Source organism: Nitrospirillum viridazoti CBAmc (genome assembly GCF_000730165.1).
In the GTDB taxonomy this organism is placed as follows: Bacteria; Pseudomonadota; Alphaproteobacteria; order Azospirillales; family Azospirillaceae; genus Nitrospirillum; species Nitrospirillum viridazoti.
Map to the genome: position 1 here is coordinate 456,916 of NZ_CP022112.1, position 57,671 is coordinate 514,586.

The 57,671-nt window shown below is 65.7% G+C and carries 35 protein-coding genes and 5 pseudogenes (2 of these 40 only partly in view); 25 read left to right on the plus strand and 15 right to left on the minus strand.

What is annotated here, in order from left to right:
* On the plus strand, positions 1 to 783 hold the 3' end of the coding sequence (locus tag Y958_RS23945; RefSeq protein ID WP_088874459.1) for a hydantoinase B/oxoprolinase family protein. It extends 876 nt beyond the left edge of the window; the window shows 783 of its 1,659 coding nt (coding positions 877–1,659); its start codon lies off the left edge, out of view; the stop codon is at positions 781 to 783.
* On the opposite strand, the gene Y958_RS23950 is transcribed toward Y958_RS23945, so the two are convergent.
* Complete coding sequence (locus tag Y958_RS23950; RefSeq protein WP_088874460.1) at positions 762 to 1,742, minus strand: LysR family transcriptional regulator; 981 nt, start codon at positions 1,740 to 1,742, stop codon at positions 762 to 764. The two genes, Y958_RS23945 and Y958_RS23950, sit on opposite strands and share 22 nt — an antisense overlap.
* A gap of 228 nt (positions 1,743 to 1,970) precedes the next feature.
* Between Y958_RS23950 and Y958_RS23955 the strand changes: the two genes are divergently transcribed.
* Both Y958_RS23955 and allB read left to right on the plus strand, forming a co-directional pair.
* The gene (locus Y958_RS23955) at positions 1,971 to 2,708 is read left to right on the plus strand and encodes an SDR family NAD(P)-dependent oxidoreductase (protein WP_244909697.1); all 738 of its coding nucleotides are present in this window, start codon (positions 1,971 to 1,973) and stop codon (positions 2,706 to 2,708) included.
* A gap of 52 nt (positions 2,709 to 2,760) precedes the next feature.
* Positions 2,761 to 4,179, plus strand: a complete 1,419-nt coding sequence (gene allB, locus Y958_RS23960; protein WP_088874461.1) for an allantoinase AllB — start codon at positions 2,761 to 2,763, stop codon at positions 4,177 to 4,179.
* Positions 4,180 to 4,240: 61 nt separating this feature from the next.
* On the opposite strand, the gene Y958_RS23965 is transcribed toward allB, so the two are convergent.
* Positions 4,241 to 5,236, minus strand: a complete 996-nt coding sequence (locus tag Y958_RS23965; RefSeq protein ID WP_244909675.1) for an alpha/beta hydrolase — start codon at positions 5,234 to 5,236, stop codon at positions 4,241 to 4,243.
* A 317-nt stretch (positions 5,237 to 5,553) separates the two neighbouring features.
* On the opposite strand from Y958_RS23965, the gene Y958_RS23970 reads away from it, so the two are divergent.
* The 8 genes and pseudogenes from Y958_RS23970 to Y958_RS24005 all read left to right on the plus strand — a co-directional run bounded on the left by Y958_RS23970 (position 5,554) and on the right by Y958_RS24005 (position 35,767).
* On the plus strand, positions 5,554 to 6,645 hold the full coding sequence (locus Y958_RS23970) for an AraC family transcriptional regulator (protein WP_244909676.1): 1,092 nt from the start codon (positions 5,554 to 5,556) through the stop codon (positions 6,643 to 6,645).
* 157 nt (positions 6,646 to 6,802) lie between these two features.
* Complete coding sequence (locus Y958_RS23975; RefSeq protein WP_088874463.1) at positions 6,803 to 9,103, plus strand: TonB-dependent receptor; 2,301 nt, start codon at positions 6,803 to 6,805, stop codon at positions 9,101 to 9,103.
* Between the two features lie 153 nt (positions 9,104 to 9,256).
* Positions 9,257 to 11,299, plus strand: a complete 2,043-nt coding sequence (locus tag Y958_RS23980) for an acetoacetate--CoA ligase (RefSeq protein ID WP_088874464.1) — start codon at positions 9,257 to 9,259, stop codon at positions 11,297 to 11,299.
* Entirely contained in the window at positions 11,296 to 12,723 is a 1,428-nt protein-coding gene (locus Y958_RS23985) for an MFS transporter (protein WP_244909677.1), read from the plus strand. The genes Y958_RS23980 and Y958_RS23985 overlap by 4 nt, the downstream gene beginning before the upstream one ends.
* Complete coding sequence (locus Y958_RS23990) at positions 12,720 to 14,402, plus strand: tannase/feruloyl esterase family alpha/beta hydrolase (protein WP_088874465.1); 1,683 nt, start codon at positions 12,720 to 12,722, stop codon at positions 14,400 to 14,402. Before Y958_RS23985 ends, Y958_RS23990 begins: the two co-directional genes overlap by 4 nt.
* Positions 14,403 to 14,585: 183 nt before the next feature.
* Positions 14,586 to 14,708, plus strand: a pseudogene (locus Y958_RS23995) (IS3 family transposase); the annotation flags it as partial.
* 429 nt (positions 14,709 to 15,137) lie between these two features.
* Positions 15,138 to 15,407: an NHLP leader peptide family RiPP precursor gene (locus tag Y958_RS24000; protein ID WP_088874467.1), complete on the plus strand. Its 270-nt coding sequence runs from the start codon at positions 15,138 to 15,140 to the stop codon at positions 15,405 to 15,407.
* A 554-nt stretch (positions 15,408 to 15,961) separates the two neighbouring features.
* A complete protein-coding gene (locus tag Y958_RS24005; protein WP_145727525.1) occupies positions 15,962 to 35,767 on the plus strand; it encodes a hypothetical protein in 19,806 nt (6,601 codons plus the stop codon).
* Between the two features lie 159 nt (positions 35,768 to 35,926).
* On the opposite strand, the gene Y958_RS24010 is transcribed toward Y958_RS24005, so the two are convergent.
* The 4 genes and pseudogenes from Y958_RS24010 to tnpA (Y958_RS24025) form a co-directional block, all read right to left on the minus strand.
* Positions 35,927 to 36,343 carry an IS630 family transposase gene (locus Y958_RS24010; RefSeq protein WP_425600697.1) on the minus strand — a complete coding sequence of 139 codons (417 nt, stop codon included), beginning with the start codon at positions 36,341 to 36,343 and terminating at the stop codon, positions 35,927 to 35,929.
* A 62-nt stretch (positions 36,344 to 36,405) separates the two neighbouring features.
* A pseudogene (gene tnpC / locus Y958_RS24015) lies at positions 36,406 to 37,430 on the minus strand (IS66 family transposase).
* Positions 37,431 to 37,537: 107 nt separating this feature from the next.
* Positions 37,538 to 37,885 (minus strand): IS66 family insertion sequence element accessory protein TnpB, encoded by a 348-nt coding sequence (gene tnpB, locus Y958_RS24020; RefSeq protein WP_088871131.1) that lies wholly within the window; start codon positions 37,883 to 37,885, stop codon positions 37,538 to 37,540.
* Positions 37,882 to 38,295, minus strand: coding sequence for an IS66-like element accessory protein TnpA (gene tnpA / locus Y958_RS24025; RefSeq protein ID WP_186291586.1), 414 nt, complete (start codon positions 38,293 to 38,295; stop codon positions 37,882 to 37,884). The genes tnpB (Y958_RS24020) and tnpA (Y958_RS24025) overlap by 4 nt, the downstream gene beginning before the upstream one ends.
* An 848-nt stretch (positions 38,296 to 39,143) precedes the next feature.
* Between tnpA (Y958_RS24025) and Y958_RS24030 the strand changes: the two genes are divergently transcribed.
* The 11 genes and pseudogenes from Y958_RS24030 to Y958_RS24080 all read left to right on the plus strand — a co-directional run.
* Complete coding sequence (locus Y958_RS24030; RefSeq protein ID WP_186291587.1) at positions 39,144 to 39,323, plus strand: IS66 family transposase; 180 nt, start codon at positions 39,144 to 39,146, stop codon at positions 39,321 to 39,323.
* 78 nt (positions 39,324 to 39,401) lie between these two features.
* Positions 39,402 to 39,797: a hypothetical protein gene (locus Y958_RS31555; RefSeq protein WP_145727523.1), complete on the plus strand. Its 396-nt coding sequence runs from the start codon at positions 39,402 to 39,404 to the stop codon at positions 39,795 to 39,797.
* A gap of 110 nt (positions 39,798 to 39,907) precedes the next feature.
* On the plus strand, positions 39,908 to 40,204 hold the full coding sequence (locus Y958_RS24040; RefSeq protein WP_088874472.1) for a hypothetical protein: 297 nt from the start codon (positions 39,908 to 39,910) through the stop codon (positions 40,202 to 40,204).
* 12 nt (positions 40,205 to 40,216) lie between these two features.
* Positions 40,217 to 41,626 carry a phenylacetate--CoA ligase family protein gene (locus Y958_RS24045; protein ID WP_088874473.1) on the plus strand — a complete coding sequence of 470 codons (1,410 nt, stop codon included), beginning with the start codon at positions 40,217 to 40,219 and terminating at the stop codon, positions 41,624 to 41,626.
* Positions 41,623 to 42,633, plus strand: a complete 1,011-nt coding sequence (locus tag Y958_RS24050; RefSeq protein ID WP_088874474.1) for an amino acid--tRNA ligase-related protein — start codon at positions 41,623 to 41,625, stop codon at positions 42,631 to 42,633. The genes Y958_RS24045 and Y958_RS24050 overlap by 4 nt, the downstream gene beginning before the upstream one ends.
* Entirely contained in the window at positions 42,621 to 43,628 is a 1,008-nt protein-coding gene (locus Y958_RS24055; RefSeq protein WP_211098770.1) for a S66 family peptidase, read from the plus strand. The genes Y958_RS24050 and Y958_RS24055 overlap by 13 nt, the downstream gene beginning before the upstream one ends.
* Positions 43,629 to 43,642: 14 nt before the next feature.
* Positions 43,643 to 44,554, plus strand: a complete 912-nt coding sequence (locus Y958_RS24060; RefSeq protein WP_186291588.1) for a TauD/TfdA family dioxygenase — start codon at positions 43,643 to 43,645, stop codon at positions 44,552 to 44,554.
* Between the two features lie 2 nt (positions 44,555 to 44,556).
* Complete coding sequence (locus tag Y958_RS24065) at positions 44,557 to 46,092, plus strand: class I adenylate-forming enzyme family protein (RefSeq protein WP_088874476.1); 1,536 nt, start codon at positions 44,557 to 44,559, stop codon at positions 46,090 to 46,092.
* Positions 46,089 to 46,682: an AAA family ATPase gene (locus Y958_RS24070; protein WP_088874477.1), complete on the plus strand. Its 594-nt coding sequence runs from the start codon at positions 46,089 to 46,091 to the stop codon at positions 46,680 to 46,682. The genes Y958_RS24065 and Y958_RS24070 overlap by 4 nt, the downstream gene beginning before the upstream one ends.
* 104 nt (positions 46,683 to 46,786) lie before the next feature.
* Complete coding sequence (locus Y958_RS31560; protein WP_145727522.1) at positions 46,787 to 46,966, plus strand: hypothetical protein; 180 nt, start codon at positions 46,787 to 46,789, stop codon at positions 46,964 to 46,966.
* Between the two features lie 206 nt (positions 46,967 to 47,172).
* Positions 47,173 to 47,496 (plus strand): annotated as a pseudogene (locus Y958_RS24080) (transposase family protein); the annotation flags it as partial.
* Between the two features lie 35 nt (positions 47,497 to 47,531).
* Here Y958_RS24080 and tnpC (Y958_RS24085) read toward each other — a convergent pair.
* The 3 genes from tnpC (Y958_RS24085) to tnpA (Y958_RS24095) form a co-directional block, all read right to left on the minus strand.
* Entirely contained in the window at positions 47,532 to 49,148 is a 1,617-nt protein-coding gene (gene tnpC / locus Y958_RS24085) for an IS66 family transposase (protein ID WP_411861225.1), read from the minus strand.
* Between the two features lie 86 nt (positions 49,149 to 49,234).
* Positions 49,235 to 49,582 (minus strand): IS66 family insertion sequence element accessory protein TnpB, encoded by a 348-nt coding sequence (gene tnpB, locus Y958_RS24090; RefSeq protein WP_088871131.1) that lies wholly within the window; start codon positions 49,580 to 49,582, stop codon positions 49,235 to 49,237.
* On the minus strand, positions 49,579 to 49,992 hold the full coding sequence (tnpA, locus tag Y958_RS24095; RefSeq protein ID WP_186291266.1) for an IS66-like element accessory protein TnpA: 414 nt from the start codon (positions 49,990 to 49,992) through the stop codon (positions 49,579 to 49,581). Before tnpA (Y958_RS24095) ends, tnpB (Y958_RS24090) begins: the two co-directional genes overlap by 4 nt.
* Positions 49,993 to 50,107: 115 nt before the next feature.
* On the opposite strand from tnpA (Y958_RS24095), the pseudogene Y958_RS24100 reads away from it, so the two are divergent.
* Positions 50,108 to 51,232: pseudogene (locus Y958_RS24100) on the plus strand (ISL3 family transposase); the annotation flags it as partial.
* Here the strand turns inward: Y958_RS24100 and tnpC (Y958_RS24105) are convergent.
* From tnpC (Y958_RS24105) to tnpA (Y958_RS24115), 3 genes are read right to left on the minus strand one after another with little or no spacing between them, the layout of a single operon-like run.
* Positions 51,216 to 52,811: an IS66 family transposase gene (gene tnpC / locus Y958_RS24105; RefSeq protein WP_088874479.1), complete on the minus strand. Its 1,596-nt coding sequence runs from the start codon at positions 52,809 to 52,811 to the stop codon at positions 51,216 to 51,218. The pseudogene Y958_RS24100 and the gene tnpC (Y958_RS24105) overlap by 17 nt on opposite strands.
* A gap of 56 nt (positions 52,812 to 52,867) precedes the next feature.
* Complete coding sequence (gene tnpB, locus Y958_RS24110) at positions 52,868 to 53,212, minus strand: IS66 family insertion sequence element accessory protein TnpB (RefSeq protein WP_425600698.1); 345 nt, start codon at positions 53,210 to 53,212, stop codon at positions 52,868 to 52,870.
* A gap of 5 nt (positions 53,213 to 53,217) precedes the next feature.
* A complete protein-coding gene (gene tnpA, locus Y958_RS24115; RefSeq protein WP_088874481.1) occupies positions 53,218 to 53,607 on the minus strand; it encodes an IS66-like element accessory protein TnpA in 390 nt (129 codons plus the stop codon).
* 201 nt (positions 53,608 to 53,808) lie between these two features.
* Between tnpA (Y958_RS24115) and Y958_RS24120 the strand changes: the two are divergent.
* Together Y958_RS24120 and Y958_RS24125 are read left to right on the plus strand one after the other, a co-directional pair.
* Positions 53,809 to 53,991, plus strand: a pseudogene (locus Y958_RS24120) (transposase); the annotation flags it as partial.
* Between the two features lie 226 nt (positions 53,992 to 54,217).
* Complete coding sequence (locus tag Y958_RS24125; protein ID WP_244909698.1) at positions 54,218 to 54,667, plus strand: very short patch repair endonuclease; 450 nt, start codon at positions 54,218 to 54,220, stop codon at positions 54,665 to 54,667.
* 77 nt (positions 54,668 to 54,744) lie between these two features.
* Here the strand turns inward: Y958_RS24125 and Y958_RS32565 are convergent, their stop codons facing one another.
* The 3 genes in view from Y958_RS32565 to Y958_RS24150 are tightly spaced (at most 48 nt apart) and all read right to left on the minus strand, a layout consistent with a single transcriptional unit that may run on beyond the window.
* Entirely contained in the window at positions 54,745 to 55,737 is a 993-nt protein-coding gene (locus tag Y958_RS32565) for an HNH endonuclease (RefSeq protein WP_088874483.1), read from the minus strand.
* 48 nt (positions 55,738 to 55,785) lie between these two features.
* Positions 55,786 to 57,603, minus strand: a complete 1,818-nt coding sequence (locus Y958_RS31565; RefSeq protein ID WP_145728007.1) for a response regulator receiver domain — start codon at positions 57,601 to 57,603, stop codon at positions 55,786 to 55,788.
* A protein-coding gene (locus Y958_RS24150) for an ATP-binding protein (RefSeq protein ID WP_088874487.1) crosses the window boundary here: on the minus strand, positions 57,590 to 57,671 show its final stretch. It continues 2,831 nt past the right edge of the window; 82 of the gene's 2,913 nt are visible here — the last part of the coding sequence; its start codon lies beyond the right edge, outside the window; it ends in the stop codon at positions 57,590 to 57,592. Before Y958_RS24150 ends, Y958_RS31565 begins: the two co-directional genes overlap by 14 nt.

Here is a 57,671-nt window from a genome sequence, read left to right on the forward strand (position 1 = left end):
CGCTGCGTCATCTCGCCGGAGGTGCCGAACAACTACGGCGCCCTGCTGCCGTTCGAGGTGGTGGCGCCGGAGGGCAGCATCGTCAATGTCCAGCGGCCCTGGCCGGTGGCCGCCCGCCACGTCATCGGCCAGATGTTGCCCGACCTGGTGTTCGGCTGCCTGTCTCAGGCCATCCCGGATCGGGTGCCGGCGGAGGGCAGTTCCTGCCTGTGGAGCGTGCAGTTGCGCGGGCGCCAGCCGGCGGGCGAGCCCCAGGCCGGTGAGAGCTTCGACGCCATCTTCTTCAATAGCGGCGGTTCGGGCGCGCGTCCCAGCCAGGACGGCCTGTCCGGCACCGCCTTCCCCAGCGGTGTGCGCGCCATGCCGGTGGAGATCACCGAGAACAGCGCCCCCATCGTCATCTGGCGCAAGGAGCTGCTGACGGACAGCGGCGGCATCGGCGAACGGCGCGGCGGCCTGGGCCAGCGGGTGGAGGTGGCCATGCGCGATGGCAGCGCCTTTGAGGTGCTGGCTATGTTCGAGCGTGTGGACCATCCCGCCCAGGGCCGGGATGGCGGCGGAGACGGTTCGCAGGGGTCGGTACGCCTGGCGTCGGGCAAGGCGATGCAGGCCAAGGGCCTTCAGCAAATCCCGGCCGGCGACCGGCTGGTGCTGGACATTCCCGGCGGCGCCGGCCTGGGGGCGGCCACATCGCGCGCCGCGGACCTGGTGGCGCGCGATGTGGAGGAGGGCTTCGTCTCCGCCGAAGCGGCCGCCCGCCTTTACGGAAGCGGCGTCGGCTGACCCTCGAAGGGCACCTGCTCCTCCTCCGGATAATAGTCGCCCAGCGTGGGCAGCGACCGGCAGTCGTTGAGTTCGCGGGCCATCTGCTCGGCGAACTTGGCGGCGGCCAGGGGCAGGGGGCGCCCCTTCAGCTGGCCCAGGACCAGCGGCCCATAGGTGCGGTCCAGGTCACTGATGCGGCGCACGGCGTAGCGCGGGTCGTTGCGCCACAGGTCGGCGCCGATGTCGATCTGGAAGGCGATCAGGTTGGACACCGCCACCAGGTCGCCCAGCAGGTCGAAGCTGTTGGACTCCACGCCGATGGACAGCTTGGCCGAGCTGGCCGCCAGGCGGTTCTCAATGATCTCACGCCCGCCGAACGATGATTCCGGCATGGCGGTTTCATACTCCGCGCACTCGCGCAGGCGCAGGATATCCTTGGCCGCCAGCGGATGGTCGGCGCTCATGATGGCGACCAGGCCCTGGCCGATCGACATGATCGGGTGCAGTTCCGGGTGACGTAGCGGGCGGAAGATCAGCACCAGGTCGATGTCGAACGCGGTCAGCTGCCGCATGGCCGTGGAATGGTCGGTGACCGTGATCTTGAAGCGCACGTTGGGGTGCTTCTTGCGGAAGGCGGCGACCTGCCGCAGCACGAAGCCGCGCGCCACCGCCTGGCTGCAGGCCAGCCGCACCTCCCCCCGCTGCAGGCCGGACAGTTCCTCGATCTCCGAATAGACCCGGCGCAGGTCCGCCGATTGCGAGCGGATCCAGCGGATCAGCACCTCACCGGCCGCGGTCAGGCGGACGCCGGAGGAATGGCGTTCGAAGATGGGGGCGCCCAGGTCGTGTTCGACATCCTGGATACGCCGCAGCAAGGCCGAGGGGGTGACGTTCAGGCGTTCCGCTGCCTGGCGTACCGATCCGATGCGGGCGACCTCGTTTATGTAGATCCAAATTCGCTGATTACGCAGAGCCATGACGGGTCCCTGTTCGTTTTTGGCTACGCCCCACCCCAGCTTTAGCACAACTGTGGCAACGGCATATCTTTAATGTCAACGGGGTGGGGCGCTAACCATCCGACCTTGCATTCCAGATTGATCTAAATCTGTCCAAATATCCATAGTTGCCTGACGCAATATAGAGGAAAAGAAATGGATCTGTTCCTTGCAGGAAAGAAGATTCTTGTCACCGGTGCTGGCAAGGGAATGGGCCCGGAGATTTGCCTTTGTTTTGCGGAAGAGGGTGCGGATATTGCAATTTTAGGGAGAGATATGGCGCCGCTGAACGAACTGGCGGCAAAAATAGAAGGGTTGGGCGTGCGCGCGCTGGTGCTGTCGTGCGATGTGCTGGACGCCGCGCAGTGTGAGGCCGCCGTTTCGGCAACGGTCGAAGCATTCGGCCAGGTAGACGTGCTGGTCAACGTGGCGGGCGGCACCGGCCCGGTGGGAACCACGGCGTGGGACACCACGTCGGAGGCCTTTGACGAGATCGTGCGTCTGAACATGACCGGCTGTTTCAACACCATGCGCGCCGTGCTGCCGGGCATGATCGCGCGCCGCTATGGCAAGATCGTCAATGTCGGCGGCACCTTCGGCTTGCGCGGCCGCGCCGGCCGCATGGCTTATTCGGCTTCCAAGTGGGGCCTGCGCGGCATCACCAAATCCACCGCCATCGAGGCGGGGCCGCATAACATCAACGTCAACATCGTCGCCCCCGGCATGGTGGACGGTCCGCGCTTCCGCACCAAGGTGATGCCCGCCGTGGCCAAGGCCCGCGGTCTGACGGAGGAGGAGGTGATCGCCGAGCACGCGGCCGAGTACGCGCTGCGCCGCATCAGCACCGCCCGGGACGTGGCCGCCGCCTGCCTGTTCCTGGCGTCCGACGTTTCCAAGCAGATCACCGGTGTCGACCTGCCGGTCGACGGCGGCTGGGCCGCCCTCTGACCCCTCGATCCAATTTGGCATCCGATTTAGGCATCCTTGCGGGAAAAGCATCATGAAGGCAGACATCGTCATCAACGGCGCCACCCTGGTCACCGACAGCGCTCAGTTCCAGGCCTCCGTCGCCATCAAGGACGGCGCCATCCTGTCCATCGGCGCCGCTGAGTCCATGCCTGAGGCGGCGGAGGTGGTGGACGCCCGGGGCAAGTACATCCTGCCCGGCGCCATCGACGCCCATGTGCATTTCCGCGACCCCGGCTATACCCACAAGGAAACGTGGGAGACGGGGACGGCCAGCGCCGCCATGGGCGGCGTCACCACCGTGTTCGAGATGCCCAACACCAATCCGCCCACCGGCACGGTGGAGGCGTTGAACCTGAAATTGAAGTCTGCCGAGCAAGCCTATGTTGACTTTGGCATTTATGGCCTGCTGGGGGAAGACAACCTTACGGAGCTGGAGGCCTTGATCGAGGGCGGTGTCGCCGGGTTCAAGTGCTTCATGGGCAACACCTTCGGCAACCTGCCGTCGCCGCCCACCGGCGCCATCCTGGAGGGCTTCGAGATCGTGGCCAAGCACGGCTACCGCATCGCCCTGCATGCCGAAAACGCTTCCATCATGGCGCGCCGGTCCAAGAAGCTGCGGGAGGCCGGCCGCTGTGACCCGCTGGCCCACCTGGACGCCCGGCCGCCGGTGGTGGCGACGGAGGCCGTGTCCCGCGCCGCCATCCTGGCGGAATGGACCGGCGCCCGCATCCACATCCTGCACGTCTCCTCAGGTGACGAGTTGCGCCCCCTGCGGGAGGCCAAGGCGCGCGGCGTGGACATCACGGCGGAAACCTGCCCGCATTACCTGCTGCTGGATGAGCGCGCCTACACCGAGAAGAAGTCGCTGATCCGCGTGAACCCGCCGGTGCGTGAGAAGACGCATCAGGACCAGCTGTGGCGCGCGGTGCAGGACGGCACCATCGACATGATCGCCACCGACCACGCCCCCCATTCACATGAGGAAAAGCATCGCGACGACATCTGGACGACGGATTGTGGTTTCACCGGCGTGCAGACGCAGATGCCGCTGATGCTGACGCAAGTGGGCGCGGGCCGCCTGTCGCTGACCGACTATGTGCGCATGACCTCGCTCGCCCCGGCCAAGGCCTTTGGCCTCTACCCGCGCAAGGGCGCCCTGTTGCCAGGTTCGGACGCCGACTTGGTGATCATCGACATGGAGCGGGAAACCCAGGTGGATTCGAGCAAGCTGAAGTCCAAGGGCTCTAGCACACCCTTCCACGGCCACGCGGCCAAAGGGGCGCCGGTGCACACTCTGGTTCGCGGCCGCTTCGTCATGCGGGATGGCGCCTTGGTGACGGAGGCCAAGGGCCACGGCTGCAACGTCCGCCGCATCCAGCAGATGCCGACGCCCAAGCCCCGCAATGTCGAGACGACCACGGCGGCCATCGTCAGAAAGAACCGTAAATAGAGGATTTGCCGCAGCGCGAACCGTATGGGGCATCCCCTGGGCCTTGCCGATATTTCCCGTTTCACAATCCTCTGATCCGCCTGGGGTCCACCGGTTCAACCGGCACCCCGGCGGCCCGCTTCTTGTCATCATAAACCGCGCGTGTTTTCAGCACGGTTTCATCTATCCACCCCGGGGGGCGTATCTGGCGGCCGATGAATTCCATCGCGTCGAGAAGCCGTGGCACCAGCGATGGGCCCACATGGTCTGCGCCGTGCACCAACCGATATTCGTGGCCGACCCCGGCGTCAAAAAGGATGCGATGCAGAAATTCCGCCCCTTGATTCAGGTACAGCATGTCCTGATCGCCGACATCGATGTAAATGGGCAGGTCGGTGAGCCGCCCGGGATCGCGCTTGGCGATTGTTGGGGGATGGTTCGCCGCCCAGTATTCGAGATCGATGGGCGAACCGAACATTGGCTCGATCACCTTTTCCGGCCGCCAGAATTTGACGCGTGGGCCCGCGTCGCTCCAGGACAGGACGGGCTCGACAGCGGGTTCCAGGCCTGCCACGGCGCCGAAGACTTCCGGGTGTTTGAACGCGAGCCGCAGGCTTCCCAGTCCGCCCATGGAATATCCGCCGACGAAGCTGTCTCGCCGCTCCGCCGACACGGCCAGGGTGTCGCGCAGGTGGGGGAGCAGGTCGGAAATGATGAACGTTTCCCACCGCTGCGACCCGTCCTTGAAATCCATGTACAGGGATCGGCGTGCGCCGGGCGTGGCGATGACCACGGGCGGGATTCGGCCGTCGGCTATGGCGGCGTCGATCGCCGGAACGAAACGCAGCAAATCCTGATCGCTTCCGTTGCCGCCATGCAGAAGAAGCATGAGGGGAAGGGGACGCCCCTGACCGTAGGCCGGTGGCGTGTAGATGCTGACAGGGACGTCCCCCGGGACGTTGGCTGATCGTAGCGTGACGCTACGCACCTTCCCCGCAACCTTGCCTTCGGCATGGACGCTGGCCGGCATGCTTGCCATCGCGGCCATCGCGACCGCCAAATCACGTCGGTTGATCACCGGAAGTTTCCCCATCGCGGCGACCTTCGGGCACGGCCCCGGCGCATTCCGGTCAAGGATGCGAGAGGGCGTGTGGGCGAGGAGGTCAAGCGCTTGGTATTAATTTTATTAGACTGTGAATAAATGATTTGGCGTGTCAAGGTTCCTTGCACGGCGCAGGCGGGGCCGCGGCGGTGCGTGTGTGTCATGGAAAGAAGCTATCGTGCGGCGCGCCACCGTCACCCGGCTCTTGCGGCGCGGATGGGGCACTGCAAATAATGGACGCCTTGCGGTACGCGACATCGGCCCGGCCATGTCGCCATAAGAACGAATACGGGATGGAAGAAGAACCCACGGGAAAAATGGGGTTGGATGGCGAGGCGGTCCGGCAACTGCTGCAAGGCGCCGTGCTCAAAGGGTTAGACCCCCACGCGCTTTTACGGGACGCGGCGATCGATCCGGCGGTATACGGAAACGCGCGCGCCGCGATCGATGGCCAAGCCCTGGTCCGACTGATCCGTCGGATTCAGTTCGCGCTTGATGACGTCTATCTCGGCTTCTTCGCCCAAGGCTGCCGCCTCGCGCTTGAGGCCGAGCGGCTCCTGTCCTTCCTGCATTGCGCCACCCTGGGCGAGGCGCTGCGGGTCAGCATCCGCTTCACCGACGCGATGTCCGCCGATGTGGGGCCGGGCATCACCGAAGAGCACGGCTCCGGCCTTCAGCACATCTGCAAGTACCAGACCATCCCAGGTGTAAACCGGGACATCCTGGTCTGGATCAGGTTCGTCTGGATATATCAGTTCTTCAGTTGGCTGATCGGCCGGCCGCTGGTGCTTCGCGGCCTTTCCATCCGGGGGCCGCGCCCCATCCAGGAAAACGGTTTCGATCGGTTCGCGCTATTCCGCTGTCCCGTGCAGTTTGACGCGCCGGTGGATGCCTTGTCTTACGACTGGGACGACCTGGCGGTGCGCCTGGTGCACAGTTCCATCAAGGAATATGACGATTACTACGCGAGCGAGCCCGACTGGTTCGACATTCCCGACCGTGGCCCGACCTGGCGGGAGCGGACGCAGCAGGTGCTGATCGATTTCCAGCGCGCCGGCCTCTGGTCGGCGCCGGTCGAGGTCGTCGCCGCGCGCCTGCGGACGCGTCCCCGGCGGCTTCGCCAGGATCTGTCGCTGGAAGGGGAGTGCTTCCAGGACATGAGGACGCGCCTGCGCGGGGAATTGGCCGCGGCCTACCTGCTTGCGAGCGATCTGCCGATCACGGAGATCGGCCTTACCGTGGGGTTCAGCGAACCCGGAAGCTTTTCGCGCCATTTCTACGCCTGGGCCGGAATGACGCCATCGGCATACCGCACCGAATATATGGCCGACGCGGCAAAGGTCGGCGCCGCGACCGTCCTTCTCAAGGATCGGCGTATCGCATAGGCGGGATGGGGCCGCGCGGCCCCCCCCCCATGTCACTTCCGCCAAATCATGGCGTCACCCGTGTCATTGCCTCTCGTCCGGCAAATGCGAAGATCCGCCTCGACCGGGGGCGTGAGATCCCCGGCGTCAATCGCATCAAAAAAAGGGAGGGGAGGACATGAGCAGCTTGAGGCTGATCCGTCGTGGGCGCGCGCTGGCTTTGGGGGCGACGGCGCTGGTCGGTGGATGCCTGGCCACGGGCCAGGTGTGGGCGCAAGCCCAGACCCAGGGGGCCGCCGTTCAGTCGCAGAATGGCGCTCAGGCCGACGCCTCGCGCGACCTCGGACTGGAGGAAATTCTCGTGACGGCCGAAAAGCGCGCCGAGGGGCTGCAGAACATCCCGATAGCGATCACTGCCGTCTCGGGGGAAACGCTGGAGAAGGCCGGCGTGAAGGAGGTGGGCGACCTCGTCCAACTCGCGCCCAGCCTCCAGTTCGGCACGCGGTCCACCAATGTGTTCATCGCCATGCGCGGCATCGGCCAGGCCGGGCAGGACATCGGCAGCCAGTCGGGTGTGACCGTCTCGCTCGACGGTGTTCCGTTGCTCAACCATTTCATGATGAACCCGTCCTTCCTCGACGTCGAACGGGTGGAGGTTCTCCGCGGACCGCAAGGCACCATCCAGGGCCGCAATGCGACGGGTGGCGCCATCAATGTCAACAGCAAGGCCCCGACCGATCAGACCGATGCCGAACTGGCGCTTACCGGTGGCAACTATTCGCGTTTCGGGGCCAAGGGCTTCGTGAACGTGCCGCTGTCCGACAAGGTTCTGACCCGCGTCTCCTTCCAGCGGGACCGTGCGGATGGCTGGACGGACAACGCGTATCTCGGCCGCCACAACGACAATGCCGACCTGACGGAGGTGCGCGGCCAGGTGTTGGTGAAGCCGTCCGAAATCTTCAGCATCAGTGCGCTGGTCGATTACACGCGTGACCGCAGCGACCCATCGTTCAATCTTCTGCTGGGCCGTGCCGATCCGGCCAGGCCCACGCCGGCCGAAGTGCCGGGGTATGCGTATCCCCGCAACAACATTGACGACCTGACCTTCTATTTCAACGAACCCAATCAACGGGACGTGGAGGACATCAGGGCCACCCTGACCGCGCACCTGGACCTGGGGCCGGACACGTCGATTACCTCGACCACGGGCTTCATCAAGCACGATATCGACCTGACCAACCTCGATGTCGACCTGACGCCGGTCGCCAGCGCGCGGTTCGATCTCATCGGCCTGTACGCGAAGCAGGTGACGCAGGAACTCACCGCGACCACGGACGTGGGCAGCCGGGCGGATCTGGTCGCCGGCCTGTTCTACATGCACGGGGATTCGAGTGAACCGCTGTACCTCAGCACGGCGGCGGTCAAGAACCTGCTGGTCTATCTTCCCGCCGAGACGCTGGACTCGTATGCGGCCTACGCGCAGTTCCGCTACAACCTGACCGACAATCTTCGTGCGACGGCCGGTGGACGCTATACCCTCGACTCCAAGTCTTACGCGATGGATGCCACATCGGGCGGGCGTCACTATCTTCTCGGCGACAACGATATCTGGAAGGCTTTCACGCCCCGCTTCGTGCTTGACTACGCGCCCCAGGACAACACGCTGGTTTATGCAAGCGTGTCCCGTGGCTTCAAGTCGGGTGGCTTCAACACCCTGGGCGACATCACGCAGCCGGTTAATTTCTTCAATCCGGAATATGTCTGGAACTACGAAATCGGCACCAAGGCCAAGTTGTTCGACAACAAATTGCGCATGGGCCTTACCGCGTTCTATGCCGACTACACCAACCTGCAACAGACCGTCTTCCGCACGAACGTGCAGACGGGGGTGCAGTTCCCGAAGGTCGAGAACTCGTCCGCCGCCACGATCAAGGGCGTCGAATTCGAAGTCGAGGCCATTCTGGCTGAAGGGTTGAAGGTGGCCGGGGCGGCCACGCGCCTCGATACGGCATTTGGGAAGTTCTGCAACAACGATCCGCTGTATCCGACCCTGCCGACCGCCGCCGCATGCGTGGGTGTGACCAGCGATGGCCAGGCTTTGCCGCCCGGTGCCAAGAACTTGGAAGGCAATACGCTGACCCAGGCGCCGAAATGGCAGTTCAACGTATCCGGCGAGTACGTCTTCCCGGTTTCCGGCGCCCTGGAGGTCACCGCGCGCGCCGATTACAAATGGCAAAGCAGGGTCTATTTCGACATCTACAACAATCCGCTCGTCTCCCAGGACGGGTACGGGCTGTTCAACGCGTCGGTCGGCCTGGGCACCTTCGACAAGGCCTGGTCGCTGACCGGCTGGGTCCGCAACGCCTTCGACGTCCGCTATATCAGCCAGGCGAACACCAGCCCCGGTGCGACGGCGTACACCGCCGGGTCCATCGGCATGCCGCGCATGTACGGGGCGACGCTCTATCACAGGTTCTAAGCGGTACCAGTTCTGAGCGGGCCTCGAGGCCCGGGTTCCGCGCGGTCCGGATGGGCCGGCGCTCGGCATCCGGGTCTCGATCGCGGCCCTACGCAAGGCCTGGCGCTGCGATCCGGAGCGGCGCTGGCCATCGATTCACGAGGAAAGTCCGACATGACAAATCGCGGGGCGGGCGACAGCGTCCCCCAGATAAGACTGTATCGGGAATGGCTGCATCGGGAACGCGGCCTGACGTTTCCCGACTACGCGGCGATGTGGGAATGGTCGCGCTCCGATCTTGCCGCGTTCTGGCTGAGCATCTGGGACTATCACGCGCTGGAATCCCCGACGCCGCCGACCGTCATCGTGGATGGGGCGATGCCGGGCGCACGCTGGTTCGCGGGCGCGCAGGTGAATTATGCGCGCCAGGTGTTTCGCCACGCCGACTTGGCCGATGCCGCCGGGCAGCCGGCGATCATCGCAGAAGGGGAAAGCGGGCAGGCCGTCGAATGGACCTGGGGCCAGTTGCGTCGGCGCACGGCGTCGCTGGCCCTTGCCTTGCGCCGCGCGGGCATAGGGCGCGGCGACGTGGTCGCGGCCTACCTGCCCAATATCCCTGAGGCGGTCGTTTCCATGCTCGCCTGTGCCAGCCTGGGCGCGGTGTGGACGATGTGCTCGCCCGATATGGGCACGCCAGCGGTGCTGGATCGATTGCGGCAGGCGGCACCCAAGGCGCTCATCGCCGTCGACGGGGTCTTTTATGGCGGCCGGCGCATGGATCGCTCCGCCACCGTCGAGGCGATCCGGCGCGGGCTGCCCACCGTGGCGGCCCTGTTCGCGATCCGGACGGGACATGGCGCGGCGCACATACGGGACTCTATCGACTTCAACGGTGCCCAGTCTGCGGATGACGCAGAGGTCGCGGCGTTCGAACCCGAATGGCTGCCTTTCGATCATCCGCTGTGGATCCTCTATTCCAGCGGAACGACAGGCCTGCCCAAGGCGATCGTGCACGGGCATGGCGGCATCGTCATCTCGGCCTGCGTCGGCAACATGCATTTGGACCTGGGGTCCAGCTATTCGCTCAACACGGTCGGTGAAAGGTTCCACTGGTACAGTGCCACGGGCTGGGTGATGTGGAACATCCAGGTCGGCGGACTTCTCACCGGAACGACGATCTGCCTCTATGACGGTTCGCCGAAAGGTGCCGCGGGGCAATCGGAATGGCAGCCTTTATGGGCGTTCGCCGCGCGGCACGGCGTGACCTGGTTCGGTGCCGGGGCGGCGTTTTTCGCCAGTTGCCGCAAGGCGGGCCTGGCCTTGAACGGGATCGGTGACCTGAGGGCCATCCGCGCGCTGGGCAGCACCGGCTCCCCATTGACGGCCGATGTCCAGGACTGGGGCACGGCGCAGTTTGACGCCGTGGGCACCCCCGACATCTGGTGGTGCAACATCTCCGGCGGGACCGACATCGCCGCCGCGTTCCTGTCGGGGAACCGGGAATCGCCTCCGACGCCTGGCCGCCTTCAATGCCGCCACCTGGGCGCCTCGGTCGAGGCATGGGATGAGGATGGACGCGCGCTGCGCGGCCGGGTCGGCGAGCTTGTCTGCACGCGGCCCTTCCCCAGCATGCCGCTGTTCTTCTGGGGTGACGAGGACGGCAGCCGCTATCGCTCGACCTACTTCGACGCGTGGGACGGCATCTGGCGGCATGGTGATTGGCTGGCGGTGGAGGCTGACGGAAGCTGCGTCATCGCCGGACGGAGCGACGCCACCATCAACCGGCACGGCTTGCGGATGGGCACCGCCGATATCTATGCCGCCGTGGAGCGCCTGGGGTCCATTGCGGACAGCCTGGTGATCGACCTTGAGGACGGCGCCGGCGACAGCAAGCTGCTCATGTTTGTCGTCCCTGGCGACGGGCGCGTCTGGGGTCCGGAACTGGAGGCGGCCGTGGTCGCAACCATCCGGGACACGCTCTCGCCCCGGTTCATCCCCGACGCGTTCATTCCGGCACCGGCAATTCCGCGTACCCTGTCCGGCAAGAAGCAGGAACTGCCGATCAAGCGCCTGTTCCAGGGTTGGCCCGTGGCGAAGGTCATCGATCCCAATGTGACCGAGAATCCCGGCGTCATCCCCTGGTACATCACGCAGGCCGAGGCCTGGCGGGAACGATCGGGCGCTGCGGAAACGAAAGCCAGGGGTGACATTGGATGAACGCGCGGCAAGTGGATAAAGCGTTGCGTCAACCGTCTGCCGCGCAGCCCCTGGCTGACGGGCGGGCGCCGGCCCGGGAAGAACAAATGACGGATTCATCAGCGGCGAACAAAGGGGCGGCGACCAAAGGGTCCTCGCTCTTCAAGGTCGCGTTGACGGCCGGTGCCGGCGCCACCATCGAATGGTACGATTTCTTCGTCTACGGAACGGCCGCTGCCCTGGTCTTTCCGAAGATCTTCTTCGCGGCGGACTTGCCTCCGCTGGTGGCCCAGCTCGCGGCGTTCAGCACCTTTGCCGTGGGCTTCATCGCCCGGCCGTTCGGCGGCATCGTATTCGGCCATTTCGGGGACCTGTTCGGCCGCAAGAAGGCCTTGCTGGTCGCGTTGCTGACGATGGGCCTCGCCACCACCGCGATCGGCTTCCTGCCCACATATGCGAGTGTCGGCGTCTTCAGCCCGCTGCTGCTCCTGGCCCTGCGCTTCGTCCAAGGCATCGCCGTCGGCGGGCAATGGGGCGGGGCCGCGCTCATGGCGATCGAAAGCGCACCCCCAGGCAGGGGTGGCTTTTACGGCAGCTTCGTCCAGATGGGCGTCCCGTTGGGCGTGGTCCTGTCCAACATCGTCTTCTTCTTCGTGGTGGCGGCCTTCCCGCAAAACGCGTTCGAAACCTGGGCTTGGCGCGTACCCTTCATCCTGAGCATCGCGCTGGTTTTCGTCGGCCTCTATATCCAGACGAGGCTGGAGGAGTCGGTGGCATTCGAACAGGCCGCTCGGACGCAGGATTTCACCCGGAAGGAAAAGCGCAAGTCTCCGGTCCTTCAGGTTCTGACGCGCCACCCCAGGAAGATCGTGCTGGCGGGTGGGGCCTTCATCGCCTCGAACACATGCTTCTACGCCGCGATCACCTATGCCGTGTCTTACGGTGACTCGGTCCTGCACCTGTCGCGAAGCGCAATGCTCGCGTCCGTGGTGGCGGCGAGCGTTGTCATGGTGCCCGGCCTGCTGTTCTTCGGGGCGCTGTCGGACCGGTGGGGGCGATCAACCCTTTTCATGGCTGGGGCGGCACTGACCGGGCTGTGGTCCTTCGCCTTCTTCCCGCTGCTGGAGACGCTGTCCTATCTGGCCGTCCTGGTGGCGCTCATCGTCGAACTGCTGTGCCTGAGCGTGATGTACGGCCCGCAGGCGGCGCTTTTCGCCGAATTGTTCCCGGTGGAAGTGCGCTATTCCGGCGCCTCGCTCGGCTACCAATTGGGCGCCGTCATCGGCGGTGGCTTCGCCCCGATCATCGCGACCGCCCTGTTCGCGAAGTACGCGTCGACCCTGCCGATCTCCATCTTCCTGTTCGGCGTGTGCTTCATATCGCTGACATGCACCTATTTCTTGACCCGGGACGCCAAATCATCTTCCGCCAGGCGAGGTTCATGACCATGAAGGTTTCGGCCCTTAACATTTCAAGATTCTTCGCCCCGCTCGCCATGGCCATGGCGGCTTTCGCGCTCGCCACGCCGTCACCGGCGGCCGAGACGGCGCCAGCGGCCGATGCCGCCCGCTGTGAGGCGCTTACCCAACTGCACCTCAAGGACACCACCGTCGACAGCGCGGCGATGGTCGAAAAGGGTGCGGGGGCCACTCCGGGTCTCCGCGACGCATCGACCCTGCCGGCCTTCTGCCGAGTTGTCGCCCATGTACGATCGGCCCCCGACTCCGATATCGGGGTCGAGGCCTGGCTGCCGGTCGGCACCTGGGGCGGCGTCTTTCACGGCAACGGCAACGGGGGGTTCGCCGGCGTGCTTCAGGGCGGGTACGGCAGCATGGTCGCCGGGTTGCGGCGCGGGTACGCCGTGGCGACGACCGATACGGGAACGGCACCCGCGACGCCGTTGGACGGCGATGCGCTTATCGGTCATCCCCGCAAGTGGAAGGACTGGGGGCGTCTGTCAACCCACGTCATGACGGTGACCGGCAAGGCCGTCGCCCAGGCCTATTACGGCCGGGGTGCCACGCGCTCCTACTACACCGGCTGTTCGACCGGGGGGCAGCAGGGGCTGATCGAGGCGCTCTATTATCCGGCGGATTATGACGGCATTCTGGTCGGCGCGCCCGTCATCAATCGGACCTGGGGCCACGCCGCCGTCCTGTGGGACTTCATCGCCGCCAATCGCACACCCGGCAGCCACCTGTCGGATGCCAAGCTTCGATTGCTGAACGACGCCGCGGTCGCAAGCTGCAACCGTCGCGGCTACGGCCTGCAGGGGGACGCCTTCATCACCGATCCCCTCAGCTGTCCCTTCGATCCTGCGGAACTGGGCTGCCAGGGGGCGGAGTCCGACCAATGCCTGACGCCGGCTGAGGTCGCGACCGCCCGCGCGTTCTACGATGGCCCGACCACCGCGGACGGGCGGGCGGTCTTTTTCGGCTGGCCGCCGGGCAGCGAGGTTCAGGGCCGGTTCGGCTGGGCGTTCCTGCAGAGCGCCGCCAACGGCCAGCCGCAATTCGGCAGCTTGTTCAAATGGGTGTTCGGTGCCGACTGGGATTGGCGGGGCTTCGACCTTGATCGCGACATGCCCACGGTCGACCGCGCCCTGGGCGGCGACGTCAACGACGCCACCCAGGGAAGTCTGCGTGCATTCAAGGCGCGCGGCGGCAAGCTGATCATCTATCATGGCCTGGCTGACACGCTGGTGCCGCCGGGCCAATCGGTCGCGTTCTACGACCGCCAGGTGCGGGAACTGGGGGGCATGGACCAAGCCCGGGATGTTGCCAGACTCTTTCTGGCGCCCGGGCTGATGCACTGCGGTGGCGGCCCCGGCCCCGACGCGTTCAACTCGGCGCTTGGCGGCACGCCGCAACCGCCCGTCGGTGGTCCGGGGGATGACCTCTTCGCCTCATTGGTCGACTGGGCCAACGGCGGGCGCGCGCCCGACCGCGTGATCGCCACGAAGTTCGCGATGGGGGACCCGAAGACGATCCAGCTTCAACGGCCGCTGTGCGCGTATCCGCAAAAGGCGTCATATGATGGTCGCGGTTCGACCAATGCCGCGGAAAGTTTCGTTTGCTCATCCACGCCGAACCGCACGGAAGGTGACAAGGGCACCCAACGTTGACGCAACGGCATCTTATATTCAGGGCTTGCGCTTCAGCCATGGCCCGCGTGTTCCTCCCGTATTCGTTCATTCTGAACGGCCGGGCCCAATGCCGGCCCGGTCAGCACCCAAACTATCAATAAGTCGTTCTGCCCCCGGAGGTGTCGAACGTCGATGCGTGTGGCCAAGGCCGTCCGTCAATCAAGGAACCAGGCCAGGGCTGATGTCTTCGACTACATCGAATGCTTCTTCAACCCAACACGCTGCCATTCGATGCTGGGGTGTCTCAGCCCCGTCTACTTCGAACGAAACAGCGAGGTGGCTTGATCGACCTTATCCCGGTGTCATCCAATCCGGCAGCAGACCAGTATTCGGATTGATGGTTATGGGAGAGGGGCATGGGAAAGGGCGGTTACCGCTGTGGCGCGTTTGTTCTACAGACAGGTTCTCGACCCGTAATTACTCTCACACGAGATCGGCAAACAGCACACGCGATAAGCCGACCATCAACCACCGTATGCCTGACAGCAGGTTCCAGATTTCTTTCGGCATGTTTGCAATCACTTTGACCAATCTCATGTGAGCTGGACGTGACGAACGAAAGGAAGGTGAAGGCTCGGCCGTCAGGACGGCGGCGGGATCAGCCAGCAACCGCGCCCTGAACCCTTCATGCCCAATGAAACCTGGATTATCCCGGGGGTGCGGAACGGGGGGGTATTGCTGTTCGAGTGTTTGAACCAAAAGGGGAATGCGCAAATGCTGAATGAAGAAAATGCCAAGGTCGCCGGCCGGATCATTGCCAAGGCCTGGGCGGATGAGGGTTTCAAGGCGCGGCTGCTGGCCGATCCGTCGGCCGTGCTGGCGGCGGAAGGGGTCGACGTACCGGCGGGGATCCGCCTGTCGGTCGTGGAGAACACCGAGGCGAGCTACACCCTGGTGCTTCCCGCCCGTCCGACCGATTTGTCGGACGAGGAGTTGGATGGCGCTTCCGGCGGCTGGTGCTGGTACTGCGAACTCAGTCTCTGACGCGGCATCCGCCGTCACCTGCCCCTTGCGCCCTGTGTCAAGGAAAGTGGACACGATTAAGTGAGGGGACCGGGCCGTCATCGCCCGGAGGGCCTTCAACACAGCTCGCATCCTGGCCTGGGGCGCGTTCGGCACGCTGCCGTCCCGCACGACGGGCTGTGATGTGCTGATCCATAAGGGCTGCATTTTCAATGCAGCCCTTACGATGCCTGGTCTGAATGTGTATGCGGAAGGTGTTATTGGTTAAAGTCAAGATCCCGTCTATAGTACTAACCTGTATTACATAAGAATAATGCGTCGTGTGTGCGGGGGCTCAAGAAGAGCCTATCGGAATGTTTGAGTTTAACCAGCCTATTAGCGGATCTGGACCGGCAGTGTAAGGCGGCGATTTTCTGTGGGGCGATCAAAAAAGTATGGGGGCAGGGATGGGGCTGCGAGGAGCTGGCGGGACTGACACCTGTCCGCAAGAGATACGACATGACCACCGGCTGCGGCTCGCTCGTGCCCGAAGGGTTTTTCTGGCTGGTTCCTCGCTGGCGGTGGTGGCCGTCGGCATGGCGGCGCCCCGGCCCGTCCACGCCCAGAGCGCCTACACCACCTACAGCGGCAATTTTTTATCCAGCGGCGTGACCTTGACCGGCAATACGGTGATCGGCGCTGGCACCATCGGCGCCCTGTTCAAAAACGCCCGGGTCAATCCGCTGCTGATCACCGCCGGCGGCACCATCAAAACCGGCCTGGGCGGCATCGCGCTGATCAGCGGATCGTCGATCACCAGCATCGTCAACAGTGGCGTGATCGGCGGCACCAACTTCGCCGTGTCCATTTCCAGCGACAGCACCCTGGGCGCGTTGCGCAACAGCGGCACCATCCTGGGCGACGTCATCAACAACGGCAGCACGGATCTGACCCTGGGTGGCGGCACCGCCGCGGGCACCTATACCGGCATGAGCGGCCAGGGCACCATCACCAACACGCTCAGCAACCTGATCTTCACTGGCGGTTTCCTGCTGAACGACGCCGTCAACATCAGCGGCCATACGCTGATCAACAGCGGCGCTGCCGTCACCCTGACCAGCATCGTCACCGTCACCGGCGACTACACCCAGGCGTCCGGCACCCTGGCACTGGGCCCCTCGGGCGAACTGGTGATCACCGGCAATGCCAGCCTGGCCGGTGGCCAGGTGACCGCCACCCTGTCCACCCTGTCGGCCGGCGCCACATACCTGGTGGGGGATGCCCTGGCCACCCTGGTGGCCGCCGGCAGCGGTACCTATACCGGCCTGACCGGCAGCATCACCAGCAGTTTGGCTCGCCTGGCCGCCACCCTCGGCACGGCCGGCGGCAACTTGGTGGCGCAGGCTCTGAACGACTACATCGGCGCCGGCACGCCCAGCCTGACGCTGACCGGTACGGTGGATACCAACGGCACCACGCCCGTCGCCGCCTATGTGGCGCCCGGCGTCAGCATCGGTACCCTGGTCAATACCGGGCACCTGACCGGCGACACCATCGGGTTGAGCATCGGCACCGGCGCCACCATCGGCACCCTGATCAACGCCGGTCTGATCGACCTGCATGTGTCCCTCAACGGTATGCCGCAGACCGGCATTGCCGTCGCGCGGAACGCCGTCGTGGGCACCCTGTCGAACAGCGGCACGATCCAGCAGATCCGCTACGGCATCACGGCCTTCAACGCCACCGTCGGGCTGCTGTCGAACAGCGGCACGATCACGGGCACGACCAACGGCATCGGCATCTACACCACGGTCAGCACCATCCAGACGCTGGTCAACAGCGGCACCATCGACATGCGCGCCGGATCCGCCGGTGTCCTGAGCAGCGCGACCCTCGGCACGCTGGTCAACAGCGGCGCCATTCTTCTTGGCGCCAACAGCACCTACAACTACGGCATCATTCAACGAACGGCGACGCTCGGGACGCTGGTCAACAGCGGCCTGATTTCGGCGCCCGATGCCCTGATGGTGCAAACCATTGGCTCCGGCAGCAGCGGCGCGTTCCTGACCATCGTGAATTCCGGCACCATCGCCGGCAACATCAGTACCAGCACCCTGGCCGCCAGTGTGCCCAACGTGACCGTCCTGGGCGGCAGCGCCGGCACGGTCGGCACCCTGACCGGCTTCTCCGGCACGCTCAATCCCGGCGGCACCGGTGTCGTGGGTGTGTTCACCAACGCCAACAGTGATTTGTATTTCGCCGGCGGCAACCTGTTGCTGAACGACCGCATCAACGCCACAGGGCATACGGTGCTGAACACCGGCGCCGCCCTCACGCTGGTCAACCCCATCAACGTCACCGGCGCCTACGCCCAGACGGGCGGCAGCCTGGTCCTGACCAACAGCGGCGCGCTGACAGTCAGCGGCAGCGCCAGCCTGACCAACGCGACCGTCAGCATCGCCCCCAACGCCGCCGGCAACTACGTCGTCGGCAGCCCCGTCACCGTGGTGGTCGGCGGCGGCGGATCCGATTTCACCGGCGTGTCCGTTTCCCTGGGTGCGCTGACCGGTGCCAGCCTGACCGGCAGCGTGGCCGGCAACGGCCTGCTGGTGGTGGCCAGTAATGATTATATCGGCAGCACGCTGGCAACGCTGACCAACAGCGGCAGCCTGTCGGGTGCCACCGTGGTCTACATCGCCGCCACCGGCAGCCTGGGCCAACTGGTCAACACCGGCACGCTGACCGGGGACATCCGGAACCTGTCGGCCAATACCCTGTCCATCAGTGGCGGCACGGGCGGCGTGGTGGGCACGCTGACGGGCGGCACCCTCAGCAACAGCTTCAGCGACCTGGTGCTCAGCGGCGGCAGCCTTCTGCTGGACGATGCGGTCAACGTCAGCGGCCACACCCTGGCCAACAGCGGCGCATCCGTGACCCTGGCCAGCGTGGTCGGGGTCACCGGCAACTACGCGCAGACGGCCGGCACCCTGGTCCTGCAGCCGGGCGCCGGGCTGGCGGTCAGCGGCGGCGCCACCATGACGGGTGGCAGCGTCATCGCCACGCTGTCCACCCCATCGGCGGGCGCGACATACCTGGTGGGTGACGCACTGTCGACCCTGGTGTCCGCGGCCAGCGGCGCCTATACGGGGCTAAGCGGCACGGTGGCCAGCGGCCTCAGTCCGCTGACGGCCGCCCTGGGTACCGACAGCGCCAACCTGCTGGCGGTGGCCACCAGCGACTACGTCGGCGCCAACGCCGCCAGCCTGACGCTGACCGGCACCGTGGATACCGGCAGCATTGCCGCCTATGTCGCCAGCGGCGTGTCCCTTGGCACGCTGGTCAACGCCGGCCACCTCACCGCCGGCACGGTGGGGGTGGGGATTGACGTGGCGTCGGCCACTATCGGCACCCTGATTAACAACGGGCTGATCGACGGGCGCGTGAGCGCCAGCACCACCCAGTTCGGCATCCGCGTCGGCACCGGCGCCACTGTTGGCACCGTGTCCAACACCGGCACCATCCAGGCCCATGTCGGCATCCTCAGCCAGACCAGATTCGGCAGCGTCTTGTCCAACAGCGGCCGGATCGCCGTAGGTGCCAGTGGCTTCGGCATCGTCAACAACGCCACCGTGGCCACGGTCAGCAACAGCGGCACCATCGCGGCCACCGCCGGCGGCGTCGGCATCTACAATGTCGGGACCATTGGCGCGGTGCTGAACAGCGGGCTGATCACCGTCAGCGGCGGTACCGGCAACCAATACGGCATCCTGCAATCGCAGTTCTCCATGGGCACGGTGATCAACAGCGGCACCATCCTGGCGCCCGAGGCCGTGGCGCTGGTCTTCGGCGGCAGCATCGGCACCCTGGTGAACGCGGGCTTGATTGCCGGCAACATCGTCAACGGCACCCTGAACGACAGCTATTCCTATGGCGGCCTGACCATCGCGGGCGGCAGCGGCGGCAGCATCGGCACCTTCACCGGCTATGTCGCTAACAGCCAGGGCACCATCAGCAACACCTTCAGCAATGTGGTCTTCACCAGCGGCGCCCTGCTGCTGAACGATGCCATCGATGCCGCCGGCCACACGGTCATCAACACCGGCGCCGGCATCACGCTGGCCAATACCGTCCGCATCACCGGCGACTATGCCCAGACGGGCGGCAGCCTGAGCCTGTCCAACGGCGCCCAACTGCTCGTCAGCGGGGCCGCCAGCCTGACCGGCGCCCAGGTCAGCGTGAGCAGTCTGCCCACCCAGGCCAACTACGTGGTGGGTGCCCCCACCACGGTGGTGGTGGGCGGTGCCGGTTCCGACTACACCGGCGCGTCCGTGACGGTGGCGCCTCAGACGGGCATCACCCTCACCGGTGGGAATGACGGCACCAATCTGCTGCTGATGGCGCAGAGCGATTATGTTGGTGACACCCTGGCCACCCTGACCAACAGCGGGGCCGTGTCGGCCCCCACGGCCCTTTACATCGCCGCCACCGGCAGCCTGGGCCAGTTGGTCAATACCGGCACCCTGTCCGGCACCATCCTGAACCTGTCGGCGCACGACCTGTCCATCATCGGCGGGACGGCCGGCACGGTGGGCGTGCTGACCGGCGGCGCCATCATCAACACCCTCGGCAACGTGATGCTGAGCGGCGGCCTGCGCCTGGCCGAGAATGTGAACGTCAGCGGCCACACCCTGGTCAACACCGGCGGCATCGTCGACGCGACCGGCAACCTTGCCATCACCGGCGACTATACCCAGGTGGGTGGCGCCCTGATCGTCGCCAACAACACCGCCCTGGCCGTCAGCGGTAGCGCCAGCATCACCGGCGCCACGGTCAGCGGCACCGTGGCGGTCAACAATGGCGCCACCTATCTGCTGGGCGACACCCTGGGCACCCTGGTGAGCGCGGCCAGCGGCAGCTACACCAGCCTGACCGGCTCCCTTGCCGCCTCGACCGATCGTGTGACGGCCAGCCTGGGATCGGACGGCGCCAACCTGCTGGCCGTGGCCGGCAACTATTACATCCGCAGCAATCTTGCCAGTATCGGCAACACCGGCGTCGCCAGTGGCGTCACCGCCCTGTATCTCACCAACACACTTGGCACCTTCACCAACAGCGGCACGCTGGCCGGCAGCAGCTACGGCATCATCGGTCAGGCCAGCGGCAGCATCGGCCTGCTGGACAACAGCGGCCTGATCCAGGGCGGGGCGTTTGCCGTGGCGATGGGCAGCATCGGCACGCTGGTCAATGGCGGCACCATTGCCGCCGGCACGGTCGCCATCCTGGGCAGCAACCAGTACACCCTCGCCACCATCGACAACCAGACCCTGGGCCTCATCAGCGGCCAGACCGCCCTGTCCCTGGCCGGCACCGTCGTGGCCATCGGCTCGATCAACAACAGCGGCACGATCCTGGGGCAGTCCTACGGGATCTGGAACAGCGGCACCATCAACCGGCTGTCGAACAGCGGCACCATCGCGGCGACCGTGACCAACGGGCTGGCCATGATGAACTTCGGCAGCATCGGGACCTTCGATAACAGCGGCAGGGTCACCGCCGTCCGGTCGGACATGGTGAACAACGGCACCATCGACACGCTGACCAACAGCGGGCTGATCGGTGGCGGGACCAACGTCGCCCTGCGCAACTACTCCATCATCAGCACCCTGTCCAACAGTGGCACCCTGACGTCCACCAACGGGGTGGGCTTCTACAACAATGGCACCGTCGGCCTGCTGGACAACAACGGCGGCACCATCAGCAGCGGCGGGTCCTTCGCCCTGGTCAGCCCCGGCACCATCGTCCGCCTGGCCAACAGCGGCACCATCACCGCCCCTGGTTTCGGCATCGGCCTCTTCAACGGCGGCAAGATCGGCACCCTCGCCAACGCCGGACTGATCACGGGCGGCACGGCCCTGGAGATCTTCGTGGGCAGCCAGGTGGACCTGCTGGTCAACAGCGGCACCATCGCCGGCAATATCGACAACAACTTCGACCCGAACAACGCCGGACCGGGCACGCTGGCGGCCGCCCTCACCATCGCCGGCGGCACCGGCGGCACCATTGGTACCCTGACTGGCGCCAACCTGACCAATCAAGGCCACATCACCACCCGGTATGCCGACGTGGTCTTCTCTGGCGGCGATCTGCTGCTGAACGATAACATCACCACCAACGGCTTTACCGTGCGGAACACCGGTGCCGGCATCACCGTCGCCAACACCGTCAACATCACCGGCGGCTATATCCAGACAGGGGGCAGCCTGGGCGTGGCGGTGGGGGCCGGCCTGCTGGCCGTCAGCGGCAGCGCCAGCCTGACCAACGGACAGGTGCAGCTGGTTGGCGCCGCCACCAACAACTATTTCCAAGCCGACACCCTGGGCACCCTGGTGACCGGTGGCGCCGGTTCCGACTATGCCGGCGTGACGCTCAGCGGCGATGGCGCCGGCCTCAGCCTGGCCGGGGTCACCATTGGTACCGACCTCATCGCCGTCGTGCGGAACGACTACATCGGCGGCACCTACGCCAGTCTGGGCAACACCGGGACGCTCAGCGTCCAGAACGGCGCCGCGGTTTACGTGGCCCAGACCGGCACACTGGGCACCCTGGCCAACACCGGCGGCGTGATCAGCAGCGTCGGCAGCACCGCCATCGCCAACAGGGGCACCATCGGCACGCTGTCAAACAGCGGCACGATCACCGGCGCCGGGGTCGGCCTCCATAACACCGGCCTCATCCATACGCTGACCAATGACGGCACCCTGGGCGGCCTGTTCGCGGACGGCGTCATCGACACGGTTGTCAACAGCGGCACCATCGGCGGCGCGTTCGATGTCAAGGGCACGCTGGGCCTGCTGTCCAACAGCGGCAGCATCGGCACCCGGATTTATGTGGAGCAGACGGGCGGTGTCGGCACCCTCATCAACAGCATCGGCGGCGCGATCAGCGGTGCCGCCAGCGGTATCGGGAATGCCGGTTCCCTAGGCACTTTGGTCAACCGAGGCCTGATCAGCGGCGCCCAGTACGGCGTCTTTTCCTCCAACGCCACGGGCACGGTGGTCAACAGCGGCACCATCCAGGCCACCGGTGCCAGCGGTACCGCCCTATATGGTTCCTTCGGCACCATCCTGAACAGCGGCCTGATCAGTGGCGCCAACGCCCTGTCCCTCACCAGCCAGCCGGACCTGCTGAACAACAGCGGCACCATCCTGGGCGATATCCAGGCCACGTCCGGTACCCTGACCCTCACCGGCGGCACCGGCACGGTGGCGGGCACCTTCAGCGGCGCCACGGTGACCAACCGGGGCACCATCACCGTCACCAGCGGCAATGTGGTGCTGGCGGGTGGCAACGTCCTGCTGAACGACAACGTCGTCGTCAGCGGGCACACCCTGATCAACAACGGCGCCAACCTTCAACTGGCCGGCGCCGTCAGCGTCACCGGCGGCTACAGCCAAACGGTCGGCACCCTGGGCGTCACGGTAAACAACGGCCTGACGGCCAGCGGCGTCGCCAACATCACCGGCGGCACGGTCCTGGCCTCCCTGGCCGCCACCGGCAACTATCTGGCGGGCACGCTGGGCACCCTGGTGGCCGGCGCCAACGGGTCCAGCTACGGCGCCACCGTGGTCTCCGCCCTCACGGGCCTGGCGGGCAGCGGCGCCCTCAGCGGCGGCACCCTGCTGTTCGTGGGCGGCAACGACTACATCGGCGGTGCCTACGCCACGCTGAGCAACAGCGGCAGCCTGTCGGCCGCGACGGCGGTCTACATCGCGGCCACCGGCAGCCTGGGCAATCTTTCCAACACCGGCACGCTGGTGGGCAACGTCCGCAACCTGTCGGCCGTCGACCTTTCCATCGTTGGCGGGACCACGGGCACGGTTGGCACCTTTACCGGCGGCACCCTCATCAACACCCTGTCCAACGTGGTGCTCGCATCCGGCAATGTGCGCCTGGCCGATGCCGTCGACGTGACCGGCCACACCCTGGTGAACAGCGCCGCCGCCGTGACCCTGGGCGGCACCGTGGCCGTCACCGGCGATTACAGCCAGACGGGAGGTGGCCTGCGGTTGGGTATCGGCAGCGACCTGCTGTCCGTTACCGGGGCGGCCCGGTTCGCGGGCGGCGTGGCCACCGTCACCGGTTTCTCAAGCACCGCCAACTATATGGCTGGCAGCATCTTCGGTACCCTGGTGCAGGGTGGGGCGGGGTCCGACTACACCGGTATCAGCATCACCAACACGGTGGCCGGCTTCGGGCTGGGCGGCACGGTGGCGAACAACGCCCTGCAGGCCGTGGCGCTGAACGACTATGTCGGCGGCACGCTGTCCGCCCTGACCGTCACCAATGCCGTCAGCACCGCCAGCACGGCGTTGTACGTGGCGGCCACGGGGTCGGTATCGGGCACGCTGACCAACAGCACCTCGCTGGTGGGTCAGAACGCCGGCGTGCGCAATTTCGGCACCATCGGCGCGCTGCTGAACGACGGGACGATCGCCGGCGGTGCCTATGGCCTGCGCAACAGCGGGGGCGCCATCACCTTCCTCGGCAACCACGGCACCCTGGCGGGCCAGACGGCCGGCCTGGCGGTGGACGGCGGTAGCGTCATGTTCGCCCTGAACGACGGCAGCATCGCCACCGTCGCCGTCAGCGGCGGCGGTTCGATGTTCGCGCTGGGCAATATCGGGCGGATCAGCGGCGGTGTTCAGGTGCAGGACGGCGGCACGCTGGGCTCCATCCTCAACTTCAACGGCGGCCTGATCAGCGGCGCCACCGCCCTCAGCATCGGCGCCCAAGGCCAGTTCTTCGCGCTGGCCAACGGCGGCACCATCGCCGGCAACATCATCAATAACGCCACGGCCACGCCCAACCTGACCATCATGGGCGGCACGCTGGGCAATACCACCATCGGGACCGGCACCTTTACCGGCGCCGCCCTGACCAACCAGGGCATCATCACCAACACGCTGGGCGACGTGCTCTTCGCATCCGGCGACGTGCTGCTGAACGACAGCGTCAATGTTGGCGGCAACACGGTACGGAACATCGGCGCGGACCTGACCCTGACCGGCACCGTCAGCGTCACCGGCAATTATGCCCAGACGGGCGGCACCCTGGTCCTGGTGACAGGCGCCGGCCAGCTGGCAGCCAGCGGCAGCGCCAGCCTGACCAACGGGCAGGTGCAGCTGATCGGTGCCGCCGCCGGCAATTACCTGCAGGGCGGCACGGTGGGGACCCTTGTGGCCGGCGGTGCCGGCTCCGACTACGCCGGCGTGGTGGTGACTGATGACGCCACCGGCCTGACCCTCAGCGGCGCCATCGCCGGCACCGCCCTGGTGGGCGTGGCGCGGAACGACTATATCGGCAGCACCTATACCAGCCTGGGAAATACCGGGACGCTCAGCGTCCAGAACGGCGCCGCCGTTTACGTGGCCCAGACCGGCACCCTGGGCACCCTGGCCAACACCGGCGGCGTGATCAGCAGTGTCGGCAGCACCGCCGTCGCCAACCTGGGCACCATCGGCACGCTGTCGAACAGCGGCACCATCACCGGCGGCGGGGTCGGCCTCCATAACACCGGCCTCATCGATACGCTGACCAACGCCGGCACCCTGGGCGGCCTGTTCGCGGATGGCGTCATCGACACGGCCGTCAACAGCGGCACCATCGGCGGCACGTTCGATGTCAGGGGCACGCTGGGCCTGCTGGCTAACAGCGGCAGCATCGCCACCCAGATTCATATCGAACAGACGGGCGGTGTCGCCACCGTCATCAACACCACCGGCGGCGTGATCAGCGGTGCCGCCAGCGGCATCGAGAATGCCGGTTCCCTCGGCACTCTGGTCAACAGTGGCACCATCCTCGGCACCACCAATGCCGGCATCGGCGGCGCCGGCGCCATCGGCCTGCTGTCCATCACCAGTCTGGGCCTGATCGGTGGCGGCGTGGTGGGTGTGGAGGCCGGCGCCTTGGGAACCCTCATCAACCAGGGCACCATCGCCGGCGGCAGCATCGGCATTTCCGCGGGCACCATCGGCCTGCTGGCCAATGCCGGCACCATCGCCGGCGACGTGGCCACCTCGGGCGACCTGACCGTCACCGGCGGCAGCGGCACGGTGATGGGCATCTTCACCGGCGCCACCCTGGGCAGCCAGGGTGCCCTCAGCATTGCCGGCGGCAACCTGGTGCTGGCCGGTGGCAATGTCCTGCTGAACGACAGCGTGCGGGCGGCGACCGTGGCCAATACCGGCGCCTATCTGGCGTTGGCTGCCGGCATCAGCGTCACAGGCGCCTACGGCCAGACGGCCGGCACCCTCGGTGTCACCGTGGACCACGGCCTGACGGTCAGCGGCGTCGCCGGCATCACTGGCGGCACCGTCCTGGCCACCCTGGATGCCGGCGGCAACTATCTGGCAGGCACCTTGGGCACCCTGGTGGCCGGCGCCGCCGGGTCCGACTACAGCGGCGCTGTGGTGGCCTCCGCCCTGACCGGCCTGACGGGCGGTGGCGTGGCCAGCGGCGACAGCCTGCTGTTCGTGGGCGGCAACGACTATATCGGCGGCGCCTACGCCACGCTCAGCAGCAGCGGCAGCCTGTCGGCCGCTACGGCCATCTATATCGCGGCCGGCGGCAGCTTGGGGCAACTGGCCAACACCGGCACGCTGGCCGGCAACATCCGCAACCTCTCGTCCGTTGACCTGTCCATCACCGGTGGGACCGGGGGCACGGTGGGCACCTTCACCGGCGGCACCATCGTCAACAGCCTGTCCAACGTGGTCTTCGCGTCCGGCGATGTGCGCTTGGCCGATGCCATCGACGCCGCCGGCCACACGGTGGTGAACAGCGGTGCCGACCTGACGCTCGGCGGCACGGTCGCCGTCACCGGCGACTACGACCAGACGGGCGGCAGCCTGCGGTTGGGCATCGGCAGCGACATGCTGTCCGTCACCGGGGCGGCGCGGTTCATGGGCGGCGGCGCCACCGTGACCAGCGCGTCGGGCACCGCCAACTATATGGCCGGCAGCATCCTGGGGCCGCTTGTGCAGGGCGGGGTGGGGTCCGACTATACGGGCCTCAGCATCACCAACCTGGTGACCGGCTTCGGTCTGGGCGGTACGGTGGTGAGCAACGCCCTGCAGGCTGTGGCGCTGAACGACTATATTGGCGGCACGCTCGCCACGCTGTCCATCACCGGCGCGGTCAACAACGCCAGCACGGCGCTGTATGTGGCCACCACAGGGTCGCTGGGCACCCTGACCAACAGCACCACGCTGGTCGGCCAGAACGCCGGCCTGCGCAATGTCGGCACCGTCGGTGCGCTGGTGAATGACGGCTCCATTGGCGGCGGCAGCTATGGCCTGCGCAACAGCGGCGGCCTGATCACTTTCCTCGACAATGTCGGCACCCTGACCGGGCAGACGGCCGGCCTGGCCATCGACGGCGGCGTTGTCGCCTCCGCCCTGAACGTCGGCGGCATCGCCACCGTTTCCATCGGCGGCACCGGCACGCTGCTTTCCCTCGACAACCAGGGCCAACTCAGTGGCGGCATCCTGGTGACCGGGGGCGGGCGCCTTGACACCCTGGGCAACAGCGGCACCATCGCCGGCGACATCCGGGTGGCCGCCGGCACCCTGACCATCGTCGGCGGCAGCGGCGCTGCCCAGGGCACCTTCACCGGCGGCACCCTGGGCAGCCAGGGCACCATCGCCGTCAGCGGCGATGTGGTCCTTGCCGGCGGCAACATCTGGCTGAACGACGGCATCCAGGCCACCGGCCATACCGTGGCCAATGCCGGCGCCAACCTGCAGCTGGCGGGTGCCGTCAGCGTCACCGGCGCCTACAGTCAGACGGCCGGCACCCTGGGGGCCACCGTGAACAATGGGCTGACGGCCAGCGGTGCCGCCAGCATCACCGGCGGCACCGTGCTGGCCACCCTGGACGCCACCGGCAACTACCTGGCGGGTACGCTGGGCACCCTGGTGGCCGGCGGTAACGGGTCAAACTACAGCGGCGCCACTGTCAGCTCAGTCCTCACCGGCCTGACCGGCACCGGTGCCGTCAGCGGCGACACCCTGCTGCTGGTGGCGGAGAACGACTATATCGGCGGCGCCTACGCCACATTGACCAACAGCGGCAGCCTGTCGGCCGCCACGGCCGTCTATATCGCGGCGGGGGGCAGCTTGGGCCAGCTGGCCAATGCCGGCACGCTGGCCGGCAACATCCGCAACCTGTCGGCCGTGGATCTCTTCATCACCGGCGGGGGCGGCGGCACGGTGGGCACCTTCACCGGCGGCACCATTGTCAACAGCCTATCCAACGTGGTGTTCGCGTCCGGCGACCTGTTGCTGGCCGACGCCATCGATGCCACCGGCCACACGGTGGTGAACCAATCCGCCACCCTGCGGCTGGCCAGCCAGGTCAGCATCACCGGCGCCTACGCCCAGACCGGCGGCACCCTCAGCATCGATCCCGGCACCGGCCGCCTGGTCGCCAGCCAGGCCATCGTCGTCAGCGGCGGCGTGGTGCAGGCCACGCTTAACGCCGGCGGTACCTATCTCTACGGCAACGGCTACACCTTGATGCAGGCTGGCGGTGGTATCGACCTCAGCGGCGCCAACCTCATCACCGCCCTGGCCGGTTTCGCCGGCAACGCCACCATCGTGACGGTGACGGGCGCCAGCGCGCTGCTGCTGCAGTTCGCCAACGACTATATCGGCGGCACCATCGGCAGCGCGTCGAACAGCGGCACCATCTCTGGCGTGCGCACTGCCGGATACGTTGCCGCGACCGGCAGCGTCGGCACCCTGTCCAACAGTGGCCTGTTATCGGGCGGTGTGATTGGCGCCGCCAACAACGGGGTCGTCGGCACCCTGGTGAACGACGGCGCCATCACAGGGGCTAGCAGTGCGGCCGCCAACGTCGGCACCCTTGGCACCCTGGCCAACAGCGGCACCATCACCGGCGGCCGCGATGGCGTCCACAACATCGGTACGGCCACGCTGGTCAGCAACACGGGCCTGATCAGCGCCATGTCCCGCGCCGGCCTGTACAACGGCGGCGGCATCGCCACCGTTTCCAACAGCGGCACCATCACCGGCACCGTCGGCCTCTACAACAGCGGCACGCTGGCGGTCCTGATGAACGCCGCCGGCGGCACCTTGGCGGGTGTCACGGCGCTGTACAACGACGGTACCCTGGGCACCATCGCCAACAGCGGCATGATCCGCGGCGCCATCGTGAACGACGCGGCGCAGGACCTGGTGTTCACCGGCGCCGGCGGCGGCGGCCAGGGCACGCTGACGGGCCTGTCGGGCAGGGGCACGATCACCAATACCCGGGGCAACGTGGTCTTCGCGGCCGGTGCCCTGCTGCTGGACGATGACCTCGCCGCCACCGGTCATGCCGTGGTGAACAGCGGCGCGACCCTGGCGCTGGCCAATGCCGTGACGGTCAGCGGCGATTACAGCCAGGTCGGCGGCAACCTGGTGCTGACGCGGAACGACACCCAGGCGGCTGAACTGGTGGTCAGCGGCACCGCCACCGTCGGCGGTACCGTGCTGGCCAACCTGTCCTCCACCGCCAACTATCTTGTGGGGACCAGCACCTTGCTGCAGGCGGCGGGCGGTGCCACCGTGACGGCACAGCTGCAGGTCAGCGGCATCACCGGCCTGTCCGCCGCGCAGGGCGCCGTCAGCAATGGCCTGACTCTTACGGTCGGTAACGACTATGTCGGCGGTTCGCTGGGCAGCGTCACCAACAGCGGCACCCTGTCGGCGGCCACCGCCATCTATGTGGCCGGCAGCGGCACCCTCGCCACCCTGGTCAACAGCGGCCTGCTGACCGGCACCGCCCATGCCCTGGTCAATTTGGGCAGCCTGGGCACCATCGCCAACAGCGGCACCCTCGCCGGCGATATCCTGAACGATGGCACCGGCACGCTGGTGATCACGGGTGGCGCCGGCACCCTGGTCGGCACGTTGACGGGGCAGTTGTCGGGGCCGGGGGCCGGCATCGGCACGCTGACCAGCACGGGCGGCGACGTGGTCTTCGCCGGCGGTACCCTGTTGCTGAACGACATGATCGCCGCGGCGGGCCATACGGTGTCCAACACCGGTGCCTCATTGCATCTGGCCAGCACCCTGACCATCACCGGCGACTATCGCCAGACAGCGGGCAGCCTGGCGCTGGACGCCGGTCAGTTGGTGGTCACCGGTGTCGCAGCGCTCAGCGGCGGCACGGTCGCGGCCTCGGTCTCGGCGGCCAGCAACCAGTTGGTGGGGGCGGTGCTGGGCACCATGGTCGTGGGTGGTGCCGGTTCCAGCTATACCGGGCTGACGGCCCTCGTGAACGTGGCCAGTGTGGGCGTGACGCTCAGCACCGTCACCATCGGCGGCACTGTCGACCTGCTGGCCGTGATCGCCAACAACTATGTCGGCGACACGCTGGGCAGCCTGGGCAACAGCGGGGTGATCGACGCCCCGACAGCCGTCCATGTTGCCGCCGGCGGCACCGTTGGCAGCCTGTCCAACACCGGCACCCTGATCGGCACCATCGCCGTGCTGAACCAGGGCCAGGTCGGCAGCTTCAGCAATGACGGCACCGTCATGGGCAGCGTCGCCGGCATCAGCAACGCGGGATCCATCGGCACCCTGGGCAACCAAGGCACAGTGATGGGCAGCGTCACCGGCCTGGGCAACCAAGCGGGTGCCAGCATCGGCACGCTCAGCAACAGCGGCACCGTGGCCGGCCAGATGGCCCTTTACAACGCCGGCACCATCGACGTCTTCGTCAACACCGGATCGCTGATCGATGCCGGCGCGCCCACGGCCGCCGGCCTGTACAACACGGGCAACATCGCCACGGTGCTGAACAGCGGCACCATCCTGGGTGCCACCTACGGTGTCTACAACGCCGGGACCATCGGCACGCTGGCCAACAGCGGCCTGATCACCGCACCTACCGCCCTCTATCTCGACACCAGCGCCAGCCTGGGCGTTCTGGCCAACAGCGGCACCGTCACCGGCAACATCCTGAACCTGTCGGCCAACAGCCTCAGCATCACCGGCGGCAGCGGGACGGTGGTGGGCACCCTGACCGGCTATGCCGCCGGCAGCCAGGGCAGTATCATCAACACCTTCGGCAACGTGGTTCTCGCTTCGGGCAATCTGTTGCTGAACGACGCCGTGGACGTGGCTGGCCACACGCTGGTCAACAGCGGTGCCTCGGTAATTCTGGACAGCCTGGTCAGCGTCACTGGCGCCTACAGCCAGACGGCCGGCACCCTGACCCTGGACATCGCCAGCGGCGGGGCCCTGGCCGTCAGCGACGCCACCAGCCTGAGCGGCGGCACCGTGCTTGCGGATTTCGCGTCCACCGGCAACTACCTGGCCGGCAATGTCACGACGCTGGTCGCTGGCGGCATCGGCTCCAGCTACACCGGCGTGGCGGTGCAGGGCTCCCTGACCGGGCTGTTGGTGAGCCAGGGCGTGGTGGGCACCAATCTGCTGGCGGTAATTGGCAATGACTATGTCGGCGGTACCCTGGGCAATCTTTCCAACACCGGCACCCTCACCGCCGCCACGGCTGTGTACATTGCGGCCAGCGGCAGCCTGGGCAATCTTTCCAACAGTGGCGCCCTGATCGGCGACCTGCTGAACACCAGCAGCCATGATCTGGTGATCGTGGGCGGCACCGGCACGGCGGTGGGCAGCTTCTCGGGTGGCACCATCCGCAACAGCCTGTCCAACCTGACCTTCGCGTCGGGCGCGGTCAGCCTGGGCGATGCCATCGACGTCACCGGCCATACCGTCAGCAACAGCGGCGCCAACCTCACCCTGGCCAGCGACATCTCCGTCACCGGCGCCTACAGTCAATCGGCGGGCGCACTCGACGTGGCCGGCCATAGCCTGAACGTCAGCGATGCCGCCAACGTCAGCGGCGGCACGGTCTCCGCCGGTCTCAATGGCACCGGCAATTACCTGGTGGGTGACAGCGCCACCCTGATCCAGGGCGGTGCCGGTTCCAACTATGCCGGCGCCGTGGTGACCAGCGGTGTCAGCGGCCTGTCGGCGACCGGCACGACCAGCGGCACCAGCCTGCAGGCCGTGGCCGCCAACGACTATATCGGCGGCACTCTGGTCAGCCTGGCCGTCACCGGCAGCCTGACCAACACCGCCGGCGGCGCCACGGCGCTGTACATCGCCAGCACGGGCACGCTGGGCACCCTGGCCAACAGCGGGACGATATCCGGCAACATCGCCAACGCCGGCACCGCCAGCCTCAGCATCACCGGCGGCACCGGCACGGTGACCGGCACCCTGACGGGGACCGGCGGCATCGGCACCATCACCAGCACGCTGGCGAATGTGGAACTGGCCAGCGGCAACCTGGTGCTGAACGACCAGGTCAACGTTGGTGCCGGCACGCTGGTGAACAGCGGCGCCACCGTGCTGCTGACCAACGCCATCAGCGTGACGGGCAACTACAGCCAGTCGGCGGGCACGCTGGCCATGGGCATCGGCAGCGGCACGGCGGGTGAGCTGCTGGTCAGCGGCAACGCCGCCTTCACCGGCGGCACCGTGGCGGTGACGGCGCTCTCGGGCAGCAACCTGATCGCGGGTCAGAGCTACACCATCGCCGAGGTGGGCGGGTCCTTGACCACCAGCGGCCTCAGTGCCGCGGCTACGGGCTTCAGCGCCACGCTGGGCACGGGCGCCAACGGGGCCGCCACCGACCTGCTGCTGACGCTGCTCAGCGACTATGTCAGTGGCACGCTGGGGACGCTGAGCAACACCGGCACGATCAACGCCGCCACGGCGGTGCTGATCACCAGCGCCGGTTCCTTGGGCACGCTGGCCAACAGCGGTGTCCTCATCGGCAACGTGATCAACGCCAGCGCCAATGACCTGGTGATCGTCGGCGGGGCCAATGGCACGGTGGGCGGCTTCGCGGGCGGCACCATCCGCAACAGCCTGAGCAACCTGACCTTCGCTAGCGGGGCGGTCAGCCTGGGCGACGCCATCGACGTGACCGGCCACACGGTCAGCAACAGCGGGGCCGGCCTGACGTTGGCCGGCGACGTGGCGGTGACGGGCAACTACAGCCAGACGGCGGGCACGTTGGCCGTGGCCGGCCATAGCTTGAGCGTCAGCGGTGCGGCGCAGGTGACGGGCGGCGTGGTCGATGCCGGGATGACCGGGACGGCCAACTACCTGGTGGGCGACAGCGTCACCCTGATCCGGGGCGGCAACGGCTCGACCTACACCGGGGCCACGGTGGTCAGCGGCCTGACGGGCCTGGACGCCACCGGCACCACCAGCGGCAGCAACCTGTTGGCCGTGGCGGGCAACGACTACATCGGTGCCAGCCTGGCCACGCTGAACGTCACGGGTACCCTGGCCAATACGGCCGGCGGCGCCACGGCGCTGTACATCGCCTCGACCGGTACCCTGGGCGCCCTGGCCAACAGCGGCACCATCAGCGGCAACGTCACCAACGTCTCGGCGCGGGATCTGACCATTACCGGCGGCAGCGGCACCGTGGTGGGCAGCTTCACCGGCGGGACCATCCGCAACACGGGCGCCAATGTGGTCTTCGCCTCGGGTAACGTCAGCCTGGGCGATGCGATCGATGTGGGCGGCACGCACACGGTCAGCAACATCGGGGCGGCCATTGCGCTGACCACGGACGTTGGCGTCAACGGCACCTATGCCCAGAGCGCGGGCAGCCTGAACGTGGGCGGCCATGTGCTGACGGTCAGCGATGCGGCGGTGGTCTCCGGCGGCGTGGTCAACGCCGGCGTCAACGCCACCGGCAACTACATCGTTGGCGACAGCGTCACCCTGATCCAGGGCGGCACGGGTTCCAGCTACAGCGGCGCCACCGTCATCAGCGGTATCACCGGCCTCGATGCAACCGGCACCACCAGCGGGACCAACCTGCTGGCGATCGCGGGCAACGATTATGTCGGCGGGACTCTCAACACCCTGAACGTCACCGGCACGCTGGCCAACACGGCCGGCGGCGCTACGGCGCTGTACATCGCTCACACGGGCACCCTGGGCAGCCTGGCCAACAGCGGCACCATCACCGGCAATGTGGTGAACACCGGTGTCCGCGACCTGACCATCATTGGCGCCACTGGGGGCGGCGGCAACGGCGCGGTGGGCCGCTTCACCGGCGGCACCATCACCAGCACCGGGGCCAACGTGGTGTTCGCGTCCGGTGCCGTCAGCCTGGCTGATGCGCTGAACGTCGCCACCCATACCGTCAGCAACGCCGGCGCTGGCATTGCGCTCGCCAGTGACGTGGCGGTCACGGGCAACTTCGCCCAGAGCAGCGGCACGCTGACCACGGGCGGTCATGTCCTGACCGTCAGCAATGCTGCCACCGTGACGGGCGGCGTGGTCAATGCCGGTGTCAGTGCCACGGCCAACGTCCTGGCGGGCGACAGCGTCACCCTGATCCAGGGTGGCACCGGCTCCAGCTACAGCGGTGCCACGGTCACCAGCGGCCTCACCGGCCTGTCGGCCAGTGCCGCTGTCAGCGGCAGCAGCCTGATGGCCGTGGCCGGCAACGACTATGTCGGCGGTAGCCTGGCCAACTTGAGTGTCACCGGCACGCTCAGCAGCCCGACGGCGCTCTATATCGCGGCCACCGGCGCCTTGGGCACCCTGGCCAACAGCGGCACCATCAGTGGCAACATCACCAACCTGTCGGCCAACGACCTGGTGGTTGCGGGCGGCACCGACAGCGCCCCCGGCACCCTGACGGGCGGCACCATCACCAATACCCGGTCCGATCTGCGCTTCGTGCGCGGCGTCATGATGCTGAACGACCGGGTCGATGTCGGCAGCCACAGCGTGGTGAACAGCGGGGCGACCTTGCTGGTGAACAGCGCGGTCAACATCACCGGCAGCTACAGCCAGACGGCCGGCAATCTGGTGGTCGGCGTGTCGTCCACCACCAGCTACGGCAGCCTGGTCATCAGCGGCAGCGCCAGCCTGACGGGCGGGTCGGTGACGCTGACGGCGATCAATGGCGGCCAGCTGTCGGCGGGCAGCTACACCATCGCGTCGGCTGGGTCCACGCTGACGACCAGCAACCTGACCCTGACGGCCGCCGGCTACACCGTCACCAGTTCCACCATCACCGCCAACGGTGCCACGGACCTGATCCTGACGCTCAGCAGCGGCAGCGGCGGGACCACCGGTCCCACGGGCCCCACGGGCCCGACCATCAGCACCCAGTACACGGCGGTGGGCCTGGCGGCGGGCGGCCCGGGGGTGGGCACCGGCCGGGCGCTGGACGTCATCGCCAACAGCAGCCGTGCGACGGCCCAGGCCTTCCAGGCGGCGGTGCTGACCCGCCTGTCCAAGCTGTCGGGCGAGGCGCAGCAGCTGGCGGTGATCCAGCTGTCGCCCAGCCAGCTGACGCCGCAGATCAACACCTTCTCCGTCACGCCCTCCACCAACGCCATCAGCCTGCACCAGCAGCATGCGGCGGCGTACATGGATGGCCCAATGGGGGATGTAAACGGGAAGGGGGCGGCGGCCGGCTCCGACGGCCAGCAAGGCGCGGTGTGGGGCGAGATCCTGGGCGGCGGTGTGCTGCGCGGCAACAACGCCGACGCGGCGGGCTACAGCGGCACCACGGCCGGCCTGGTGCTGGGCGTGGACTGGTACGCCAATGACACGGTCATGGCGGGCCTGGCCTTCAGCTGGCTGAACGGTTCGGTCAACGGCGAGGGCACCGCCGCCGGCAGCCAGACCAAGGCGGCCAGCTACCAGCTGACGACCTACAGCGTCTGGCGACCGGATTGGGCGGACCAGCGCCTGTCGGTCGAGGGCCAGGCCAGCTTCGGCTACAACCACTACGACCAGCGCCGCTGGATCGGTTTCCTGGGCGCCCGCGCCGACGCCAACTATGGCGGGGAGCAGTATCTGGGCAAGGTGACGGTGGGCTACGACCTGCCGGTCTCCGCCAGCTTCACCCTGACGCCGCAGGCCAGCCTGCGGGCCGTGCGCCTGACCAACCACGCCTATGACGAGCATGACGCCGGCGTGGCCAACATGGCGGTGGGCGCCTTGAAGGTGGACAACCTGACGCAGGAGCTGGGCGCCAAGCTGTCGGGTAATATAGGGACGGCCTGGGGCCGGCTGCTGCCGGACCTGCGTCTGGCCTGGGTGCACGACTATCTGAACGGCCCCATCGCCACCACCAGCGTCCTGGCCGGCACCAGCTTCGTCAGCAGCACCGGCCGCACCGCCGCCGATGGTCTGGGCATCGGCGTGGGGGCCACCCTGGACCAGGGCGACGGCTTCAAGCTGCGGCTGGAATACTCCGGTGAGCTACGCCGCGATTACCAGAGCCACGCCGGGGTTCTGCATGCTACCTTTGACTTCTGAGCGAAGACGCGCCCCGGCTACTGTCACTTCCATCATCTGCGACTTGGCACTGAAGTAGGCCTTCTGCCGAAAATGGGGCAAGTCATCTAGAGTCTGTCTGATTTAGATAGAAGCATATCCTGCGTGTCGGATGTAGGCAGCACACTCCGTGGGCTCGAATCAGTCGAGGAGTGTGCCGATACGCCGCCAAGTTGTTTCTATGGTTCTCTCGTCTGCCTTGCGGACCAGCCTTTTGAGCTTTGCAAACATCATCTCGATGGGATTGAGGTCCGGGCTGTAGGGCGGAAGAAAGAGGATGTGGGCGCCGGCATCTCGTATGGCTTTGCGAACGGCGTCGCCCTTGTGGCTGCCCAGGTTGTCGAGGATGACGACGTCCTTTGGCGCCAAGGTTGGGACCAGAGCTTGCTCGACCCAGGCAGAGAAGATGGTGCCGTTGATTGGGCCGTCGAGGACGAAAGGCGCGACAATACGATCATGCCGCAAGCCGGCCAGGAAGGTCAGCGTCTTCCAGTGGCCATGGGGGACTTTGTCCAGATAGGGTTGCCCGCGCTGACACCAGCCATGTGTCCGAGTCATGTTGGTTTTCACGTAAGCGTCTTCTGACGGCTGCGGCCGGCTCCAGTTGATCGGCGCGTGGCTCAGGGCCTCTGGACGATGTTCCAGGGCAGCAGGTCGGTGATGCGGTTGATGGGGTGGTCGGCGATACGGTCGAGCACGTCGCGCAGGTAGGCCTGGGGATCGAGGCCGTTGAGCTTGGCGGTCTGGGTGGTGGTGTAGATCGCGGCGGCCCGTTCCCCACCGGCGTCGGAACCGGCGCAACATCCAGTTGCGTCTTCCGATGGCCAGGGGCCTGATCGCCCGTTCGGCGGCGTTGTTGGAGAGTTCCAGCCGGCCGTCGTCCACATAGCGCGTCAGCGCCGTCCACCGCGAGCGGGCGTAGCGGATGGCCTTGGCCAGGTCGCCTTTGCCGGGGATGCGCAGCAGCGTGGCATCGAGGAAGGCGGCCAGTTCGTCCAGGGCTGGCCGAGCTTTGGCTTGGCGAAGCAGGCTGCGTTCCTCGGCCGACAGGCCGACCAGGGACCGTTCGATGTCGAACAGCACCCCGATGCGCTTGAGCACCTCCGCGGCCAAGGGAGAGCCGGTTTCGACGTGTTCGTCGAAGAACTTGCGGCGCACATGCGCCATGCAGGCCACTTCGGCGATCCGGCCGCCGTCGTACAGGGCATCGAACCCGCCATAGCCATCGGCGTGCAGGTGCCCACGGAAGCCGGCCAGTTCCCGTTGCGGATGCTCGCCCTTGCGGTCGGGCGTGTAGCGGTACAGCACCGCCGGCGGGCCTTGTCCGGCATGGGGGCGTTCGTCGCGCAGGTAGACCCACAGCTTCAGCGGCGGTTGTGACCTCCAGGTCCTCCAGCGACAGCTCAAGCTGCTCGATCTCGCGGGCGATCTTCTCGGAAGACGAACCGAACTGCATCCGCCGCAGACGGGCCAGTTGGATCTTGAGCTTCTCCATCTCCAGCGCCTTGGCCACCAGGCCCGCCTTGGCGGCCGCCAGTTCGGTCTCGCTGGCCTCACGGCGCCGGCGCTCTGCCTCCAACTCCGCAGCCTGCGCGGCGATGATCGCGCGCAGCGCCTCGACGTCATTGGGCAATGGAGCGGGCAGTGGATCGGCGATGGACGACATGGGCCGATTCTACCGGAAGGGCGCCACCCCGAGGAGGACCGATCACCGTCATCGCGCCGATCACCGGCGAGCGTGGCAGCCCGGACTCACCCCGCCGTCTCCGGACGCCAGGGGCGCTGCGGAGCCCGCCAGTCCATACCTTCAAGAAGCATCCCGAGTTGGGCCGGGGTGAGAGCCGCCACTCCCTCGCGGCTGATCGGCCACACGAAGCGGCCTTTCTCCAGGCGCTTGGCGAACAGGCAATAACCCTGGCCATCCCAGTACAGCACCTTCACCAGGTGCCCTTGCCGGCCACGGAAGACGAAGAGATGGCCGGCGAACGGGTCCTGCTTCAGAACCTCCTGGGCTAGCATGGCCAACCCGTCCATGCCCTTGCGCATGTCGGTGGCGCCCATCGCCAGGTAAATCCGCACGCCGGCGGGAACCGTGATCACCGGCCGTCCAGCACATCGGCCAGCCGACGGAGCGTGGCGGGGGCGATGTCCTCGCCGACACGCAGCACGCGGCCGTTGGTGAGCACCACCTCGACCAGGGCGGCCTGCCGCTCAACGGGCGGCCCCGGTGGTTGGGAGGGCAGCACGGCGGGGGACACCACGCCGGCAGGGGGCGCCGCGTCAACCAGATGCACCGGCACAAAGGACGCCGCCTCAGGGGTGAGTTCGCCGCTCCGGATCTGCCGGCGCCATCGGTAGATCAGGCTGCTGCACACCCCATGGCGCCCTGCCACCGCCGCCACGGTGCCGCGACCGCCACGCGCCTCGCCCACCAGGCGAATCTTCTCCTCCGCCGAATAGGCGCGCCGCCCACCGGCCCCAGTGATGACCTCGATACGTTGGACTGCCACGGTGCAAACCACACTGCTTGCCATGATGCCAAGCCGGCCACACACCCACGCGCCGCCGACACATAGCTTTCAGCACAACAGCCCCCGATCCAACAAGGCAGCCCACAGACGACGCTTACGCCGAAGCCGCCCTTGCGAACGCAGAATCGACGCTGGCCCTATCCCGTGCGCAAATGGCCGATCGTCAGATCGATCTGTTCCTGGCGCTTGGGGGCGGCTGGCCAACTCCCACGGAAGGTTCTGAACAGCTCGGAACGGATAGCCAGCCCAGCACCGGGGTAACGGCTTCGCGGTAACGGCGGAGGAGAACGCGTCGCGGCGCTTCTCGGAGGTCTTGGAGACGGGCTTGTGACCGGTGCGGCGCACCTTGGCCTGGTAGCCGATGACCTGGCCGTCTCGATTCTACCAGGGGGTGATGGTGGCCATGGGATGCAGGTCCTCGCGATGATCGCTGAGGTAAACTGTCCCGTAACTATCCCGCAAAATCCAGCTAAAGTGCTGGAAGTGTGGCGTCCCCTAGGGGAGGTTTCGCCGACTAAGGCCCAAGGGATTGATCGCCTTAGCAATCAGGGCGCCAGATCTTGATGATCCGCGTGTAGCACGACTGTATGCCACATGGGCATCCGGCGCAAGAGCCACCGCACCGTGCCCAGGGCGACGAGGTCAGGTTAACGGTTGACGGCAGGGCTTTTCCTGAGGCGCCGGGTGTGATTCCTGGAGGGCTCATATCCTGAAGGAAGGTGTGGGATGCCCGGTGAGATTGATGAGACGTTTCAGCCGTCGCGGCTATGCAGCCTGCTCGACCACTTTGCCGTCGTGGAGGACCCTCGGGAAGCGCCGAAGGTGAGGTGCTGGCGCCGAGCAACGGCCAGGCCCGGCTTGGCCGCCTTTGGACCTATCTGGTCGATGAGCGGCCCTGGTGCGGCGACCGTACGCTGGCGGCGTTCTATCGCTTCAGCCCGAACCGCGAAGGCGAGCGCCCCCGCGAGCATCTCTCCGGGTTCAGCAGCGTGATCCAGTTCGTTTGAAGCGAACGCGAGGCCTTCCTACATACGCGCAAAGCGTGTATAATCAGGTCCCAAAAGGCGAGCAACATGGAGGCGCAGATGGACAATCACGCCGTTCTCAAGAACAGCCAGCACATGTTGCCGCCTAGCGCGAAAGCCATGCGCCGAACGAGCACAAGCTGCTGTATTGAACTGACGTTTGGCGTGAAGCGTAAGAAGGATCTGCTCGGTCTTGACGCTCTCGACCACATGCGGCCGGGCGAGCGCAAATACATGACGCGGGAGAAACTGGCCTTTGTGGCCAAACACAATCTCCTCGTCACGTGCAGCGATCCCGGCTCCGCGCCCCTGCGCGATATCGTGAGCGGCAACAACGACACCGATGCGCTGCTGAACAGCAAATATCAGGCCGGGCCAGGCTGGGACGCCTGCACCGGCTGGGGCGCACCTGACGAAGTGAAGCTGCTCAAAGCGCTGCAAACGCCTGCGGCCTGAAGCCGGGGCGGCGCTTCACAGGACGGGCCGCCTGACTTGCGCAGTATGGTTCTCATTACTCAAGTAACGTTGTTCTTTTGATATGTGGCTTTTTAACGCGAGGTCATATCATGGAAAGTCAGTCTGATCCCACTTTTGAGGCCCGTGGCTGGGCGTCGTATGTGACGTTCGACAAGGATCTGGCTCCGGAAACGGTCCAAGACAAGAACGCAAAATACTCCGCCAATGAGCGTGAATATGCTGCGCAGATGACGCTCGTGGCGCCGAACCAGGTGCGGGTTTCGCCGGCCGAGGACATCGACGCGAGTGATTATTATGTCCTGCTGAACGACCTCGCTTTCACGGATGGCGCGCGCATTTCCAGCGAGGTTCTGGCCTTCGGGCCCGGTCAGGGATCGGGCAGCTAAGACGACCTGGGCATGACCGCATTCCGACCGACCGGAGCGGGCGAATCCGAAGACGCGTTTCGCGCTTCGGTTCGGTCCGAGCTTTGGTGGCATGCCGTTCGACGTCAGCTGGGCCGGCTGCATCCCGCCGCGGTAGTGATGCAGCGCCGGGCCGCCGCCTATGCCCGGTCGCGACCGACTGGCGATGTCCTGCAGCACCTCGACGCCCTGCTGACCCATGCCCGTCATAATGTTCCCTATTATGCAGAAGTGCTTACGGGGCTCGGCGCGACCCGCCTGCGCCATATCCCTATCCTCACGCGGGAGTTGCTCCAGGCGCGGACGCTCGACCTCGTGGCCAGGGACAAGGCTGATCGGCGTCTTCACGGCCGGGAAATCCGGATCCGCTCGACTAGCGGCAGCAGCGGGGTGCCGGCCAGCCATTTCCAGGCAGATCGGGAAGCGGCAATCGACGCGGGCCTGTTGTTGCGTCTACACCGCGAACTGCGCCTGCCAGCTTCTGGGCACCTCTTCGATCTCGGTCTTCATCATGCGGGCCGGGCGCTCCTCGAAACCCGGATTGTGCCGGGCGCCTATACCTGCTGGAACCTGCGTAGCGCACACAATGGCGGGGCCATGCTCGAATATGCAACGGCACTGTCGTCGGTCAGGCCGACACTGATTTACGGAGCCGCCTCGCGTTTGCAGGAGTTTGCCGACCATGTCCTGAGTCAGTCTCTACCGGTCCGCCCGAGGGTGGTCCTGTCTTCATACGAACAACTGACATCGTCCGGGCGAGCGCTGCTGTCGCGCGCCTTCGACTGTCCCGTGCGTTCGGTCTATGGCTCGAGCGAACTGGGCTATTGCGCCTGGGAATGCGGACAGGGCGCGCTGCATGTGCAGGCGGATTATCTGTTGCCGGAAATCGTCGACTTCGAAGGACAGCCCGTACCGCGAGGCGAGACGGGCCGTCTGATCCTCACCTCGCTCAAATCCTGGCTGATGCCGCTGATCCGCTACGACACCGGCGACATCGGGGCGCTGCGACCCGATCCTTGTTCATGCGGCAGTTCCTTTCCGGTGCTCGATCCGTTTGAAGGTCGACGTGCCGCCTATCTTTACACCCGCTCGGGACGCGCGGTCTCGCCCTACAAGATCATGAGCATCGTCGATCGGCTCGGGGTCGCGCGTTACCAGATCGTCCAGCGCGAGCGCGGTGCCGCAGATCTGGTCCTCGATACAGGGTATGAGGGAGTCGACGTCTCCGGCTGCGAGACGGCGATCTCGACCTTTCTCGGGGAGACGTTTCGGTTGCACAAACGCCCCGGAAACCCCTTCACCTATACGACCGGGGGCAAGCTCAACCCTGTGCTGAGCCTGCTGGCGGTCGCTGGGCAGGAGAGCGGCCAGCAGGAGATGGGGCAACGGGAGGGTGCGCAATGACGGCGACGCGCATCCGGCGTGTCCCCAGCGTCTGGGACAGGCCCGATCTGCAATTCTCCGCAGCGCTGGAGACCGACTGGTATCGTCAGGTGGCGCAGGCCTATGGCCTATTCTATTTCACGAGTGTCGACTTCTTCCGTTCGTGCGGGTGCGTCCCCGCCCTGGTCCCGATTACGACGGGTTCCATCTCCAGCCCCATGGGGCTCGGCAGCGACAGCGAGCCGGTCGAGATCATGCTCCACGGACGACGCACCTATCTGGCAGATTCGATGCAGTTCGCGCTGGAATATTATCTCCGGCAGAACCACCCGGGCGCCTTCTACATCATGCCGAGTTTTCGCGGGGAGGCGTCCGACGCGCGCCACCTCAATCAATTCTATCATTCCGAAGCCGAGATCGTCGGGGGGCTCGACGAGGTCATGTCCTTCGTCGAAGCCTATCTCCTGGCGCTTTGCCGAGCGATGCTCGACGGCGTCGAGGGCGTGTCCCGCAAACGGCTGGAGACCTATCTGACACAAGGCGCGCCCATATGCATGGAGGTCGAGGACGCCGTCGCTCGGCTGGGGAATGAGGCCCCCTTTGTCCAGGAGGCGACCAACGGCGAGCCCCTGATCTCGGCTGCCGGTGAACAAGAGCTTCTGCGTCGCAGCGGCCGCGAGGCGATCTGGCTGATGCACCCGAGCCGGACGACGACGCCCTTCTACCAGGCGGCCTGTCCAGACCTTCCCGATCGCGCCCAAGCGGCAGATCTGCTGCTGGGCATCGGTGAGACGGTTGGTTGTGGCGAGCGGCACGCCACGGAGCAGGCGGTCAGGGCCACTCTCGAACTCCAGCGGGTCAGCGCGGAGCCCTATGACTGGTACCTGCGCCTCAAGCGGGAGCATCCGCTGCGTACGGCGGGCTTCGGGCTCGGCGTGGAGCGCTTCCTGCTCTGGGCGCTCGAACATGACGATATTCGTGACGTTCATCCCGTCCCGCGCCTGAAGGAGGGGCCATGGCCGCTTTGAAACCGTCGATCTTTCCGCGCCGCCTGCAAGCTGGCGGCCATGTGCGCGTCGTCGCGCCATCGCGATCGCTCGCCATTATCGCGCCCGAGGTGCGCGAGATCGCCGATGCGCGACTCGCCGACTTGGGGCTGACACGCTCCTATGGTCGCCGCGCGGAGTTCAACGAGGCGCTTTCGTCTGCGAACCCGCGCGATCGTGTGCTCGATCTGGAGGAGGCCTTCGAGGATACGTCCGTGGACGCGATCTTCACCTCGATCGGCGGGTTCAACTCGATCGAACTGCTCAGTCTGATCGACTATGCCAAGATCGCCGCAAACCCGAAGATCTTTTGCGGCTATTCCGACATCACCGTGATGGTGAACGCGATACACGCCAGGACCGGGCTGGTGACCTATTACGGGCCGCATTATTCGTCTCTGGGTATGCGGGACGGGAATGAATTCACGCTCGCTAATCTGCAATCCTGCCTCTTCTCCGAGGCGCCGTTCGCCGTCCGGGCTGCTCCCCAGTGGAGCGAGGATCACTGGTTCCTCGATCAGGACGCCCGCACGTTCAAGCCCAATCCCGGGATTGTCGTCATTCAGCCCGGCGAGGCCGAAGGCCGTCTTGTCGGCGGCAACATCAACGCCTTTCGCCTGCTGAACGGCACACCCTATGCTCCCCCCCTGGAGGAGGCCTTGCTGTTCCTCGAAAATGATGGACTGGACGGGGACAAGACGCCGGTGGAGTTCAATCGCCGCCTTGAGACCATTCTCCTCCAGCCCGGCGGTGAAACAGTGAAAGGGCTGGTTGTCGGCAGGTTCAAGACCGAGTCGAAGATGTCGCTCGAGCAACTGGCCGCGATCATCGCCAGCAAGGAGGAGCTGGCCGGAAAACCCGTGATCGCCGGCGTTGACTTCGGGCACACCATGCCGATGGCGACGCTGCCCATTGGCGGCCTTGGACGGGTCGTAGCCGACGGCGCGGACGCCCGGTTCGAGCTCATTCGTTACTGATGCAGGTGTCACGGATGCAGGGCTCCCTTTGCGATCTTGAGACCGGATGCTGGCCGCCCGCAGGCTCGTCGAGTGGTGACTGGCGCATTTCTCTTGGAGAATGGGCGCCGGAGCTCGCTGTCCTGGGGACCGAGGCCGGTGGACATGAAGATAGGCGGGCGAAGCGCGCGCTCGATGCGCTTGCGCAGTTGGCGCGCGGCAAGCTCTATCGGCCGCCCTATATGGTCTTGTTAACGGACATGTCCGCAGCTTGGCTCGAGGACGGCCTGGCGGAGCGCATCTATCTCGGCCTGTGCGAACGCCTCGGACGGCTCGATCTGGCGCGGGGCCCCTTTTACGATGTCTACGATCGCAAGATCTCCGGGCGCGATCATGTTCGCTATTCCGACACCAACAAATCGCACGGCTTTCATACCGACGGCACCGCCAGCTCCAACTGGCCCGAGTTGGTCGGGCTGTTGTGCGTTCGCCAGGCTTCGAGCGGCGGCATGACGCGCCTGGTCAATATCTACAACATCCATCGTCGGCTGTTGGACGACAGCCCCGAGGTGCTTGAGGTTCTGCGAAGGGACCTGCCGCGTCAAACGCGGAGCATCCCGGAAGGTGCGGCCGATCGCTCGGCCGTCGACGTCTATCCGGTTCTGACGGGCCGAGCCCCAGACATGACCCTGGGCTGCCGGTATATGCGGCGCTGGGTCGACGCCGGTTTCGTCATGACCGGTCAGATGCCGAGCGCGGTGGTCGTCACGGCTCTGGACGCCTTCGATCAATGTCTGGAGAGCGACCCCGCCATGCTCCTTTTCCGGATGCGGCCGGGCGAACTGGTCTTCCTCAACAACAGGGTCGTCCTCCACGACCGCGAAGCCTACCAGGACGCCGAGGGTGCGCCTCGGTTGATGCGTCGCGCCTGGCTTTACGGAGCGTAGCCATGATCTTCTCCGACTCGCAGTTTCCGCCTCTTTCCGCCTGGCTTATCCAGCGCGCGTCCGCACTCGCTATGGTGGATTGCAACAATGGAACAACGCTCGCTTATGCGGATTTGGCAGAGGCGGTGCGCACGCTTGCAACCTTTTTGAAAAGCGCGGGTGCAGCGCCCGACGACAGGGTCGTGATCGCCTGCGAGAATGCGATCGCCGCGGTGACAGCGATGCTCGCGGCCTGGGAAATCGGTCTTGTCCCCGTGCCACTGCCCAACCTGCCCTCGGCCGAAGAGCAGGCGCGCATCTTCGATCAATGCAACGTCGGATCGATCATATGCGATGCGGCCTATGCCGGACAGATTGTCGGGCAGGGAGGGGCCGCAGCCGAACTACATATCGGCGATAACCGGCTCGCGCTCACGGTCCTCGACAGTCGCCGAAGAGAGACCGCAGATGCGCCGGCTCGGGATGCGCTTGCGCTGGTGATCTACACCTCCGGCACCACCGGCGGCCCGAAAGGGGTAATGCTGGGCGCGCGCGCTCTGACCTTCGCCATACAGTCCATGGCGCAGGTGGTCGGCGCATCCGAGGGCGACCGTGCGCTTATTCCGCTTCCCGGGAGTCATCTCTACGGTATCGTCGCAACCTGCTATCTGCTCGCTACCGGTGGCGTCGCCTTCCTTGCCGACCCCGCGGCGAGCGGTCCCACGCTGGTGGATCAGATGCTTCGCCACCGGATCGATGCTCTGCTCCTTCAGCCGCACCATGTGAAGGCGATGCTGGACGAGTTGGTGGATGCCAAGCACTCCGGCGTCCGCTATGTGGGATGCGGGAGCGGCGGGCTGTCGATGGCTGAATCACGCGCGCTGCATCGCCATTTTCCAGCAGCCCGGCAATATCTCTACTATGCGCTGAGCGAAGCGCCGCGTGCTGTATATGTGCGCGATCCCTATCTTCTCGACAGCGACGAAATCCCGCTGGGCCGTCCGGCCCAAGGCATGCGCCTGCAGATCGACGGCGCGGCAGCCGACAATCGGCTCGGGGAGATCGTCATCGGCGGCCCCGCTGTGGCCATGGGCTATATCGGCGAGCCCGCCGCCACCGGGCTGCAGTTCCAGGGCGACGCCTTTCGCACCGGGGATCTGGGCGAGGAAGTCGATGGCGAGATATTCTATCGAGGGCGCGCCGCGGACCTCATCGTTCATGGAGGGGTGCGAATGTCTCCCTGGGCCATGGAGCGACAGCTTGCCCATGATCTGGGGAAGACGGCGGCCGTCATAGGGCTGGCCGGCGCGGGCAAGAGGGAGACAGGGCCGAGGGCGGCGGACTGCCTTTTGGTCGTTCTGGAAGGTTCGCTCACTCCGCTCGAACAGCGCGCCGCCGAGAACATGGCGGCACCGATGGCCAACGTGCTCGGGCTGGACTTGCGCGTCGAGGTGTGGCCCAGGCTTCCCCGAAACAAGACAGGCAAGATCCTGCGTCATCGGGTGCTAGAAGAAGCGGCGTCCAGCGGGCCGGAGCGGGGAAGGATCGACGTGGCATGACCCAGCCGACCTTTGTCTTGTTGCTGGGCGCTCCGGCCGTCGGCAAATCCACCGTCGCGCGGCTGGTGGCCGCCAGAACCGGCTTTGGCCTCACCCACAATCATGTGGCCATCGAGGCTGCCCTTCCGTTGTTCTCCTTCGATACCAAAGAGTTCCGGGATCTCGTGTTCAAACTGCGATGCGACATCTTCTCGGCGGCCGCGTCGAGCGCTCTTCCCGGGATGGTGGGCACATTCGTCTGGAACCATGCGTCTGCCCGGGGCGACAAGATGGTCGAATATTGGTGCGCCATTTTCCAGCGCCGCCGCTGGCGGATCGTGTTCGTCGAGCTTAATGCGTCGCTCAGGACGCGCCTGGAGCGCAACCGGAGCCCCGGGCGCGATTTCCAGAAGGCCTCGAAGTCGGAGCCTGCGCGTTCCGAGGCCATCCTGATGGCCAATGAACGAGACTGGATAATGTCGGCGCCTCCCGGCAAGATGTTGACGCCTGCCGATGAATTCTTCTCGCTTACCACTGACGAGATGTCGCCGTCCGCCGTCGCCGACAGGATCATCGATCTTGCCCGCCTCTCGCAGGTAGGACGCTACTAGCGGCGTCTTAATGCGCAATATTGATCCGAATGAGCAAGCTACAGTCAGCATTTATTGCCACGAAATGAAGCTACAGCCTCCTACCGGCGACGGCGATGCCAAGGATGGCGGTTATCGTCGTCAAGCGTCTCGCGCCACTCTCCGATGCGTTTGTCGACCTGCTCCATGATGTCACCTGCGGCGTCCATATCCGCGACCAGGGCGACGCTGACGAAGCCAAGCTCATCCTCGACGGGGGGCAACCGCCAGACTTCGTACCGGGTCACGCCATTCCTTGTTTGTGAATCGGCATGGAATAAGGGCTCTGACTCAAAAATGATGAAATTGGGGAGTCTGTTTGTGATCGCTTTTCCAAGGGGATCAAGGCGATGCGAACAGACGCTCTCCGCTCAAGGTTTGTCCTGCCAGGCATGGTAATCACGGACGTTGCCGACGACGGCACGGCGGTACAACTCATTATCCAGTCGTCCAGCGGGATTGCCCTTGCCCTGGGTGTGGAACGGTCGCCCGGCGGGTCCACAGTCGCTATCGGCGCAGCTTGCTGGACCTGCCCGCCGCTGGCCGGACGGTGCAGTTGATCCTGATTGCCCGCCGGTTCTTCTGTGATGCGGTTCTGTGTGGTCGTCGCGTCTTCACCGAGCGGTTCGATCCGACCGTCCTGGCGCCCAGGGCACGCCGGACGGCGAGGCTGGATAAGATCGTTCATCACCTGGGCTTGGCCCGCGGCGGGCGGCCTGCGGCGGCCTTGGCGCAACGGCTGATGATGCCGGTGAGCAACGACACGCTACTGCGCGTGGTTGTAAGCGTCGTCTGACGGCTGCGGCCGGTTCCAGTTGATCCGCGCGCGGCTCAGGGCATTTGGACGATGTTCCAGGGCAGCAGGTCGGTGATGCGGTTGATGGGATGGTCGGCGATGCGGTCGAGCACGTCGCGCAGGTAGGCCTGGGGATCGCGGCCGTTGAGCTTGGCGGTCTGGGTGATGGTGTAGATCGCGGCGGCCCGTTCCCCACCGGCGTCGGAACCGGCGAACATCCAGTTGCGTCTTCCGATGGCCAGGGGCCTGATCGCCCGTTCGGCGGCGTTGTTGGAGAGTTCCAGCCGGCCGTCGTCCACATAGCGCGTCAGCGCCGTCCACCGCGAGCGGGCGTAGCGGATGGCCTTGGCCAGGTCGCCTTTGCCGGGGATGCGCAGCAGCGTGGCATCGAGGAAGGCGGCCAGTTCGTCCAGGGCTGGCCGAGCCTTGGCTTGGCGAAGCAGGCTGCGTTCCTCGGCCGACAGGCCGACCAGGGAACGTTCGATGTCGAACAGCACCCCTATGCGCTTGAGCACCTCCGCAGCCAAGGGCGAGCCGGTTTCGACGTGTTCGTCGAAGAACTTGCGGCGCACATGCGCCATGCAGGCTACTTCGGCGATCCGGCCGCCGTCGTACAGGGCATCGAACCCGCCATAGCCATCGGCATGCAGGTGCCCACGGAAGCCGGCCAGTTCCCGTTGCGGATGCTCGCCCTTGCGGTCGGGCGTGTAGCGGTACAGCACCGCCGGCGGGCCTTGTCCGGCATGGGGGCGCTCGTCACGCAGGTAGACCCACAACCGTCCCGTCTTGGTCTTGCCTCGCCCGGGCTCAAGCACGGGAACCGGCGTGTCGTCGGCGTGCAGCACCGATCCGGCCAGCACGTGCTGGGCAATCGCATTGGCCAAGGGGGCCATCAGGGCTGCCGCCTTGCCCACCCAGTCGGCCAGCAGTGAGCGTTCCAGTTCCACCCCCTCGCGGGCGTAGATGGCGGACTGCCGGTACAGCGGCAGGTGATCGCAGTATTTGGCGATCAGCACATGCGCCAGCAGCCCGGCGGACGGCAGGCCGCGCTCGATGGGCAGCGACGGCATCGGCGCCTGCACCATACCCTCGCAGCACCGGCACGACAGCGCCGGGCGGACGTGGCGGATCACGGTGAAGCGCGCCGGGATGTAGTCGAGCACCTCGGTGACGTCCTCGCCCACCTTGCGCAAGGTGCCGCCGCACGAGGGACAGGCGTCGTGCGGCGCATGCACGATCTCGGTACGCGGCAAGTGTTCCGGCAGCTTGCGCCGGCCAGCCCTGGCGCGGGCCTCGGGCGCCCCCTCCAGCGGTGCCGTCGGCAACAGCTCGGCACCAGCCATCGTCGCTTCGGCGGCGGTTGTGGCCTCCAGGTCCTCCAGCGACAGCTCAAGCTGCTCGATCTCGCGGGCGATCTTCTCGGAAGACGAACCGAACTGCATCCGCCGCAGACGGGCCAGTTGGATCTTGAGCTTCTCCATCTCCAGCGCCTTGGCCACCAGGCCCGCCTTGGCGGCCGCCAGTTCGGTCTCGCTGGCCTCACGGCGCCGGCGCTCAGCCTCCAACTCCGCAGCCTGCGCGGCGATGATCGCGCGCAACGCCTCGACCTCATTGGGCAATGGAGCGGGCAGTGGATCGGCGATGGACGACATGGGCCGATTCTACAGGAAGGGCGCCACCACGAGGAGGACCGATCACCGTCATCGCGCCGATCACCGGCGAGCGTGGCAGCCCGGACTCACCCCGCCGTCTCCGGACGCCAGGGTCGCTGCGGAGCCCGCCAGTCCATGCCTTCAAGAAGCATCCCGAGTTGGGCCGGGGTGAGAGCCGCCACTCCCTCGCGGCTGATCGGCCACACGAAGCGGCCTTTCTCCAGGCGCTTGGCGAACAGGCAATAACCCTGGCCATCCCAGTACAGCACCTTCACCAGGTGCCCTTGCCGGCCACGGAAGACGAAGAGATGGCCGGCGAACGGGTCCTGCTTCAGAACCTCCTGGGCCAGCATGGCCAACCCGTCCATGCCCTTGCGCATGTCGGTGGCGCCCATCGCCAGGTAAATCCGCACGCCGGCGGGAACCGTGATCACCGGCCGTCCAGCACATCGGCCAGACGACGGAGCGTAGCGGGGGCGATGTCCTCGCCGACACGCAGTACCCGGCCGTTGGTGAGCACCACCTCGACCAGGGCGGCCTGCCGCTCAACGGGCGGCCCCGGTGGTTGGGAGGGCAGCACGGCGGGGGACCCCACGCCGGCAGGGGGCGCCGCGTCAACCAGATGCACCGGCACAAAGGACGCCGCCTCAGGGGAGAGTTCGCCGCTCCGGATCTGCCGGCGCCATCGGTAGATCAGGCTGCTGCACACCCCATGGCGCCGTGCCACCGCCGCCACGGCGCCGCGACCACCACGCGCCTCGCCCACGAGGCGAATCTTCTCCTCCGCCGAATAGGCGCGACGCCCACCGGCCCCGGTGATGACCTCGATACGTTGGACTGCCACGGTGCAAACCACACTGCTTGCCATGATGCCAAGCCGGCCACACACCCACGCGCCGCCGACACATAGCTTTCAGCACAACAGCCGCCCATCCAACAAGGCAGCCCTCAGACGACGATTACGCGTGGTTCGCCGCCAAGGCAGTCCCAAGTTCGTGCCGCCAACCGTTATCGGGGTCGATGACTGGGCTTGGCGACGCAATCAGCGCTACGGAACCCTAATCTGCGACCTGGAGCGCCGCCGGACCATTGCACTGTTGCCGGATCGCGAACCGGCGACCGTCCAGGCCTGGCTGGAAGGCCAACTCCAGGTCAGCACTGTCGCGCGGGATCGTGGCGGTGGCTATGCGATAGCAACCGCCAAGGTGCTGCCGAACGTGACCCAGGTCGCCGACCGTTGGCACCTGATGGAGAACGCCAGCCGTGCCTTCCTGGACGCCGTCCGTAAGTCGATGAAACAGATCCGCGCGGCGGTGGGCGCCACCACCATCGATCCCGCCTTGCTGACAGCGGCAGAGAGGCTGCAGGACGATGGGTACATCCGCCGTGAGGAAACCAATGCCGCCGTCCAGCGACTGTCCAAGGAAGGCATGCCGATCCGGGAGATCGTCCGCCGGACGGGCCACAGCCGCGGCTTGGTGCGGAAAATCCTGCGCGGCCAGCGCTCAGACATCTTCCGTACTCGGGAAAGCTCCCTTGAAGTTCATCTTCCCTGGCTGGACCAGCAATGGGTGGCAGGGCTGCGCAATGGCGCCGATCTCTGGCGCCGTTTGCAGCAGCATGGATTCCGGGGCTCTCTGCGCGTAGTCACCGAGTGGGCGACCCGCCGACGCCGGGCTGATCAAATTGGGGCAGAGGCCCTGAGCCGCACGCCGTCGGCTCGAACCATCGCGCGGCTCATGACCTTGGGCAGCGATACCCTGACCAAGGCGGAAACCGTCGTCATCGCTGCCATTGAAGGGGGCGTCCCCGGCTTGGTCGATACCAGGAACATTGTCGCCGACTTCCAGGGGATGATCCGGCGCAAGTCCCTCAGCGACCTCGGGCCTTGGCTGGATCGGGCCAAAGGTAGCCTGGTGGCGTCGTTCGCCAACGGCATCATCAAGGATCGCGCCGCTGTCGCCGCCGCCATCACGTCACCCTGGTCCAATGGCCAAACCGAAGGCCAGATCACCAAGCTCAAACTCGTCAAACGCCAGATGTATGGTAAGCGTCCGGCCTGGTCCGTTATGATGGGGGCGTGACAGCCGCCACCCAGGGCATCAGTTCGGTGATGCGGTTGATCGGGTGGCCATCGGCGATCCTGGCCAGCGCGTCACGAAGATAGGCCTCCGGATCGAGGCCGTTGAGCTTGGCGGTCTCGATCAGGGTGTAGAGGCTGGCCGCGCGCTCACCCCCGGTGTCGCTACCCGCGAAGGTCCAGTTCTTCCGGCCCAGGGCGATGGCACGCAGGCTGTTTTCGGCGCGATTGTTGTCGGCCTCCAGGCGGCCGTCGTCGAGGAAGCGGGTCAGGGCCGCCCGGCGCTTAAGGATGTAGCGGAAGGCTTCGGCCAGGGCCGACTTGCCGGACAGCCGGGTGGCGGCGGATTGAGCCCAGGTGAAGAACTCATCCAGCAGCGGTCTGGTGCGAACGCGCAGGGCACGCCGCTCCTCGGCGGGCTTGCCCCGGGCTGCAGCCTCGATGGCGTAGACGACAGCGATGCGGTCCAACGCCTCCTTGGCCACCGGCGACGCCGTGGCCTGCCACACGTCGAACACCTTGCGGCGGCTGTGGGCCCAGCAAGCGACCTCGATGATTGGCCCGGGCTTGGTCCGGCCGGGCTCGTACAACTCCTCGAACCCGGCATAGCCGTCGGCCTGCAGGAAGCCGGTGTAGCCCCTCAGGTGGTCACGCGGCCGCTCGCCCTTGCGGTCGGGGCTGTAGAAGTAGGCGGCGGCCGGAGGGGCCGTTCCCTGGAAGGGCCGGTCGTCCCGGACATAAACCCAGAGCCGCCCGGTCCTGGTCTTGCCGGTACCCGGCGCGAGCACCGGGACGGGCGTGTCGTCACCGTGGATCTTGTCGGCGGCGAAGACATGGGCGCGGATGCCGTCGACGACGGGCGCCAGCAGCCAGGCGGCCTGGCCAACCCAGTCGGCCAGGGTGGAGCGGTCCAGGTCGACGCCATCGCGGGCGTAGATGGCGCTCTGTCGATACAGTGGCAGGTGGTCGCCATACTTGGCCACCAGCACGTGGGCCAACAGCGCCGGGCTGGGCCGTCCACGGGGGATGGGCAGGTTCGGCGCCGCCGCCTGGCTGATGTGGTCACACCGCTGGCAGGCGTACTTGGGCCGGACATGGCGCAGCACCTGGAAGCGGCCAGGCACATAGTCCAGCACTTCCGTCACGTCCTCGCCCAGCCGGGACATCCCGGCGCCGCAAGCGGGACAGGTGCAACCCGCCGCCGTCCGGGTGTCCGGCTCGTGCATCACTTCCTGGCGGGGCAGATGGTCGGGCAAGGGCCGACGCTTCGGAACACCCCGGCCCTCCTGAGCCGCTGGGGTGGAAGCCGCATCGGGCGGCGCCGTGACGGCCTCGGCCTGGGCGTCGTCGCCCTCCAGATCCTCCAGTTGCAGCTCGAACTGCTCGATCTGCCGGGCCAGCCGTTCCGACGACTGGCCGAACTGCATCCGGCGTAGCCGCGCCAGGTGCATCTTCAGCTTCTCGATCTCCAGCCGCGTCAGCCGGACGGCGGCCTTGGCGGCCCGCAACTCCGCCTGGCAGGCCAGGGCGAAGGCGCGCAGCGCGTCCGGGTCGGACGGAAGATCGGCAGTGTCGAGTGACATGGCCCATCTTACCAAACGCCCGCCCAACCTACCAGAATCCAAGCGGAATCAAGGCCTCACAGCAAGCTGGGCGCCACCGTCGCCTCCGGCACCACGGTACGCCGCCAGTCGATGCCTTCGATCAGCAGTGCCAGTTGCGCCGGGCTTAGCACCAGCCCGCCGTCCACGATAGGCGGCCACACAAAGCGGCCCTTCTCCAGTCGCTTGGCGAACAGGCACAAGCCAGAGCCATCCCAGTACAGTGCCTTCAGGTAGTCGCCCCGCTTGCCCCGGAACAGGAACAGATGGCCGCTGAACGGGTCGGCCCTCAGCACCTGCTGCACCTTGGCCGCCAGGCCGTCGAAGCCGTTGCGCAGATCAACCGGACGGCAGGCCAGGTGGACCTTGGTGCCGGGCGCCACGCTGATCAAAGTGCTGCCTTCAAGGCCCGCACCACCCGCGACAGCGCCTTCTCGTTGACGGACGTGTCCACCCGCAGCCGCACGCCGCTGGGAAGCTCGACCTCGATCAGGCCCGAACGACTCCGTTCCCAAGGAACCACCGCCTCCGCTTCAGGCGGTGGGCTCTCTGCGTCCGCGACAGTCCCCAACGGCAGGAACTCCAACGGTGCCTCAGACCGAAACGCCGCCGCTGCCTTCTGCGCCGCCCGCCAGTTGTAGATCAGGCTGCGGGGAAGGCCGTATCGCTCCGCCACCACCGGCACTTTGCCGCCCGCCGCGTCAACTTCGGCCAGCAACGCCGCCTTCTCTTCCGTCGTCCAGCGCCGCCGACGCGCCAGCAGTGTCGCCCCCGCCACGTTCCCTCCTTCTGGACCCCTCCAGAAGGAATCCCGACGGCCAAGCTTCCGCAGCCATCGTCAAAGGCGCAACACGGCCAAGGCCGGACGCTTACGATGTATGGCCGCGGAAAGCTTGACCTACTCCAGGCCCGCGTCATCGGTGCCGAATGATCTGCCCATCATCAAGTTTGCGTCAGAGCCCTTATTCCATGCCGATTCACAGCCAAAGGCTTTGAGGTGTTGCCCAAGTGCTGGATTGTCGAGCGCACCTTCGGTTGGCTGGGGCGCTGCCGCCGTCTCGCCAAAGACTTCGAGAACCTGTCCCGGATGTCTCTGGCATTCTTGCGCCTAGCCCTGATCCGGCTCCTGCTGTGCAGGATCGCAAGACACAGAAAATCATAGGGAACTTCGCGGACGGGCTCTTAGCGTGGCCTTGGCAGGAGGTTTTGGTTGGATCCCGCTTCACGCGCAATCGATCAAATCGATGGTGGGGATCACTGATAGCATATCCCTTCACCCAGTGAAGCGGTTGATCGCGAATTGATCACCTGGGCTTATGCCGTATGCTTGCCCAAACTCCGGGAGTTCTCAGTTGGATACCCTCACGCCCGAGCAGCGTCGCTTCACCATGAGCCGTGTCCGTAGCAGGAATACGGCGCCGGAAATGGTGGTACGGCGCAGTCTGCATGCGGCGGGTTTTCGATTCCGGTTACATCGGAAGGGACTGCCAGGTCGGCCCGACCTGGTGCTTCCAAAGTATCACTCCGTCATATTCGTGCATGGTTGCTTCTGGCATGGTCATGAATGTCCACGCGGCCGCCCACCTGCCACGCGTACCGAGTTCTGGGGGACGAAGATCGCTGGCAATCGGACCCGAGATGCAGCAGCCAAACTAGCGCTCCACAACGCCGGTTGGCGTGTGCTGACCATTTGGGAATGCGGCATCACCGGTCCGGTCCGACAGGAGTTGGCTGCGCTTGTCGTACTTTGCGCCAACTTTCTAATAGGAACAGCACCAGAAGCGGAAATAAGCGGCGACTGGGCACACCCCCCCAAAAAAAGCAGCGAAAACGAATAAGTGGCGGCGAGCCAGGGCTGCCCTGCGCCTGCTCCATGATGGCGCTTGAGCATCCCTTGATGTAGCGCCGGCCGCCCTTAGGGGGCTTTGAAGCGTACGCGAGCTTCCGGCCGGTCTTCGCGCAAGAAAACAAATTCGCGATGGTACTTCAGGTACACGGCCTGCCCGCTTGTGAACAGACCTACGCTTTCTTCCAGTGCCGAAGTCAACCCAAGCCGCTGAACATCGGCAAAGGCTAACAGCGGGGAAACAAGTATGCGGCCGTCATCTTGGAAGCTGATGAGGCCGCGGTCGAAAAGCCGGTCGATATGCGGTACGAGCATTAAGCCGTTGTTCCCGTCGAGCCGCTCTGTTCCCGTTGTGCAAGAGCGCCAAGGTTTGATGTGGCTCGCGGTGAGCAGATCGGGATTTGAGATGCCGGTGATGCGGCACGCTTTCTCCATGACCGACACGTTGGCACGGAAACGGCCTTGACCACGCCTCGCCTTGACCTGCTCCAGCCTTTCCGTCTCCGCAATCGTAAGATCTTGGGTGATGGCCCGTTCCGCCTCATCGTCGAGGGCCTCGACCAACTGTTCGAACGACCGGTTCTCGCCGGCCTGCACAGCTTCGAGCGCGAGACCGGCGCGACCAAGGATGGTCTCAATAACGGCACGCTCTACCCGCGCCAAATAGGCCTTCTGGTTGCCAGTGCCTCTGATGGCGTTGAAAGGCGAATGTTTGCGCGGCAACAGAGGGGCCAACTCGTCCGCAAGGTCTCTTGGTCGCACAGGTTGCGAGAGCGGCGTCCATCTTATGGGTAACCACCAACCGTCCTGTGCCCAATACGCTCCAGACGCACCAAAATGCCCAGGCTTGGGTGCTGTAACGCAGTGTGCCTCTACCACACCAACATGTCGAATCCATGTGTTTGCGAATGACAACACGACGTCGCCTGGATTAGCTATCCGCATGTTCTCGTAGAATTGGCTACGTGCGCCGTTATTTTCCTGCTTGGGAGACCATAGGTAACCACCACCGATTTCCTGACGAACCGTCTGCTTGTGATTAACCCACCAATATTGAGGCATGCTCCGATCCTGGATATAAAACCAGCTTCCGGCGGTCGACCATCGCTATCAGCCGCTCAGCTTTACGTGATCCATGCCGATCCGTGACAGGTGTTGCCCGGCCAATTGCAGGAAGCGGCTAGCGTTCTGAGGACGGAGCTGGCCGATGACGGCAAAACTCTCAGCTGTCAGCGCCGGCTGTCGGGCACCATCCAACTGGATTCGTGACGCGGAGAACATCAAATTACCGTCCGCGTCAGTTGTTAGAGTGCTGCTCTCGGGCAGAAAGAGGAGCTCCCAAATAACCTGGTTGACACCTGGCGACTCGATACAGAACGCCCTCTCACGGATCACCTTCTCCTGATCCAGGGTTTTTATGAAGACATGACGTCCTTGAGTGGCCTTCTTCAATGCATCACTCAGTTGGCTCGTTTCGTGCAGTCGTAGGGCAAGCATCGGCATGGTCGGAAAGAGACCATGGAGCCACGTCTGATCCTTGTGCGCCTTTCTGGCAACCATGTCGCATGACGGTGAGGCGCAAACCCAGAACTCATCCGTGTCGCCCTTATGGAACACGGTGCCCGTCGTGATGTGTCGTCTAGGACGGGGCTCATTGGAAAGATAATAATTCAGGGCGAAGCCCACCTTTTCCTTTGCAGGCCTAAACGGTGGCGCGCCCAGTTGGATAGCGGCGTCCCACGTCCGGTTAGGAGTGGGAGGCTCGCTCCAACCAATCTCCTCCAGCTTTTCCCGAAAAACCGATGTTGCCATCGTCCGTAGCGCTTCATCGTCTCCGATGCGCCGTCTCAGCGTATCCACCAGCTTGTCGATAATCGTCTCCACCGAAGCCCAGACGCGACGCTCATCTGGTGGCACTTCGCTGCCGAGGCCTTCGAGCATAAAATACGATAAACCCGTGCGAATGAGCGGTTCCTTCAAGTTTAGCTCATCCGTAGCAAGCGCTTGTAGTTCCAGCAGATTCTGGATTTCCGAGCCGATCACTTGGATCAGACTGGGCTTCCAGTCCAGCAAGGCCGCATCCAGCGTAGCCAACAGGCCATCGGGATCGTTTTCGTCGTTTATATCCTCCTTAGCCTTCTGGGCCACGGCAACAAAGCAGTTGCCAGCTTGAACCCAGCAGAGTCCTTCTTCCTTGTCATATCGGCCGGCCACTTCTTTTCCTGGAGAGCCATAGTCGGTTCTGAGTGCTCGTCGCATAAAACGGTGGATCAACGCGTCGGTAAAAGGTGTGATTGCCGGCTTGGGGACGCCGAGGCCTTCAAGCTCGTTGCGGAATTGTTCAGCGTCGGCGTGTTCTTTCCATCCCTCTTGTCCACGAGTGATGTAGGCCCGGACCAGACTGATTGGTGGATCACTCAATTGATCGCCGATTTTGTCCCACAGCTCCTCTAGAGCTTCTCTATTGGGAGCCTGTGCGAAGATGACCGATTCATCATCTTCCCATCCTCGGCGCAGACGGCCAGCAAGTTCAAGCCAAACCTCAGCCAAATCATGGTGTCGTGTATAAACAATAATCGTATTGAAATGTGCAGATTCGCTGAGTCGTAGGACGACGTCGACCGCCTTTGCTCCGTCTTCTGATCCCGAAATGAGATGATAATCGAGAATTATCAGATCACTTTTCTTAAAGCGATCAACTCCAAGATCAATATTGGCGACGTCATTCTCAACGTCACAAATCATTTTGCGCTTATGAAAAGACTGATAGAGCCGAAGAGCCTTTTTCTTTTCAGAAAAATGCTTCGGCCCTTCACCAAGGGCGTCCTTATAGGTAGGGAACTGGTCATCGATAAGAAGGACGCTTTTCAAGGCTCTGCTATTGAAAGAGCCCAGAACAGCTGACTGGTACGCGCTAAGATGCGACATTCAAGATACCCTTGAACTCGATAATGAAATTCGCTCCCGGAAGGACGTGGGGGTCTTCCTCACGGGCA

Coding starts and splice junctions, on each gene's coding strand:
- tnpC (WP_088874479.1), bottom strand. CDS start 52,811: ATGTCACTCGACACTGCCGATCTTCCGTCCGACCCGGACGCGCTGCGC.
- Y958_RS31560 (WP_145727522.1), top strand. CDS start 46,787: ATGGCGGTTATCGTCGTCAAGCGTCTCGCGCCACTCTCCGATGCGTTT.
- Y958_RS23980 (WP_088874464.1), top strand. CDS start 9,257: ATGACAAATCGCGGGGCGGGCGACAGCGTCCCCCAGATAAGACTGTAT.
- Y958_RS32565 (WP_088874483.1), bottom strand. CDS start 55,737: ATGCCTCAATATTGGTGGGTTAATCACAAGCAGACGGTTCGTCAGGAA.
- Y958_RS24050 (WP_088874474.1), top strand. CDS start 41,623: ATGACGGCGACGCGCATCCGGCGTGTCCCCAGCGTCTGGGACAGGCCC.
- Y958_RS31555 (WP_145727523.1), top strand. CDS start 39,402: ATGGACAATCACGCCGTTCTCAAGAACAGCCAGCACATGTTGCCGCCT.
- Y958_RS23975 (WP_088874463.1), top strand. CDS start 6,803: ATGAGCAGCTTGAGGCTGATCCGTCGTGGGCGCGCGCTGGCTTTGGGG.
- Y958_RS23955 (WP_244909697.1), top strand. CDS start 1,971: ATGGGCCCGGAGATTTGCCTTTGTTTTGCGGAAGAGGGTGCGGATATT.
- Y958_RS23985 (WP_244909677.1), top strand. CDS start 11,296: ATGAACGCGCGGCAAGTGGATAAAGCGTTGCGTCAACCGTCTGCCGCG.
- Y958_RS24060 (WP_186291588.1), top strand. CDS start 43,643: ATGCAGGGCTCCCTTTGCGATCTTGAGACCGGATGCTGGCCGCCCGCA.
- Y958_RS24005 (WP_145727525.1), top strand. CDS start 15,962: ATGGCGGCGCCCCGGCCCGTCCACGCCCAGAGCGCCTACACCACCTAC.
- Y958_RS24010 (WP_425600697.1), bottom strand. CDS start 36,343: ATGACTCGGACACATGGCTGGTGTCAGCGCGGGCAACCCTATCTGGAC.
- Y958_RS24000 (WP_088874467.1), top strand. CDS start 15,138: ATGCTGAATGAAGAAAATGCCAAGGTCGCCGGCCGGATCATTGCCAAG.
- Y958_RS24125 (WP_244909698.1), top strand. CDS start 54,218: ATGAGCCGTGTCCGTAGCAGGAATACGGCGCCGGAAATGGTGGTACGG.
- Y958_RS23950 (WP_088874460.1), bottom strand. CDS start 1,742: ATGGCTCTGCGTAATCAGCGAATTTGGATCTACATAAACGAGGTCGCC.
- Y958_RS24065 (WP_088874476.1), top strand. CDS start 44,557: ATGATCTTCTCCGACTCGCAGTTTCCGCCTCTTTCCGCCTGGCTTATC.
- Y958_RS23970 (WP_244909676.1), top strand. CDS start 5,554: ATGGAAGAAGAACCCACGGGAAAAATGGGGTTGGATGGCGAGGCGGTC.
- Y958_RS23990 (WP_088874465.1), top strand. CDS start 12,720: ATGACCATGAAGGTTTCGGCCCTTAACATTTCAAGATTCTTCGCCCCG.
- Y958_RS24055 (WP_211098770.1), top strand. CDS start 42,621: ATGGCCGCTTTGAAACCGTCGATCTTTCCGCGCCGCCTGCAAGCTGGC.
- allB (WP_088874461.1), top strand. CDS start 2,761: ATGAAGGCAGACATCGTCATCAACGGCGCCACCCTGGTCACCGACAGC.
- tnpC (WP_411861225.1), bottom strand. CDS start 49,148: ATGTCGTCCATCGCCGATCCACTGCCCGCTCCATTGCCCAATGAGGTC.
- Y958_RS24045 (WP_088874473.1), top strand. CDS start 40,217: ATGACCGCATTCCGACCGACCGGAGCGGGCGAATCCGAAGACGCGTTT.
- Y958_RS24070 (WP_088874477.1), top strand. CDS start 46,089: ATGACCCAGCCGACCTTTGTCTTGTTGCTGGGCGCTCCGGCCGTCGGC.
- Y958_RS31565 (WP_145728007.1), bottom strand. CDS start 57,603: ATGTCGCATCTTAGCGCGTACCAGTCAGCTGTTCTGGGCTCTTTCAAT.
- Y958_RS24040 (WP_088874472.1), top strand. CDS start 39,908: ATGGAAAGTCAGTCTGATCCCACTTTTGAGGCCCGTGGCTGGGCGTCG.